The 57671-nt window shown below is 39.1% G+C and carries 56 protein-coding genes (1 of these 56 only partly in view); 15 read left to right on the top strand and 41 right to left on the bottom strand.

The features are described from left to right. Together PO903_RS11640 and PO903_RS11635 are read left to right on the top strand one after the other, a co-directional pair. Positions 1-121, top strand: the 3' portion of a protein-coding gene (locus PO903_RS11640; protein WP_069327200.1) for a Gfo/Idh/MocA family protein. It extends 866 nt beyond the left edge of the window; only the last 121 of its 987 coding nucleotides appear in the window; its start codon lies beyond the left edge, outside the window; the stop codon is at positions 119-121. A 56-nt stretch (positions 122-177) separates the two neighbouring features. After that, positions 178-2274 carry a YheC/YheD family protein gene (locus PO903_RS11635; protein ID WP_273593487.1) on the top strand — a complete coding sequence of 699 codons (2097 nt, stop codon included), beginning with the start codon at positions 178-180 and terminating at the stop codon, positions 2272-2274. 149 nt (positions 2275-2423) lie between these two features. Here the strand turns inward: PO903_RS11635 and PO903_RS11630 are convergent, their stop codons facing one another. From PO903_RS11630 to PO903_RS11615, 4 genes are all read right to left on the bottom strand, one after another. After that, on the bottom strand, positions 2424-4298 hold the full coding sequence (locus PO903_RS11630) for an S-layer homology domain-containing protein (protein ID WP_273593486.1): 1875 nt from the start codon (positions 4296-4298) through the stop codon (positions 2424-2426). Positions 4299-4493: 195 nt separating this feature from the next. Beyond that, a complete protein-coding gene (locus PO903_RS11625; protein ID WP_273593485.1) occupies positions 4494-5237 on the bottom strand; it encodes an HAD family hydrolase in 744 nt (247 codons plus the stop codon). Continuing rightward, on the bottom strand, positions 5234-5671 hold the full coding sequence (locus PO903_RS11620; protein WP_069327198.1) for an HD domain-containing protein: 438 nt from the start codon (positions 5669-5671) through the stop codon (positions 5234-5236). The genes PO903_RS11625 and PO903_RS11620 overlap by 4 nt, the downstream gene beginning before the upstream one ends. A 101-nt stretch (positions 5672-5772) precedes the next feature. Beyond that, positions 5773-6480, bottom strand: a complete 708-nt coding sequence (locus tag PO903_RS11615) for a DUF4241 domain-containing protein (protein ID WP_083243431.1) — start codon at positions 6478-6480, stop codon at positions 5773-5775. Between the two features lie 524 nt (positions 6481-7004). Between PO903_RS11615 and PO903_RS11610 the strand changes: the two genes are divergently transcribed. Both PO903_RS11610 and PO903_RS11605 read left to right on the top strand, forming a co-directional pair. Next, a complete protein-coding gene (locus PO903_RS11610; protein ID WP_137222498.1) occupies positions 7005-7730 on the top strand; it encodes a threonine/serine exporter family protein in 726 nt (241 codons plus the stop codon). 29 nt (positions 7731-7759) lie between these two features. Further along, positions 7760-8182: a threonine/serine exporter family protein gene (locus tag PO903_RS11605; protein ID WP_069327196.1), complete on the top strand. Its 423-nt coding sequence runs from the start codon at positions 7760-7762 to the stop codon at positions 8180-8182. 65 nt (positions 8183-8247) lie between these two features. On the opposite strand, the gene PO903_RS11600 is transcribed toward PO903_RS11605, so the two are convergent. Genes PO903_RS11600 through PO903_RS11590 form a run of 3 tightly spaced genes read right to left on the bottom strand, consistent with a single transcriptional unit; the run spans position 8248 to position 10122 of the window. Further along, the gene (locus PO903_RS11600; RefSeq protein ID WP_069327195.1) at positions 8248-8619 is read right to left on the bottom strand and encodes an immunity protein PIM1 family protein; all 372 of its coding nucleotides are present in this window, start codon (positions 8617-8619) and stop codon (positions 8248-8250) included. A 24-nt stretch (positions 8620-8643) separates the two neighbouring features. Then, positions 8644-9144 (bottom strand): hypothetical protein, encoded by a 501-nt coding sequence (locus tag PO903_RS11595; RefSeq protein ID WP_069327194.1) that lies wholly within the window; start codon positions 9142-9144, stop codon positions 8644-8646. 9 nt (positions 9145-9153) lie between these two features. Further along, positions 9154-10122, bottom strand: coding sequence for a DUF4261 domain-containing protein (locus PO903_RS11590; protein WP_273593484.1), 969 nt, complete (start codon positions 10120-10122; stop codon positions 9154-9156). 222 nt (positions 10123-10344) lie between these two features. Between PO903_RS11590 and PO903_RS11585 the strand changes: the two genes are divergently transcribed. Further along, a complete protein-coding gene (locus PO903_RS11585; RefSeq protein WP_273593483.1) occupies positions 10345-10851 on the top strand; it encodes a DinB family protein in 507 nt (168 codons plus the stop codon). Positions 10852-11075: 224 nt separating this feature from the next. Next, on the top strand, positions 11076-12164 hold the full coding sequence (locus PO903_RS11580; RefSeq protein WP_069327191.1) for a M24 family metallopeptidase: 1089 nt from the start codon (positions 11076-11078) through the stop codon (positions 12162-12164). Positions 12165-12319: 155 nt separating this feature from the next. On the opposite strand, the gene PO903_RS11575 is transcribed toward PO903_RS11580, so the two are convergent. Next, positions 12320-13075 carry a queuosine precursor transporter gene (locus PO903_RS11575; RefSeq protein ID WP_273593482.1) on the bottom strand — a complete coding sequence of 252 codons (756 nt, stop codon included), beginning with the start codon at positions 13073-13075 and terminating at the stop codon, positions 12320-12322. 302 nt (positions 13076-13377) lie between these two features. After that, entirely contained in the window at positions 13378-14775 is a 1398-nt protein-coding gene (locus PO903_RS11570) for an L-cystine transporter (protein WP_069327189.1), read from the bottom strand. Between the two features lie 511 nt (positions 14776-15286). Here PO903_RS11570 and PO903_RS11565 point away from each other — a divergent pair. The 3 genes from PO903_RS11565 to PO903_RS11555 all read left to right on the top strand — a co-directional run bounded on the left by PO903_RS11565 (position 15287) and on the right by PO903_RS11555 (position 19424). After that, complete coding sequence (locus PO903_RS11565) at positions 15287-16978, top strand: methyl-accepting chemotaxis protein (RefSeq protein ID WP_273593481.1); 1692 nt, start codon at positions 15287-15289, stop codon at positions 16976-16978. A gap of 616 nt (positions 16979-17594) precedes the next feature. After that, positions 17595-18596, top strand: coding sequence for a lipoate--protein ligase (gene lplA / locus PO903_RS11560; protein ID WP_273593480.1), 1002 nt, complete (start codon positions 17595-17597; stop codon positions 18594-18596). A gap of 30 nt (positions 18597-18626) precedes the next feature. Then, the gene (locus PO903_RS11555) at positions 18627-19424 is read left to right on the top strand and encodes a Cof-type HAD-IIB family hydrolase (RefSeq protein WP_069327186.1); all 798 of its coding nucleotides are present in this window, start codon (positions 18627-18629) and stop codon (positions 19422-19424) included. Positions 19425-19535: 111 nt separating this feature from the next. Here PO903_RS11555 and PO903_RS11550 read toward each other — a convergent pair whose 3' ends face one another. From PO903_RS11550 to cysT, 11 genes are all read right to left on the bottom strand, one after another. Then, positions 19536-20456 carry a response regulator gene (locus tag PO903_RS11550; RefSeq protein WP_273593479.1) on the bottom strand — a complete coding sequence of 307 codons (921 nt, stop codon included), beginning with the start codon at positions 20454-20456 and terminating at the stop codon, positions 19536-19538. Position 20457: 1 nt separating this feature from the next. Then, positions 20458-21864, bottom strand: a complete 1407-nt coding sequence (locus PO903_RS11545; RefSeq protein WP_273593478.1) for a sensor histidine kinase — start codon at positions 21862-21864, stop codon at positions 20458-20460. A 119-nt stretch (positions 21865-21983) separates the two neighbouring features. Continuing rightward, positions 21984-22634 (bottom strand): amino acid ABC transporter permease, encoded by a 651-nt coding sequence (locus PO903_RS11540; protein WP_069327184.1) that lies wholly within the window; start codon positions 22632-22634, stop codon positions 21984-21986. Between the two features lie 71 nt (positions 22635-22705). Further along, positions 22706-23359, bottom strand: a complete 654-nt coding sequence (locus PO903_RS11535; protein WP_069327183.1) for an amino acid ABC transporter permease — start codon at positions 23357-23359, stop codon at positions 22706-22708. Positions 23360-23474: 115 nt separating this feature from the next. Further along, a complete protein-coding gene (locus PO903_RS11530) occupies positions 23475-24317 on the bottom strand; it encodes a glutamate ABC transporter substrate-binding protein (RefSeq protein ID WP_273593477.1) in 843 nt (280 codons plus the stop codon). Positions 24318-24366: 49 nt separating this feature from the next. Then, the gene (locus PO903_RS11525; protein WP_069327181.1) at positions 24367-25095 is read right to left on the bottom strand and encodes an amino acid ABC transporter ATP-binding protein; all 729 of its coding nucleotides are present in this window, start codon (positions 25093-25095) and stop codon (positions 24367-24369) included. 233 nt (positions 25096-25328) lie between these two features. Next, complete coding sequence (locus tag PO903_RS11520) at positions 25329-26138, bottom strand: MBL fold metallo-hydrolase (RefSeq protein WP_069327180.1); 810 nt, start codon at positions 26136-26138, stop codon at positions 25329-25331. A 221-nt stretch (positions 26139-26359) separates the two neighbouring features. After that, positions 26360-27451 carry a sulfate ABC transporter substrate-binding protein gene (locus PO903_RS11515; protein WP_502921638.1) on the bottom strand — a complete coding sequence of 364 codons (1092 nt, stop codon included), beginning with the start codon at positions 27449-27451 and terminating at the stop codon, positions 26360-26362. 44 nt (positions 27452-27495) lie between these two features. Continuing rightward, a complete protein-coding gene (locus PO903_RS11510) occupies positions 27496-28560 on the bottom strand; it encodes a sulfate/molybdate ABC transporter ATP-binding protein (RefSeq protein WP_069327179.1) in 1065 nt (354 codons plus the stop codon). Positions 28561-28562: 2 nt separating this feature from the next. Continuing rightward, the gene (locus tag PO903_RS11505; RefSeq protein WP_069327178.1) at positions 28563-29360 is read right to left on the bottom strand and encodes a sulfate ABC transporter permease subunit; all 798 of its coding nucleotides are present in this window, start codon (positions 29358-29360) and stop codon (positions 28563-28565) included. Next, positions 29360-30175 (bottom strand): sulfate ABC transporter permease subunit CysT, encoded by an 816-nt coding sequence (gene cysT / locus PO903_RS11500; protein ID WP_069327177.1) that lies wholly within the window; start codon positions 30173-30175, stop codon positions 29360-29362. Before cysT ends, PO903_RS11505 begins: the two co-directional genes overlap by 1 nt. Positions 30176-30479: 304 nt before the next feature. Between cysT and PO903_RS11495 the strand changes: the two genes are divergently transcribed. After that, positions 30480-30881 carry a secondary thiamine-phosphate synthase enzyme YjbQ gene (locus PO903_RS11495; RefSeq protein WP_069327176.1) on the top strand — a complete coding sequence of 134 codons (402 nt, stop codon included), beginning with the start codon at positions 30480-30482 and terminating at the stop codon, positions 30879-30881. Between the two features lie 195 nt (positions 30882-31076). On the opposite strand, the gene PO903_RS11490 is transcribed toward PO903_RS11495, so the two are convergent. From PO903_RS11490 to PO903_RS11480, 3 genes are all read right to left on the bottom strand, one after another. Further along, positions 31077-31658 (bottom strand): TetR/AcrR family transcriptional regulator, encoded by a 582-nt coding sequence (locus PO903_RS11490; RefSeq protein ID WP_069327175.1) that lies wholly within the window; start codon positions 31656-31658, stop codon positions 31077-31079. A gap of 38 nt (positions 31659-31696) precedes the next feature. Next, positions 31697-32338, bottom strand: coding sequence for a YigZ family protein (locus PO903_RS11485; protein WP_069327174.1), 642 nt, complete (start codon positions 32336-32338; stop codon positions 31697-31699). Between the two features lie 193 nt (positions 32339-32531). Continuing rightward, positions 32532-33887, bottom strand: a complete 1356-nt coding sequence (locus PO903_RS11480) for a glucose-6-phosphate isomerase (RefSeq protein WP_069327173.1) — start codon at positions 33885-33887, stop codon at positions 32532-32534. Between the two features lie 125 nt (positions 33888-34012). Between PO903_RS11480 and PO903_RS11475 the strand changes: the two genes are divergently transcribed. Then, positions 34013-34909 (top strand): NAD(P)-dependent oxidoreductase, encoded by an 897-nt coding sequence (locus tag PO903_RS11475; protein WP_069327172.1) that lies wholly within the window; start codon positions 34013-34015, stop codon positions 34907-34909. 167 nt (positions 34910-35076) lie between these two features. Here the strand turns inward: PO903_RS11475 and ppnP are convergent, their stop codons facing one another. From ppnP to PO903_RS11460, 3 genes are all read right to left on the bottom strand, one after another. Next, positions 35077-35388 (bottom strand): pyrimidine/purine nucleoside phosphorylase, encoded by a 312-nt coding sequence (ppnP, locus tag PO903_RS11470; protein WP_069327171.1) that lies wholly within the window; start codon positions 35386-35388, stop codon positions 35077-35079. Between the two features lie 105 nt (positions 35389-35493). Further along, positions 35494-37554, bottom strand: coding sequence for a transketolase (gene tkt, locus PO903_RS11465; protein ID WP_069327170.1), 2061 nt, complete (start codon positions 37552-37554; stop codon positions 35494-35496). A gap of 294 nt (positions 37555-37848) precedes the next feature. Continuing rightward, a complete protein-coding gene (locus tag PO903_RS11460; RefSeq protein ID WP_273593475.1) occupies positions 37849-38181 on the bottom strand; it encodes a hypothetical protein in 333 nt (110 codons plus the stop codon). On the opposite strand from PO903_RS11460, the gene PO903_RS11455 reads away from it, so the two are divergent. Continuing rightward, positions 38169-38615, top strand: a complete 447-nt coding sequence (locus tag PO903_RS11455) for a hypothetical protein (protein WP_273593474.1) — start codon at positions 38169-38171, stop codon at positions 38613-38615. The genes PO903_RS11460 and PO903_RS11455 overlap by 13 nt on opposite strands. Before the next feature lie 203 nt (positions 38616-38818). Here PO903_RS11455 and purU read toward each other — a convergent pair whose 3' ends face one another. Beyond that, positions 38819-39718 (bottom strand): formyltetrahydrofolate deformylase, encoded by a 900-nt coding sequence (gene purU / locus PO903_RS11450; protein ID WP_273593473.1) that lies wholly within the window; start codon positions 39716-39718, stop codon positions 38819-38821. Between the two features lie 148 nt (positions 39719-39866). Beyond that, entirely contained in the window at positions 39867-40988 is a 1122-nt protein-coding gene (locus PO903_RS11445; RefSeq protein ID WP_273593472.1) for a deoxyribonuclease IV, read from the bottom strand. 369 nt (positions 40989-41357) lie between these two features. Between PO903_RS11445 and PO903_RS11440 the strand changes: the two genes are divergently transcribed. Continuing rightward, entirely contained in the window at positions 41358-42260 is a 903-nt protein-coding gene (locus PO903_RS11440) for a TIGR01777 family oxidoreductase (protein WP_137222104.1), read from the top strand. 220 nt (positions 42261-42480) lie between these two features. On the opposite strand, the gene PO903_RS11435 is transcribed toward PO903_RS11440, so the two are convergent. The 10 genes from PO903_RS11435 to PO903_RS11390 form a co-directional block, all read right to left on the bottom strand. Then, positions 42481-44361: a DUF6382 and FHA domain-containing protein gene (locus PO903_RS11435; protein WP_273593471.1), complete on the bottom strand. Its 1881-nt coding sequence runs from the start codon at positions 44359-44361 to the stop codon at positions 42481-42483. Between the two features lie 93 nt (positions 44362-44454). Then, on the bottom strand, positions 44455-44967 hold the full coding sequence (locus PO903_RS11430) for an A24 family peptidase (protein WP_069327164.1): 513 nt from the start codon (positions 44965-44967) through the stop codon (positions 44455-44457). Between the two features lie 48 nt (positions 44968-45015). Beyond that, entirely contained in the window at positions 45016-46170 is a 1155-nt protein-coding gene (locus PO903_RS11425) for a TadE/TadG family type IV pilus assembly protein (protein ID WP_083243429.1), read from the bottom strand. Beyond that, the gene (locus PO903_RS11420; RefSeq protein ID WP_273593470.1) at positions 46139-48427 is read right to left on the bottom strand and encodes a TadE/TadG family type IV pilus assembly protein; all 2289 of its coding nucleotides are present in this window, start codon (positions 48425-48427) and stop codon (positions 46139-46141) included. Before PO903_RS11420 ends, PO903_RS11425 begins: the two co-directional genes overlap by 32 nt. A gap of 13 nt (positions 48428-48440) precedes the next feature. Next, on the bottom strand, positions 48441-49112 hold the full coding sequence (locus PO903_RS11415) for a TadE/TadG family type IV pilus assembly protein (protein WP_273593469.1): 672 nt from the start codon (positions 49110-49112) through the stop codon (positions 48441-48443). A 4-nt stretch (positions 49113-49116) separates the two neighbouring features. Continuing rightward, positions 49117-49311: a Flp1 family type IVb pilin gene (locus PO903_RS11410; RefSeq protein WP_273593468.1), complete on the bottom strand. Its 195-nt coding sequence runs from the start codon at positions 49309-49311 to the stop codon at positions 49117-49119. Between the two features lie 12 nt (positions 49312-49323). Continuing rightward, positions 49324-50208, bottom strand: a complete 885-nt coding sequence (locus PO903_RS11405) for a type II secretion system F family protein (RefSeq protein ID WP_069327282.1) — start codon at positions 50206-50208, stop codon at positions 49324-49326. A 37-nt stretch (positions 50209-50245) separates the two neighbouring features. Beyond that, entirely contained in the window at positions 50246-51118 is an 873-nt protein-coding gene (locus tag PO903_RS11400; RefSeq protein WP_069327160.1) for a type II secretion system F family protein, read from the bottom strand. A gap of 49 nt (positions 51119-51167) precedes the next feature. Then, a complete protein-coding gene (locus PO903_RS11395) occupies positions 51168-52436 on the bottom strand; it encodes a TadA family conjugal transfer-associated ATPase (RefSeq protein WP_273593467.1) in 1269 nt (422 codons plus the stop codon). Next, positions 52433-53572: a P-loop NTPase family protein gene (locus tag PO903_RS11390; RefSeq protein WP_273593466.1), complete on the bottom strand. Its 1140-nt coding sequence runs from the start codon at positions 53570-53572 to the stop codon at positions 52433-52435. Before PO903_RS11390 ends, PO903_RS11395 begins: the two co-directional genes overlap by 4 nt. Positions 53573-53985: 413 nt before the next feature. Here PO903_RS11390 and PO903_RS11385 point away from each other — a divergent pair, with 413 nt between their 5' ends. Next, a complete protein-coding gene (locus tag PO903_RS11385) occupies positions 53986-55233 on the top strand; it encodes an outer membrane protein assembly factor BamB family protein (protein ID WP_273593465.1) in 1248 nt (415 codons plus the stop codon). Positions 55234-55315: 82 nt separating this feature from the next. Here PO903_RS11385 and PO903_RS11380 read toward each other — a convergent pair whose 3' ends face one another. The 3 genes from PO903_RS11380 to PO903_RS11370 all read right to left on the bottom strand — a co-directional run bounded on the left by PO903_RS11380 (position 55316) and on the right by PO903_RS11370 (position 56945). Continuing rightward, a complete protein-coding gene (locus PO903_RS11380; RefSeq protein WP_083243427.1) occupies positions 55316-55813 on the bottom strand; it encodes a thiol-disulfide oxidoreductase DCC family protein in 498 nt (165 codons plus the stop codon). Positions 55814-55910: 97 nt separating this feature from the next. Further along, a complete protein-coding gene (locus tag PO903_RS11375) occupies positions 55911-56186 on the bottom strand; it encodes a hypothetical protein (RefSeq protein ID WP_069327156.1) in 276 nt (91 codons plus the stop codon). Positions 56187-56531: 345 nt separating this feature from the next. Then, on the bottom strand, positions 56532-56945 hold the full coding sequence (locus PO903_RS11370) for an organic hydroperoxide resistance protein (RefSeq protein WP_069327155.1): 414 nt from the start codon (positions 56943-56945) through the stop codon (positions 56532-56534). 161 nt (positions 56946-57106) lie between these two features. Between PO903_RS11370 and PO903_RS11365 the strand changes: the two genes are divergently transcribed. Further along, positions 57107-57616: a glutathione peroxidase gene (locus PO903_RS11365; RefSeq protein ID WP_273593464.1), complete on the top strand. Its 510-nt coding sequence runs from the start codon at positions 57107-57109 to the stop codon at positions 57614-57616. Positions 57617-57671 lie beyond the last annotated feature (55 nt).

Raw genomic sequence — 57671 nt, 5'->3', positions numbered from 1 at the left:
GATTATAGAAGGTAGACAACAATCAAGTATTAATTCATGGGAACATTCGTTGATTACGTTTGAAATTATGGACGAAGCCCGTCGCCAACTTGGTCTGATCTTCCCTGCTGATTCCAAATAGTTCTTAACTAACAGAATACGCTTAAAGCCTTTCTGGATAAAAGGAGTGTATATCACTTGAGCATCGGTATATATCATGCTACTCATCCTTTGCAATTGCTTCCTTCTGCGCGTATAGATGCTCTAGTGAATGCAGCAGCAGATCTACAAGTAGAGATCCTCTTTTTTGATGAAAAAGGGCTTGATCTTAAAAACAAACAGGTGACTGCTTCTATCCCAAATCCTGAGCATCAAGGTCAATGGATCGTTCAGACATTGCCTTTGCCGAATATTGTTATCAATGAGATGGGTAAGCTACCGAAAGAGCGCTCTCCTATCGAACAAAAGCTTAATCGAATGGTTACATTCACTTCTCATCCGATTCACGGCAAACTACGTATTCAGCAATATTTGAGTCAATCTGAATCTTTATCACCTCTGGTAATTCCTACACAGCAATGCCGTAATATACACAGTCTACAGGAATATTTATCACATTATCGTCATGTGATTTTGAAGCCAGATCGTGGACGGCAAGGTCAAGGGATTGTCAGTATACGAGCGATTGGAGAACAAGAATTTCTATGGCAGATCGGAACAGATCAACAGATTCTAACTCCTATAGGATTGGAAAAAACACTAATGGCATTAGTTGGAGATGAAGATTATCTGGTGCAACCGTATATTCATTGCCAGACTACCGATCATCGTCCATTCGATTTTCGGATTCATGTACAACGTAATGATCAGGGTGTGTTCCAGATCACTCGTATTTATCCACGAATTGGACAAGCAGATACTGTGATTAGTAATTACAGTCAGGGTGGAACGACCACTGAATGGACAACGTTGTTAGAACAACAATTTCCGCAATCTGCTGTTCAATGGATCAAGACTTTGCCTGAGGTTGGATTGCAGTTAGCTGATTATATCGATTCGATGTATGATTATCCATTAGATGAATTAGGCATTGATATTGCTATTGATGAAGAAGAGAAGTTATGGTTCTATGAAGCCAATACAGCTCCGCAGACAAAAGATCATGAATATCAACGTGCACTGCATACGATAGGCTATGCACATTACTTATCTCAACGTCATCATCTACTAGAACAGCTACCTATACTACCAGATGATCAAGTAATGATTGGATTGTTAGCAGAACATAATGGTACAGATAGTGATGAGAACTTTATCGAAGCTTGTGCTGCGGTGGCTGCGGTGAATGGAGCGAGATTGGTACGTATCTATGCAAATGATATCTTTTATGACCAACAGCAATTGCTCGGTTATATCTGGGAACAGGGCGGTTGGAAGCCTTATGCTTGTCGTTATCCAGATGTATTATTTGATCGTTTGAAAAAAAGAGGTATCGCTGCGTATTCACGAATGTATGATGCTTTCGCTTCGATTCCAGCTACCCATGAATTGAAAAGTGGTTCTATGAGCAAAGTGCATATCTATCGACTATTGGCAGATGCTCCCGCTATCGTAGCAGACGCTGTGATTCCTTTTCATGATATGCAACAATCGGATGAAGTGGTTGAATTTATGGAACGTTATGAAAATACTGTTCTCAAGCCAGATACTGGATCACACGGACAAAATATATTCAATATCAAGCACCGTGAATCTGATTATGAAGTGTATGATCAATCGTATCTACATTATCTGGATTCTGCGAAGCTCGATCAATTTGTACGGATGTCACTAGGTAAGGGTTATATTTTCCAACAATTTGTAGATAGTTCAACTACTGAAGGACATCCTTTTCATTTACGGACGCATGTGATGAAAGTAGGTGCAGGCGAATGGAAGGTTGCTTTTGTACAACCTTTTGTAGCTGTATCCACTTATCGTAAAGTGACCAATCATGCTCAGACTTTACGCTTATCCACCAAATGGGATTGGTTTCTCAATATGGAATATGGTGAAGCACCTGGACAACAAATGGATCGACGTGTACGACAATTAGCGATCGAAACGGCTATACATTTGGAGCAACGTCTTGGACGTAATTTCCCTGAGATTGCGATAGACCTTGGTGTAGATAAACAACGTAATATCTGGATATTTGAAGCAAACTTTAATCGTATTGGTAATTCATTTCATGCTTTTGAAGCTGCTAAATATGCTGTTCCTTATGCAATATCGCTACATTCACCTTCGCTTTAATCGTATAAAAACAAAAATAAAACCGGAATCGACTGCTTATATGCTCTAGCAGTACCTATTCCGGTTTTATTTTGTATATCTTTATATCATCTTATCCTACTTATACAGACCATAAGCCTCTGCGTATCAATGATAAAAATAATAAATGATTAATTCAGTAGCCCTGAGTCTTGTAGCCATTTCACTAACATCGTAGCGCCTTCAGACTGAGTAGTGGTTGGAGCAGATGTTAACGCTGAACCTTTAGCCGATTCTACGCCTGTATTATTTCCTGACGAGATCGCTTGTTCTAGCTCAGTCTTAGCCCACTGACTGGATGAATTATTATTGGTACTGGTATTCGTGGTTACACTATTTTGATCCAATCCATAAGCGGAAGCTGCACGTGTTAAAATAACAGCTAATTGCTCTTTGCTGATTGTACGATTAGGCGCAAATTGGGTCGCTGATATTCCGCGTAACACTCCTGCATGATACAGAGCTTGAATTGCTTTGGCTTCCGATGATGCTGGATCAATATCCGTAAATGTGGAAGATGGTGCACTATTCACATTAATCCCCAATGCATTGACCAGATAAGAAGCTAATTGTCCACGAGTTAACAATCCATCATTGGCAATTGTCGCTTGATTGTTTGCTGGAATGATCTGCTTATCCACTAATTTTTTTAATTCTGGTGAAGCATTGGTTACCGTGTTCGATGGATTGACTTTAACGATAGTAAATGTACCATTTTCAAGACTATGAATACTGGCTTGACCTTGCTTATCAAATACGACTGGAACCACATGTGTACTACCATCTGCATCTGTCGACAAAGCGATATACTGATCATCACTTGATGCATCTACAGGAGCTTCTACACTCAACTGTACATACCGATTATTGTAATTATTCAGAGTATTCACTGTACCATTGTTATCGATTTGTAAGCTAACTTGATACGTGCCACCTGCGGTAGTTACCGAATCACCTGACCAGTTGCTAAAGGAAGCAGGAGATACTTTTTCAGCTTTGATTGTCCAGTTAGCCGTTGTGTTATTTGTCAGATTAAGATTACGATTCACATTGATAAAAGCAGAAGCCGGTACATAAATACGAACGTCCCCTGTTTGAATAGCGAGTCCATTTTGCTTGGTGACTAATGACTGAACCACGTTGCCTGTAAAGTTAAATTGATATTGTTGCTTCCCTGTAATTGCGTTAGCTGCAATCGTAATTGTTTCTTTGGGCGCTGCGATCTGTGTAGCTTCTTGAATGCGATCATAGATAAGATCAAGCACTGCACTTTGATCATTCGATTGCGCTAAAGTTGCTGCGCCTTTGGTGCGATCGCTAGTACTGCCTGTTGCCGTTCCATTGGTATCTTTAGTCGAATGAACAGCATCAATCGTCACTTGTTGCGGTGCTACAGGTGTAGGCGTAGCAGGTGTTGACGTTGTTGGTGTTGGAGCTGTGTTTCCATTAGAGGCTGGCTCTTTATCTTTGTCTTCTTTATCTTTTTTCACTTCAATCGTTACTGTTGCTACTTCAGATTCATTGTTTTGCGGATCAGTAACGTTATAACTAAAAGTATATGTTCCTACAACATTTCCCGAGTATTCAAATGTACCTGTCGCTGGATTAGTCAATACCACTTTACCTTGCTGTGGTTGAGTCAACAAATGATAGGTTAAATCCTCATTCGTTTCTTCATCTGTTGCTTGCAATTGACCGCTAAATACAGCTGATTTTTTAATCATAAAGCTTAGACTTTTCGCTATAGGTGCAGCTCCACTTTCCCCGTGGGTTAGAGATGAAGAATTTCCAAAGAAATGTTGTTCAAAGTACAGCATAGAATTCCCTGTGTATACAGTAGGTTGATCAGAAGGTGTCTGATATGAACTTGTTGTATTGGAAGGTGATGATAGACTTTGTGCCCCTGTCACTGCTGGTGCTGTGACAAGTCCAGTAGCGATAATTGAAGTACCTGCTAATTGCATTACTTTTTTGACGGTAGATTGTTCTTTATGTGCTTTTTTCATACGTTAATGTCCGCCTTCCCCCTGATGAATCTGATCCAACTTGTTAAATAACTTCATTTCATAATATTTTATTTTTATCGGAATTATAAAGTATTTTCTGAATAGATCTATAGGGGACAAATTGAAAAATAGACAAAAAAAAGCAAAGACATCATTCATGCCTTTGCTTTCCTTTCAAATTTACTTATTTCAAATTCAATCTATCGACGATGAATCCAACTGCTTGGCAATCATCGCTAACAATTGTGTACGAATTTCAGTATAATTTACGGCTTCTGTATCCGGTTGATGATTTGATTCACGAGCAGCATGACGGGCATTGAACCAGATCATATGCCAGTGAGCACTTACTGCACCCACAACATCATTACGCCACGAATCGCCAATAAAGAAACTATTTTCAGGCGTGGTATCCGTCAACCGATTAACATAATTAAATATAGCTGGATCTGGTTTTTCTAGACCCACCTCACCTGAAATAAATATTCGATCACGCGCAAAAACTTGATCCATATGTAATGCGCAAATCTTTTTCCATTGATGCTCCGCAGGGCCGTTGGTTAATAGACCAACTGTATAGCCTTGATCCATCAATTCATGAATCAACTCTACAACTCCGTCGTAAGGACGAATATTATACTGTGAGCCTATATATACAGCCTGCATTTGCTTCGCTTGTTCCTCCGTAATCTCAATTTCAAATTCCTTTAACGTCAATATAAAGCGCTGGTAACGCATTTCTTCTAAAGGAAGCGCCTGAGGATTCTGAGGCGATACTAATACTTCACTATAATAACGAAAACGTTGATATACATCACTATACGACAACGATTCCTGTTGCTGTGGAATCACCTGTTGCAACGCTTCGAACAGCGGTTGCAAATGATCGTATAATGTATCATCAACGTCAAAAAAGATACCTATTTGTTGTGGATTCAATGGGTCGGATTCTCCTCGGTCATTAATTCATCCAGTGCTTTGCCATACTTACTGATCCGTTCCATATCTTTGTCGGTTGAACTCAAAATACGAGATGGGTCCATATTATCTTCAATATCAGCAATTTTTACTGGACGAGCTAACGAATTTTTTTTGGCACGCTTTACAAATTCATGATAGTCCTCGTCTTCGCTACGACTTAACGCTTGTACAGCTTCTACAATTTCATCGGAAAAGCCTTCAGCAGATAGATCATGAGCGGTTACATCTGTATCTTCTAACACATCATGCAATACAGCAATAATTCGTTCTTCTTCTGTAGTCATTTTTAACATCACACGCAATGGATGTAAAATATAAGGTAGTCCTGATTTGTCTATTTGTCCGGAATGCGCTCGGGTTGCAAGAATAATAGCACGATCTAAATTACTCATTGACATTCACATCCTTTTTTATGGTTACTTTCGTATCACCCATGTTATTTATTACACACGTATAGCCGGATGAATCACTTCACCCGGCTTCACTTTATGATTTAATCAGGATATACATTAAAGTCTGTTAACAATTGTACACAATTGCCTTCACTATCATAACCGATATAACTATGATAAATTCCATTGCCAAACCCGCTAGAAAACAGTGCAATATTGTGTCCATTATCCAGTTCTTGAACAAGCCAGCTTCGTGTATGAAGATATGATTCTTCGGCTGCAAGTTCCCATGCTTCCATCAACTCTTGAGCCACTTCAGGATTTTCTTGTTCTTGTTGAAAAGCAAGCCATGCATACGCTTCAGCATCCAAAAAGCTACCTGTGCCTGAATCGACTGCATATCCCCAACGTGCATGTTCATCGAGCTGATACAAATTAGCATCGGCTTGAACTTCACGCTCTGCGCCTACCCATCTTGCTACAGGATTGGAATTAAAGGTAATACGTGCAAATGCAATGCGTTCATCTACATGATCTTTATGCCGATCTGTAGGATCGGTAATACGTGCAATCGATAATTCTATTGGAAAAGAACCTGTGGGGAAAGTCTGTACAAAAGGTGTCGATTCGATCAAGCTGTATGGATCATCGGCTACAATCTTGCCGGTTATCACACGCAGTTCCCCGATAGACTTGGTATAAAAAGCAAGATTACGTCTCTGGCCTCTCCATAATTTGACTTGTTCTAAGGCAAATCCGTCTTTGAAAACTTCTTCCAGCACCTTACTTTCTTTAAGAACCTCGCCCATCTTCTTTTCCTCCAATCAGATGTAGATTATTTTCCATTATACTCCTATTTAAAGAATACGGTACATGTTCTCTGCAAAAAATTTGAATTTTCGCTTAAAAATTTTGGATATTGTCCACGATATCTTCATTACTCGCATAAACCTCACATTTTCCATTGAATGATTGTGTAGAATCAAGCATAATATGATACGATGCTGTAACATGAAATAATAGAAGAATTGTGATTGTACTGCCAAGCGCTGGACGTAAGATATTTTGCTTTGCAAAAATCACTTTTGATTTGAATAGAAGAATCGCGCTTATATTGCCAAGCGCTGATGTAAGATATTTTGCTCTGCAAAAATCACTTTTGATTGAAATAGAAGAATCGCGCTTATATTGCCAAGCGCTGATGTAAGATATTTTGCTCTGCAAAAATCACTTTTGATTGAAATAGAAGAATCGCGCTTATATTGCCAAGCGCTGAGAACGGAGAATAGCTTTGGATCAACCATCAACGATCAGTCGGGCGATTTTTGAAATTATGGATACCTGTCTGCTTGCCGGTAAAATTATGTTACAAAGTGGTGCGGAAACGTATCGTGTAGAAGATACAATGATTCGGATTGCCGAGACGCTGGGGATTCCTGGATCTCATAGTTATGTTACGCCGACGGTGATTATGTTTTCTACAAATGGAACAGACCCTGCGAAGTTAATACGGATTGCAGAACGTACAACAGACCTGCACAAGATTGCACAGGTAAATCTGGTATCACGCCGCATTAGTAGTGGCGAACTGAATGTACATGAAGCTTATGAATTGTTAAAAGTGATCGAGGCGGCACCTGGTGAGTATAGTGTTCGTATGCGGATTATCGCTGCTGCAATTGCCAGTGGATGTTTTAGCATTATGTTTCAAGGAAGCTGGGCTGATTTCTTACCTGCGGTGGTTGCAGGTGGTGTAGGCTATGCGGCTTCGCTGTATTTACATCGCTGGGTACAAGTGAAATTTTTTGCCGAGTTATCTGCGGCTTTTCTGATCGGATTACTGGCGGCTATCTTTATCAACTGGGGCTGGGGTAATCAATTGGATAAGATTATTATCGGTTCGATTATGCCGCTTGTGCCCGGTCTTCTTATTACCAATGCGATTCGTGATCTGATGGCAGGTCATTTGGTATCTGGTATTTCCAAAGGAGCCGATGCGCTATTAACTGCTTTTGCCACTGGCTCAGGGGTAGCGATTGTGCTGACATTTATTTATTGAATTTAGAATGAGAGAAGGTTATATGAATTATGCTGGCGCAGTTAATCACCAGCTTTATTGCTTCGGCAGGATTTGGCATTATTTTCAATGCTCCCCGAGCTTCTTTACTACAATGTGGTATATCAGGAATGTTAGGCTGGATGGTCTATATGCTACTGTATGAATCGTTGACTCCAGTGTCTGCTTCATTGATTGCGACGGTAATTGTAGGTGGAATCAGTCAGGTTTTTGCTCGTATTTACAAAACACCTGTCATTATTTTTAGTGTAGCGGGTATTATTCCGCTCGTTCCGGGAGGGCTTGCTTACAATGCGATGCGTAAGTTCGTCGAAAATGATTATTCAGTCGCTATGGAATTAGCAGCTCAAGCGGCTATGATATCAGGTGCCATTGCTCTTGGTCTTGTGTTATCCGAAGTATTGAATCAAATGATACGCCGCGTGATCAAATAGATCCCGGCGTATTTTTTATACTCATCTATATATAACGTTCCATATACAGCCCAAGTCTACTGAAACTATACAGGTAAACGCTCATCTATATACGATTCTACTAATCTATCGATAAAATGATCTTCTACTTCTAATGTAAATGCGGTAAAAATCATATCCATATCGTCACTCACATAAGCCGCTAGATCAGCATCGCCGCCTTCTTGCATCACATGGACAAAAGCTAATCGACTCCATTCAGTGAGCTGTACTTGCTCGGCTTCTGTCAGACTGTCCCGTTGTAATTTCTGATATGCTCCTATCCATTCGGTATCAAAATCAGCACGATCTCGATATGCAAGATAAGACTCAGCATCTAAATCTTGCAGAAATGAAGCAGATAGTAATGATCCTTGATGCAGTTTGGTTTGCAACGTTTCTATCGATTGTTTGTCCATCAGTAGCCTCCTTTGGTTCGATCGCTATACAACCGTCCCTTGCTCTAACTTGATCCATAGATTCACATGATCAAATCCAGCAACGACTGCTTTTAACAGATGACCTGGATATAAGCTTTCTGCCGGGATTCCTTTGACACAATCGCCTACATTAATAATTCCCAGTGCATCATTAGGTAAGCTCAAAATAATGCCTTGCGGATAGATCACTTCGACAATCCCTTTAACATGATCGCCTACTTTAAACATCTGTTGTGTCTTTTCCCAATCTTTCATATAGGGTTTCATTGCTTCCTGCCATACTTCTTCAAATTCAGCAGCAGAGATATCTTTGCGCTCGCCTTGATCCAGATCTTGATCAAACTGCTGATCATACAGGCAGAAATGCAATTCTTCATCTCGTTGACTCGATACAATCCAACGTTCTTCATCTTCGATTACTTCACGCAGTACCGTCTGTTCTTCATTAATCTCAAAATAATAGTTCTCATCATTCTCTTCATAGCTCAAACGGTAATATTCCATAACCTTGATCTACTCCTGACTTTGGGAACGACTGGATTCCTGTACTCCCGCATAATAGAGATTACCCGGATTCAGATCAATCACCACTCTACGTGGCGCTATCAATGAAAATTGATGCTCACAGGTCCATCGCTGTTCTTCATCTTGTCCAATCGTTTCTCCATCCGTAATAATATCGCCTTGTTCATATAGATAATGCGAAATATCCATTAAGAAACCAGCAACTTCATTTGGATTCATATCATAAAAGTGGCACTGCACATCCGGTACACCTAATGCAGCTAATCCACAACTATCCATTACCATCTCTTGACGTTCTTGCTCAGATTGAATATTGTACAATCTAATATTCAATGCTCCATACAAATCTTGTCCTTCTTGTAGAGCCGCTAAAAAAGCTGTAGGTTCCATCAATTTATCACTACTACGCCAGTAAATTGCATCACATGGAGCAACTTCAAGTATAGCACGTAATACTTGATTAAATAGCTGTAGCCGTTGCTGATGTGGTAGCCCTCTTGCCATCATATCCGTTAATATGAGTTCATAATCACAGGCTTGAAGCACTTCTGAAGCTTCTTGCCAATGCCATGATTGTTGCAGTGCAGTGGTATATAATTCAGCTTGAGGCTCCATTTCAGAAGGCATCAACACCGTCTGCGCTGGCAAATCTCCATCTTCATAGTGAACCATATGATTGAGATGAAAAAAGTGATAGTGATCTCTCGGATCGGTTTCTGCGTTGGGATCATCTGTAGGATTTGCTTCCCATACAGCCAGTGCCTCCTGCTCTTCTCCTTGGTCATCTAAAACGGTATGCAGTGGGCCTGTATATTCTTGTACTTTGGCATACAAGGTGTCTCGATCAATCGTTGGCTTCGTACGATATAATAGTTGGGCAGAATATATATCAAAAAATCCAAAATCCTCATCGGCTTGTTCATTTTGTTCGTTATCATCGTATTCGCGTGTACTCATGGTTTATTCTTTCTCCTTTCGCTCAATCGCTCGCTTAACTAGTATTAACCTAATTTTATGTAGACGGCGCACTTATTTAACGATTTAGTTATCATCTATGTTCGCCTCTTATCATACAATTCCTATGGGTTAACGTAAACCTATGATTTGGCAAGATTGGATTGTAAAGTCTCAAGTATGTTTAAATATACTTATAGGTTAATAGCCAAGGAGGTCATGAATATGATTCATCCCAACACCATTAAAGTAAGACAAGACATCTGGGATTTTGCCCATTCCTTAAATGAAAATGTGATGAATGAACACAGTCAGCCTGATAAATGGACGATAGCACAGGTGTTAGAACATTTATATCTGATGGAAATGGCAATCACTGCTCGATTGCGAACAAAAGTAGATGAAGAAAATCCTGCTCCTTCTTCTATGCCGTCGATTCCGTTTCATCTTACGCTGGATCGTAATCGTCATACACCTGCACCATTAGCACTTGTTCCCGCAGATAAACATTGTACCTTAATCGAATTGCAGACAAGACTGGTGCGTTCACGCGAACTGTTTACTGAATTGATCGAAAGTATAGATCCAGTGATGCTGGAACATCGCACTATGGATCATCCTATATTCGGGCCACTGACTTTACAACAATGGACTGAATTTATTGGACTTCATGAACAACGACATTTAGAACAAATGCGAGAAATCGAAGCAGAGTTATCTCAATATCATTAATTTGCTTCTAGCTCATACTAAATATATACACAAAGCCTTCTCTATGATGGAGAAGGCTTTTTTACATTCACTATTTTCACATCCAATAATAACGGTCTAGGATTGATCTTATTTATTTGATTAAAAGGAAGTGAATGCTATGTCTATTTGTCCTAATGGATATTCCACGTTAAAATAGATATAGTCTGGTAATGCATTCTATAGACAATAAGGAGACTACACTCATGGACGACAGAATCGCCAAAATTCGTGGCCATATGCAAACGAACGGATTAGATAGCTTATTGATTACTGATCCCAAACACGTATACTATCTCACTGGATTCGCCAGTGATCCACATGAACGCTTTTTAGGGCTTTTTATTCCCGATGGAGACGAAGCCTTTTTATTATTGCCTGCACTGGATGAAGACAAAGCTCGTAGCGCTTCTAGCGTATCACGCATAGAGACTCATACTGATACAGATAATCCCTATGTACGTTTGAAAGAATGTGTCAAAGGCAGTATCGGCAATCTAGGTATCGAAAAAGAAAACTTATCGGTAGCGAGATATGAACAATTGTCTGAAGTATTAGAAGCGACTTCGTATCAGGATATTGGTAGTATGCTCAATGCAATGAGATCACGTAAATCACCGGATGAAGTCAAACGAATGAAACATTCGATTCAATTGATTGAAGAAGTATTACGTCGTGGTCTGTCTAGCGTACGTATTGGAGTGACCGAGATTGAATTGGTTGCAGAACTTGAATACCAGATGAAAAAAGTAGGTGCAGAAAAGCCTGCTTTTGATACGATGGTTCTTTCAGGTTCCAATACCGCTCTTCCTCACGGTGTACCCGGTACTCGTAAAATCGCAGCCAATGAACTGTTAATGTTCGATCTAGGATTATTTGCAGACGGATATGCATCTGATATCACGCGTACATTCGCTATTGGGGAACTGGATGCTGAACTGAACAAAGTCTATCATACCGTTCTAGCGGCGAATGAAGCAGCTATTCAAGCGATCAAGCCCGGTGTTACTTTTGCCTCGATTGATAAAGCGGCTCGTGATGTCATTACTGAAGCCGGATACGGTGATCGTTTTGTTCATCGCCTGGGTCATGGACTGGGTATGGATACACATGAATATCCTTCAGTACACGGGCAAAATGAAAATCTATTACAAGAATGTGTATTGTTCACTGTAGAACCAGGTATCTATATTCCGGGTCTTGGTGGCGTACGCATCGAAGATGATGTTATCGTAACTGCTGATGGCGTTGAAGTCCTTAGCTCGTTCCCTAAAGAATTAACCGTTCTCGGGTAAGCGACAGCTACTCTTAATCTATTCAATACGTATAATGAGCACTATTTATTTTCAATATTAAAATCGATAACTAACACGTTCTATTCAAAAAAGACACGCTACAGATCGTATGACTTGATCTGGTATGCGTGTCTTTTGCTATAAGCTTATTTTGTTCATTCTTGTTCTTGAGTTTGTTCTTCTTTATCTTTGGCAATTTGATAACTAATCATTAATGGCTTATCTTCTTCGGCTACTTTCATACTGCGCGCAAGGTATAAAAATGGTGTTCCTGCTGCTGTCAGTACAAATTTAAGAATATATGTCGTTAAGAAAATTTCAATCCACACTTGCCAGTCGTATACACCTAAGAAAGCAATACTACAAAATACAAGTGTATCTACAAACGAACTAATCATCGTACTTCCGTTATTACGTATCCATAATTGATGCGGTGCAGGAAATAATTGACGCAACCACGTATACAGACGTACATCTAGAAATTGACTGATTAGATAAGCAGATAGACTGGCTACTACCAATGTAGGTAATTGATCGAAAATAGTCGTTAAGGCGACTTGTGCATTATCTGCATCTTCAATTCCAGAAACTTTGAAAGTCAAAGCCATTTTCATAACAATCGTCGTCATAATTAAAGTGAAAAATCCAAACCAAACCGCTTTGCGCGCTACTTTCGGTCCAAATCGTTCGTTCAATAGATCACTTGCTAGATACATACTGACATACATCGTATTACCTAGTGTTGTTGCTATCCCGAATAATTCAATCGTTTTAATAACTTGAATATTCGCTAATACTGTAGCAACCCCGATCCAAGCATACATCCCTTTAATCCCAAATAATCGATAACATAATGTAAACAAACCATAATTAACGATAACAAATAAAATACCCCACCATATATTAAACATGACCTTTTCCCCCTAGTTTTGATAACGCGGGATGGTTACGAACCGCGGATCAATCACTGAAAACCTGTTTTACTTTATCATATGAGCAAGCAAGCTGCCAACTATTATCACTAATTTTTCCATAAATGATATGTCATTATCGATATGGATCTTCTTTTGAATTGAAAATAACAGTCGTCATATCAACGCAAACACTCCAATAAAGCCCAAAAAGTCTACTCCTTATTCATAATGATAAGGAATAGACTTTTGAATGTTTATCTGTTATTCAATGTACACTACAATAGATTAAAATTTATGAATTATGAAGCTTCCGCAGTATCGAGATCACGATCTGGTTGGTTGTAAACGTCTTTGTTTTGTTCTTTCAACCATTTACTACTGAGTACACCTGAAGTCATCGAACCACTAACATTCAGTGCTGTACGTCCCATATCGATTAAAGGCTCTACAGAAATCAACAATCCTGCTAAAGCGACTGGTAGATTCATGGTAGATAATACGATCAATGCTGCAAATGTTGCTCCACCACCAACCCCAGCTACACCCAAAGAACTAACCGTTACCACTGCAATTAATGTCAAAATAAACTGCCAGTCTAACGGATTCACACCTGCCATTGGTGCAATCATAATCGCAAGCATTGATGGATAAATACCTGCGCAACCATTTTGCCCGATAGTAGCTCCAAAGCTCGCAGATAAGTTAGCAATACCTTCCGATACACCCAACTTTTTCGTTTGCGTTTCTACATTCATCGGGATCGTCGCTGCACTAGAGCGAGAAGTAAATGCAAAAGTAAGTGTTGGAATAATTTTTTTCACATATTGAATTGGATTAAGACCTGAGATCGCTAGAATGATGAGATGAACAACAAACATTGCAATCAAAGCCACATAAGAAGCCAGTACAAAGTTAATCAATTTCAGTATTTCTTGACCACTTGTCGTGGCAACCATTTTGGCGATAAGCGCTAAAATACCATAAGGTGTTAGACGTAGAATAATGGTGACCATTCGCATCACTACCCCGTAGATCGCTCCCATCATGCTCTGGAACATTTCACCTTGTTTTGGATTTTTGCGTATAAGACCCAGTGCTGCAACTCCAACAAAAGCGGAGAAAATAACGACTGCTAATGTAGAAGAACGACGAGATCCTGTCATATCTGCAAAAGGATTAGTCGGAATAAATTCTAGTAACTGTGCAGGCAATGACATATCTTCGACATCACCTAGACGTTCTTGCAATATCACGCCACGTTGTTGTTCAGCTTCACCTGCTGGAATATCCAGAGCCGTTAGATTGAATCCAAGTGCTACTGTAATTCCTATCGCTGAAGCAATCGCTGTCGTAAATAACAATACACCTATAATAGAACCACTGATTTTACCAAGATTTTGCTTACCACTTAGCTTCAGGATCGCCATAATGATCGAGACCATAATCAGTGGAATAACAACCATTTGAAGTAACCCAACATAGCCACTACCTATCAGATCGAACCATTCCATCGAATCTGAAATGACTTCTGAATCTGGGCTATAAATCCATTGCAATACTACGCCGTATGCAATCCCCAGGATCAAGCCAGTAAATACTCTCTTTGTAAATGAAATATGCTTTTTCTGCATCCAACCTAATAAAACAATCAGTAAGACCAGAACAGCTATATTCACAATAACTAGCAAAACATTCATTTTGACACCCCTTTTGATATATATGTAGTGACCTGAATATTGAGTCGCATTTCATTTTAGCATAATGTCGAGTAAACAGGTAGGGTTATTTGTAAGATAGTTTTAACATGTATTTTCTACATTTTTTGCACTTTTTATAGAAAAAAATTAGTTTTATGACTAATTAAATGAAAAAATACCTATTCAAACAGTGGTCGATTGATATAATATAGATAATTATTTGAATCTTTTTACTCAGTACTTTAAGATCATATGCGCAATTATTCATGTCATATTTACAGGAAAACCTGTTGAAATAGGATGAATACCGGGAGGAGTCGAATAAATATAGTTCTTTTTGCTTAAAATATTCAAAATACTATACACGTTGCTTCATATTTCGATGGGAATCAGATAAGACTCTGTGTCACATTTTGTCACGTCGCTAAAAGTTTGATTGTATCTGTAGATAGCTACATGTTGGATGAGAGAAAAGTAACTGTTTTTCAAGTATGGGAAGGGGCAAGTTTGCATGTTTAGAATCAATCAATTTATCAGTCGTAAAATTATGGTGACGTTCGCTGCACTGATAGTAGCAGTATGTATTGTACTCAGTCTTTTCTTTTTCTTTATGACTCAAAGAATAATTAATCAAAATGTAGTTCCTCAATTCCGTCAGGTCTTGAATATTGCGATGGATGGTATTATCAAAGGCATGGACAGCACACAAGCTATGCAAGCCGCTCAGGGAAACAGTGGCGAAATTATGAAAATCGAAACATACTTAGAAACCCAACTTCAAGCTTACCAACTAGATAACCTATACTTACTTCGAATTGAAGATACCAAAGCTGTTGTAGAAGCAGTAGCCAATAGCTCCAAAAATTTCAAAGATAAACAAGAAGTTCAACTAAGCGACAATATCAATAAAGCGATGACTGATGGCAAACTGTTAACAGACCTTTATCAGACCGATGCTGGTTCTACAGTTACCTACTATTATCGTGTACCCGGTAGTTCGGTAATTGTAGCAGCGAGTATGGATGCTAGCTTTGTAAATAGTATTATTTCGAATCTGATCTGGACTACAGTGATTGTAGCTATTGTTGCTCTTGCCGTATGTCTATGGGTCGCTTACAAATTTAGCCGTAAAATCACCCTTCCACTTGCACGTCTTGTTCGTCATACTCGCCTCGTTGCAGAAGGTAATTTACAACAAGATATCAAAATGACAGGTAATGATGAGATTGCTCAATTAGCTCGTGGATTCCGCTTAATGACAGAAAACTTACGCACGATGGTGCATCAAGTCTTAGATAGCTCAGATAAAGTAGCTGTCGGTACAGAAGCGTTAACTACACGATTAAATAAAATGCAACGTATGGTCGATCAATCAGTTCAATCCGTGACCAGTATTGAATCCGGTAGTGAAATGATTGCTAATACGACTTCTGAAAATGCACGAGCAATGGAAGAAATCACAACCGGTATCCAGCATATCGCTTCATCTACAGCTGAAATTTCAGAACAAATCGGTGATGCTTCAGATAGTGCAATCACTGGTAACCAAATGGCTCAACAAGCAGTCACTCAAATGGGATCTGTTGAAAAAGCAGTTATGGACACCAAATTATCTGTACAAACATTAATCGAACGTTCGGAATCGATCAGTGAGATTCTGGTAGCAATGAGCGATATCACCAAACAAATCCGTATGCTTTCCCTGAATGCTTCGATTGAAGCAGCTCGTGCAGGCGAGCATGGTCGTGGCTTCGCAGTCGTCGCTCAAGAAGTAGGCAAGCTTGCCGAACAATCTCGTGCATCTACCTACGAGATCGAAGAAGCACTCGAATCGATTCGTCAAGAATCTCAAAAATCCACCGAATCGATGGATAGCGTGACTAATGAAGTGAAATCAGGAACAGAATTAGTACAACAAGCAGGTGATGCGTTCAATCGCTTTGTGGAAATGATGCAACTAGCAAACCAAACGGTTCAATCTGCTTCAGCGGCAACTCAAGAAATCTCAGCCGGTTCTGAAGAAGTCAGTGCTTCTGTAGATGAAACTGCCGAAATCACTCACAAATCCCTAACCAACGTCAAAGCAATCGCCAAAAACGCTGACCGCCAATCCGGCGAAATGCTAGCCTACGTCGAAATCATGCGCGAACTCAACAACGAAGCCCTATCCCTACAAAACATCGTCAGCAAATTCAAAATCTAACTCCATCCCATTCCCTACTCAAAAAATTCCCAAGCCAGTATAGCTCCCCGAGCTTATACTGGCTTTCTTCATACTAATACCGCTACCTACTTTTTTTCATAATTCTCCTGCTTTCACTACTCTCCTCAAAAAGTCACATCCTTCCTATTCCTTTACTAATTCCCACCACGATCTCTTGTATCTTTACCTCTTAAATTTATCTTTTTTACTATTCACCTTTCCCTTCGCCAATCCACCACTTCATCATCCTTAAACTTCCTAACCAATCTAATCTCTTCTCGCACTTCTTACTCCGTATCTCTAAGCACTCTTTTTTACTCCTCCCTCCCCTGGGACTAGGATTGCCTCTCTAACTACAGTTGCGGAGGGGATCGGTTCTTCTGAAAGAGCGAAGCGCTCGCCTTTGTAAAGGAATCCCTACCGCCCAGCGGTTATTCAAGGGATTCCTTTACAACAGCGACGACAAGAAGAACCGATCCCCGTAGCTCTCCCACTCCGCCCCTTCAATCCTTCCCCCTTATATTTTCATAATGTTTGGTTTACAATAAGAAAGCAGGCTATTTATCATCTTTTTGATAAAAATCTGTTAATGATGAGTACAAACGGAGGAAGAATCATGCTTTTTATTGATAATCAGGGAATTCACGATCCAACCATCAATCTGGCAATCGAAGAATTTGTACTGAAACATTTGCCAATGGATGATAGCTACCTGCTTTTTTATATTAACGAACCCTCGATCATTATCGGTAAACATCAGAACACGATCGAAGAGATTAACGCTGAATATGTCAAAGAAAACAATATTCATGTGGTACGTCGTCTGTCCGGTGGTGGAGCAGTGTATCACGATCTAGGCAACTTAAGTTTTAGCTTTTTGACCAAAGATGACGGTCAATCGTTCCATAATTTCCGTAAATTTACCCAGCCTGTTGTGGAAGCATTACACCAATTTGGCGTGAATGCCGAATTATCAGGACGTAACGATCTTCAAGTGGGCGAACGCAAAATTTCAGGCAATGCTCAATTTTCGACACGTGGACGGATGTTTAGCCATGGTACACTGATGTTTGATTCAGAACTGGATAATGTGCAATCTGCGCTTAAAGTGAATCCAGAAAAGTTCAAATCAAAAAGCACCAAGTCAGTACGCAGTCGTGTCGCTAATATTACTGAATTTTTGGAAAAACCTTTAACCATGAATCAATTCCGTGACGATATTTTGCGTCATATTTTTGGTGTAGAACCTTCAGAAGTTCCTCAATATGTACTGACAGAAGACGATTGGAAAAAAATCCATGAAATCTCGGCGGAACGTTATCGCAATTGGGATTGGAATTATGGACAATCACCAGAATCCAATATCAAGCACACTCGCAAATTCCCTGTAGGGATTATTGATCTACGTATGGATATCAAAGATGGTCATATTCATGAGATCAAAATTTATGGTGACTTTTTCGGTATAGGCGATGTGACTGATATTGAAAACAAATTACGTGGTCAGCGTTATGAAGAGAGTGCCGTTCAGACTGCTTTGGCAGGTACAGATATTAAGCACTATTTTGGAAATATTGAATTAGAAGAGTTTGTGGGATTGGTATTTTTGCAAGACTAGAATGAGATAGATAAAAGGAGAGTTACCTACATGTATAAATTAATCGCAATCGATATTGATGATACACTGATCAACGATAATAAAGAAGTTACACCGGCTACACAGACGGCTCTAGAACAAGCTGTCGCTAAAGATGTGGTTGTTACACTAGCAACAGGTCGTGCGTATGCGTCTGCTCAAGCTATCGCTCGTCAAACAGGTCTTAATGTACCGATCATTACGTATCAAGGGGCTTTAGTCAAAAACTTGATGGATGAAAAAGTATTGTATGAGCGTTATGTGCCGATCGAAGCTGCTCGTAAATTATTCGAATATTGCATCGAACATAATTTACATTTGCAAACCTATATTGATGATAAATTATATGCTCGTGAAGTCAATCAACATTTGATTGATTATGCAACTTTGAATGGTACTCAGTATCATATCGAACCGGATTTCAACAAATTGATCGAGCAACCTACGCCTAAGATGCTAATTATTGACGATCCTGCATTCTTGGACGAATTACAACCGATCTTACGTGAATTGCTTGGCGATAGTGTTCATATTACCAAGTCCAAACCTCAATTCCTTGAAATTATGCACAAAGAAGGAACCAAAGGCGCAGCGCTTACTTTCCTTGCTGATTATTTCAATTGTGATCTAAAAGATGCAATTGCTGTAGGCGATTCATGGAACGATCATGAAATGTTAGAAGTTGCAGGTCTAGGCGTAGCGATGGGTAATGCCATTCAACCGCTCAAAGATATCGCTGATTATATTTCAGCTAGCAATAACGAAGACGGTGTTAAAGAAGTGATTGAGAAATTTATTCTTAACGCTTAATCTGTAATAGCTACCAAAGAAGCACCTTGCCAAGGAGTATAGGATCATCTGCGTAATATATGCTAGATAATCCTATACTCTTCGGAAGGTGCTTTTTTACATACTCTTCATTTATCTATTTTTCATCTGATCCAATGCTTCTAGATACAAGACTTGCAAAAACTTTTTGATACTGACTTTGCTTTTACCATCATCCCGTTCTTCATCAATCTCTTTCATTTTGGCACGAATATCTTCAAAGTCAAAATAAAGCGGAGCATAATGTTCAAACTTAGGATTGCCGTAGTCTGTCAGCCCTATAGATGCTAAATGATTAAGTGCAGTTGTGACCGTTCTTCTGATACGTTGCTCAATCGCCTTAGCTTCTTTATCCACTTCACGCGGCGTATGCTTATAACGGCCAGCTGCGGCTTCATACAATTGTCGCAGCGGTGGGAATGAACCCGGTTTTCCCTGCTGTTCCAGTAATATTTCCATAATCGCTGTCAAATCACCACAACCGGATTCGCCAACAATGCCTAGATTCATATAAATCGGTCGCACCATATCATCTACAGTTCGTGGTTTTATTGATGTGGAAGACGCTGTATTGGGCGAGAACTGACTGAGTGTATCGAGTTTGGACAAAGAAGATTTTAACTCATTCAAATAGTGTTTAATCTCTGTATGCTCGGTCACTCGGGAAAGAACAGATTCAACTTCAATACGGTTAATAGGCTTTCGAATAAAAAATTCAATCCCAGATTGATAAGCTTCGCCAACCATTTCTTGATTTTCGATCTGTGAGATCATCACGTATTTGCCATGATAACCTTGACGCTTCAATTGCATAATCGTTTCTAATCCATCTTGATCGGGCATCAACCAATCGATTAAGACCACATCAGGATGCGTCTCCAAAATAATACGTGTACCTTCTTCTCCACCTCGCGCTGTACCGATCACTTCGCCAAGCTGACTTTCTTTGATGATATTCTCAAGCATAGCACGAGTTGCTGGATCATCATCTACAATACAAAAAGATAAAGCCATCTTATTCCCCCTTTTTCAACAATAACGTTGGTAATTTCACTTCAAAAATCGTCTGCCAAACGGTATCTTCTGCTTCTTGTAGTTGGATCGTTCCTCCTAGCGAACATACAATATCATGCACATGAGAAAGCCCTATTCCTGTAGCTGCGCTTCCACCTTGAGCGAACTTAGTCGTAAAACCAGGTTCAAAAATCAATTCACGTGCTTGCTGGTCGATCCCTTTACCCGAATCATAGACAGTGAGTATCGTATCTTGCCCTTGTTCCCACACGCTCACTTCGATCGAACCACTTTCGTCTAACGCTTCAACAGCATTGGATGTCAAATTATTCAGTATCGTCAGTAATGGAATATATTCAGAAGTAATATAATTCACTTCTAAGCGAGCTGTAAACGTCACTTTTTTTGCTAACATTGTCGCATATTTGCGATTACCTCTTATTGTATAATCCAGTATTTCAAATAGGGATAAAGCAGTCTGTGATTTTTGATCAAATAATTTGAGCAATCCAGCGGCGATACGTTGAGAGTCTTTTTTGACTTCATGTATTTCCTGGGTAATACTCAGTTGTCGTTGACTATACTCGGTGAGACCTTCACGCTTCATATCCATATATAAGCGGTAACTACTGCTGGTTAGATGCTCGATCGTATCCATCGATTTGCGTAAATAAAACACTTCACCATACAGACCCGCATTTACAGCTAACATCTGTTCCATCCGCTTCTTCTGTTCACTATGAAGAGCACGAATCTGGCTCACCGAGATACTGCTATATAATCCTGTTGTAAAAAAGCCACGAATCACAGCGACTAGAAAAATATAACCCCATGTTGCTGGAATCATAATCTCACTACCTGTAAGAATCCAGCGACAGATCATTTCAATCGTATTGGAGCCAAAATCAATACAAGCCGTCACTCCACTTAGCAGCAATAGGTTCATTCGGGTTAATCGACTTTGAATACAAAACATACCAATCGCAAACGTCATATAATACAAACCTGCTGATGTATGCACACGTGCACTCTCATCTATAGAGAATAGATGCGGAGCCGAAATAAAGTCCAACATCATACGAAAAACAACCACTGTTAAAGCTGTAAATATCCCTGTTCGCAAATACGGAAGCCGATTCATGAGTAGCATCAATAATAGAAAAGCACTACCACCTAGACCGATCCGAAATAGATCACCTTGTACTGGATTGATTTTGAATTCACCGGCTACTGCTGTACCGATCGCTACAGTAAGCATCTGGATTTTTTCATTTTTAAAAAAAGTCGCCATCCGTCCTTCCGCTCCTCTGGAACTGGTTTCTGCTGCGACTTGATGATAGGACAATGCATACTTAAGTTTGTTCCATATGCGATAAAAAGGTTTATGAAATTGTTTATATGGTATCATACATTTTCCCTTTCAGGCTGTATACTTTTACAAATCGATAACAAATCTTGATTTCACATACCAAAAACCGGCTCCCCTGCGGAAACCGGTGATTTACATCGTCGATATCTTTGCCGAATTTAAGCTGTTTTTGTTTCTAATCGTTTGGAAATTAGCGATAGTGCATAATTGATCACAAAGTAGATCACAGCGATCAATAATAAGATTGGAATCGGATAATTAGAATTTTGTCCCATAATAATCTGTGCATTGTGTACCAATTCAGCTAACGAAATAATAACCGCTAATGAGGTATCTTTAAGAAGCGAAATAAATTGACTCACTAATGGTGGAACCATTTTACGTAATCCTTGAGGCAATACAATATGCCATAACGTTTGCATTTGCGTAAGCCCTGAAGAACGTGCAGCTTCTACTTGTCCTTTGGGAACCGATGTTAGCCCTGCACGAACAATCTCTGAGATCATCGAAGCTTCGAAGGCAGTCAGCGCTACAATAGCACCGAATGTGATCGTCATTTTGATCCCAATCTCTGGCAAACCGAACTGTACAAACAAAATAATAAGCAATAATGGCAAATTACGCAAGACTTCAACAATAACCATTAATATCGGTGATAAAATGGGGACTTTGGCATAACGAATCGTTCCTACAATACAACCAATCACAAAGCTAAGTATAATCGCAATAAAGGCAACAAAAAGTGTTATTTTCAGCCCTTCCATAAGAAAGCGCAAGTTATCCGGTGAATATGCTCCTATGAAATCCATCAATTGCCCTCCTTTGGTTCATCTGACTCTGACTTCTGAGGTCTATCTTCATTCGATTAGGGTAGAAGAAATTATGAATTTTTCGCCCATTTACGTTCCAATACAGAAGCCCCATAACTCATTGGTAATGTCAGTACAAGATAGAACATCGCTGCAAAGATATAAGTACTGAAGATGACATACGTTTCGCTACTGATTTTATCTGAGAAGTACATCAGATCAAGACCCGCTACGATTGTAAGTACTGAAGAGTTTTTGATCAAATTGATAAACTGATTACTAAGCGGTGGAATGACTAGCTTAATCGCTTGTGGCAATATCACATGAATCATCGTCTGGATATACGTCATTCCCGCAGATCGTGCAGCTTCGGATTGCCCTTTAGGAACCGATTGAATCCCTGCACGGATCGCTTCAGCTATAAAGGCTGATGTGTATACCGTTAAGCCTAATGTTCCTGCGGCAAAACCATCTAATTTCACACCGATCGAAGGAAGTCCCCATGAGAAAAATAAAACGACGATCAAAATAGGAATATTTCGTATAAATTCAACATACGCTGTACCGAACCATTGCAATAGCTTTACACCGCTAATTCGGAAAATAGCAATTACTGTTCCTAATAAAAAGCTACCGATCAATGCCAATACGCTCGCTTTAATTGTATTTAGAAAACCTTCCAAATATAAAGGGAAATACTCGGTGAGAATCGAAAAGTCCAACATATTTTCTGTACCTCCTTAGCCTGTGTATACATGATCAAACAAAAAAGGTAGGCAACGATTGCCGGTTGCCCACCTTCTGTATGCATTACTAATGATCGCTTGAACAGATCACGATTTAGGTTGTTGGCTCTTTACCAATCCATTTTTTATAAATCTCATTATATGATTTGTCAGCTTTCATATCTGTCAGTGCTTTGTTGATCGCTTCAACAACTTTGGTTTCCCCTTTTTTCACAGCGATACCGTAAGGCTCATCTGTAAATGGTTTACCCACAACTTCATAACCAGGATCTTGTGCAGACATACCATATAGAATCGCATCATCGGTAGTTAAAGCATCACCTTTACCTGCTTTAAGTGCATTAAATGCATCTTGATAATTATCAAATTCCAATACTTTGACACCCGGTACTTTTTCTTCAATATTTTTGATTGATGTTGCACCTTTAGAAGCAAGTACTGTTGTATCTGCGGTTACATCTTCAATACCTTTGATCGGGCTACCTTTTTTCACTAACAATGATTGTCCCGCTTGGAAATAAACATCCGAGAAATCAACTTCTTTTTTACGCTCATCGGTAATCGTCATCGTTGCAATAACCATATCGATATCACCATTATTAAGCATCGGAATACGTGTTTTGGATGTTACTTCTTTGAACTCCACTTTGCTTGCATCACCTAAAATACTTTTTGCTAAAGCATGAGCTATATCAATATCGAATCCTTCTACATCACCTGTAGATGGGTTTTTGAGACCGAATAATTTAGTATCGTATTTTACGCCTACGATCAATTTATCACGTTCTTTAATTTGATCTAATAATGCGTTAGAACTTGCTGTAGAAGAGGACGTTGGCTTGGTTACGCTACATGCTCCCAGTACTGTAACAATAGCTACCATACATGCTAACAACATCGCTAATTTTTTAACATTGTATCTTTTGTGATTTTTCATAAGTAAATCCCCTTTTCTTTTTTTATATTGGTGGATACAAATAACAGAATTAGTGATTCAATAAACGACTCAAGAACAATTGAGCACGTTCTTCTTTGGGAGCGGAAAAGAATTCTTCCGGCGTGGCTTCTTCTACAATTTTACCTTGATCCATAAAGATGACGCGGTCTGCGACTTCGCGAGCAAATCCCATTTCATGAGTAACTACAACCATCGTCATTCCTTCCCGGGCGAGTGCTTTCATCACATCAAGCACTTCACCAACCATCTCAGGATCTAAGGCAGAGGTTGGTTCATCAAACAGCATAATTTCGGGTTTGACAGCAAGTCCTCTAGCGATAGCAACACGCTGTTGCTGTCCGCCTGATAATTGTGAAGGATACGCATTTGCCTTTTCAGCGATACCGACTTTTTCTAAATAATACATAGCGGTCTCTGCGGCTTCCGCTTTGGATACACCTAGTGCTTTGATCGGTGCGAGGGTAATATTATCAATTACTTTTTTATGAGGGTATAAATTAAAATGCTGAAAAACCATACCGATTTTGCGACGTAACTTATTGAGGTCTGTTTTGCGATCATCTACCCTTACATTGTTCACTGTTAATTCTCCACTACTTGTATCTTCAAGACGGTTGATACATCGTAGCATTGTACTTTTACCAGAACCGGAAGGTCCGAGTACAACAACTACCTCTCCTTGTTTGACATGAAGGTTAATTCCAGTCAACACTTGAAAATCTCCATAGAACTTGTTAACTTCATGGAAGGTAATCATTATATTCCTCCTTTTAAATTCCATAAATAGTATATATTATATTTCTCTTGTTAGTTATACTTACATTTTATATAATCTTAACCTACACCTATGTAAAACTACATAATCCTACAAGAAATTATTTTAAATTTCTGTTTTATTCTAAATAATGATCCTAAAAATGCAAATAAACCGATAGACAATCTATCGGTTCATGCTGGTTATGCTATATAAGTGTAATCGCAATATCGTTATTATTCGGATAGTAATGAAGAATAATTGCCCAGATCGACTGTCATTCCTGTGCGAGCCACACTGATACTTGGAGCCAGGTTCAAATCTTCACGCAAATCCACATAATGAGACATATGTGTATAGATCGTTTCCGAAGGAACCACTTCATCTACCAATTCAGCCGCTTCACGCATATCGTATACAGAACGAGTAGCATATTCTGTTTCTTCATGTACAAAGCTTGTTCCCAAAATCAACAAGTCTAACATATGCAGAGGCTTCTTCTGTGTGTCATTTAGTCCTATCGCATCCGGGCAATACACCCATGCAAAATCATTTTTTTCAAAACGATACGCATAAGAATAACCGTTATGTCCGTGATGTACTTTCCATGGAGTAATACTCCAGCCATTGAGTTCCATTCCTTGATCGTTTGCTATAAATTCAATATGACTGCTAATCCATGGAAATTGCTTGCTGATCATATCCAAAACTTCTTGTGGGGCAAATAATCTCCCTTTTAATTGTTGCCACTTACAAGCATCTGCCCATTCAGGTAAACCACCGATATGGTCAAAGTGTGCATGCGTCACAACAATATCGGTGATATCTGCACGGCGATTAATCATTTCCATCTGTGTGCGCCAATCAGGCCCACAGTCTATTAAGAAATCTCCCCCGATTCCTTCGACAAGCACAGAAGAACGCAGACGGCGATTCATTCCACCACTTCGTGCTTCTTCGCATACGGTACACTCGCAGTATACTCTAGGTACTCCCATTGCATCGCCTGTCCCCAAAAATGTTAATCGATCTACTCTTCCGTTCATTATTATATTCTCTCCTTGAGCGTTGCTATCTAATATCGTACAGTATATCATTTTCTTGTATCTTTCGACATATTAATCGTGACCTTTGACTTAGTTAAAAAGGTAAGGTATTTAGTCCTTGTTCTGCTTTTACCCACAAAAAAACTTCTTTAAGCGTGAAATAAGCTTCACGTAAAGAAGTTTTTTGTATTTACCACTGAATAAAATCTATTTCTGCTATTTTATATGCCAGCTAGAACCTGATACCATATTCCACGACTAGAATATAGATTTTTCCGTACTTCACTCCAACCACCTAGATAATCGATATTAAATAATCCTTTAGGTGTAGGATACTCACTTATGTGTTTTGCCATCACCTGTTCGTTAACCGGGCGAAATCCATGCTTTGCAAATACTTCTTGAGCTTCAGGTGTCCATAAGTAAGCAAGAAAAGCTTCAGCTACTTTACGTGTGCCATGCTCATCAACATATTGGTCTACAACAGCTGCCGGATTTTCGATAAGTATTGTATCGTCAGGTATAACGACTTCATACTTAGCCCCTTGTGCCATCCGTGCTAACAATTCATTTTCATACGTTACAATCACATCGCCCACACCATATTCAAATGCCGCCATAGATGCACGTCCACTTTTATCCAAGGACTCTACATTTTGATGTACAGCTTGTAAAAAAGCTTTGGCTGCTACAGGATCTTTTTTGCCTTCATCCCGTTCAGATTGCTTGAGTCCTGCACCGTAGATCGCATTAATATCCCATTGTGCCCCCCCTGATGTTTTGGGATTAGGATACAATACTTTGACATCGGGCTTGGTCAGATCGTTGAAATTATGAATACCGAGTGGATTCCCTTCACGTGTGCCTAATACAACAATAGAGCGTGTAATCATTCCTTTATGCGGCTCGTCTCTCCATGTATCTTTGACTAGCCCTGCTTTGACTAATTTATCAATATCGCCTTCAAGCGATAATAAGGTCACATCCGCTTCAAATCCACCTGCAATAGCACGGGCTTGTGTACCAGAAGCTTCGTACGATTCTTGGAATTTTACATTTTGCCCTGTTTTGGCTTTCCATTCAGCTTGAAATTTGGGTAAAATCTCTCCGACTGCATCTTTAGCCACACTGTACGCACCGATCACAAGTGTAATATCTTTGCCATCATTAGATACGGCACTGGCTGAAGCTGTAGATTCGGTATCGCTTTGATTACCACATGCAGATAAGATCACACTTACTATAAGCAATACAGACAGCAATATCTCATTACGCTTTATCCTTATATTCAAACGATTGTTTTTCAAGCCCAATCCCTTCCTTTCCCACGTTCACAGAACGGGCTGAGATCCTTTGGTTAAATAAACATTGATAAGGTATCTTGTTTGAGACGATTTTCAGCAATCCAGCTTTCTTGATCATTAAATAGATATGCCCGATGCACCATCACATGTACTGATTGTCCAATTTCTAATGTTTCTTTTTCCAGTGAACGATATGTGATCAATGAATGCTGACCGACCTGTACTTCGACCAACCACTGACTGCCGCGAAAATGTAGATGTTTTACGGTTCCTTTCTCTGTAGCAGATAAGAAAGGGAACTCGCTAGCATGTCCCACTTCAATATATTCAGGACGAATCAAGGCATGAATACCTGGATGAGATTGTTCATGGTCAAATCCTTTTAGTAAAGAAACTTCATCAACAATCGTAGATTCTCCAATAAATGAAGCTACAAAAGGTGTGGATGGTTGTTTGTAAATATCCCATGGTGTTCCTTTTTGCTCTAATCGACCACCATTAATAATCATAATCTCATCAGCCACTTCTATTGCTTCATCCTGATCATGAGTGACAAAGATCGATGTAATGCCAACCCGTTCAATCAATTCACGAAGCCATGTACGTAGTTCTTGCCGAATCTTGGCATCGATCGCTGCAAATGGTTCATCCAACAACAATAATTGAGGTTCAGGGGCAAGAGCTCTGGCAAAAGCCACCCGTTGTCGTTGTCCACCGGATAACTGATGCGGATAACGATGTTCAAATCCAGCTAAACCTGTCAGTTCTACTAATTCCTGCACACGTTCTTTGATCGCAGGCTTTTTCATTTTTTTTACCGTCAGACCAAAAGCGATATTATCGAAGACCGTCATATGTTTGAACAGCGCATAGTTTTGAAAAACAAAGCCAATCTCACGTTCTTGGGGAGGCAATTGATTGACTTTTTGTCCGTGAAAAATAATATCTCCACTATCCGGTGATTCCAATCCAGCTAACATACGTAAGATCGATGTTTTACCTCCACCACTTGGACCTAACAATCCGATCAAATGACCTTTTTGTACATTGAAGCTAACATCTTGTACAGCGTGAAATTGTCCGAAATGCTTATCCAAATTACGAACTTCCAGATGCATACTCAGTGCACTCCCTTTCTCTTTTTGGCGCGTTCCATTAACAATAATAACCCTACCGAGAATATAGCCAACACCAGTGCAACCCCATTTGCAGCTGTTACATTAAAGTTCTCCATATCTTGATACACCAACGTCGTGGCTGTTTGTGTTTTGTTAATGATATTGCCTGACACTACCAATACCGCTCCAAATTCACCTAGAGAGCGTGCAACTGTCAAAATCGTACCGTAAATCACAGCCCAGCGGATCGAAGGCCATGTGACTTTCCAAAACGTTGTCCAACTATACGCTCCAAGTGTAGAAGCCGCTTCTTCTTGATCATTTCCCAGTTCTTGTAGTACAGGCATCACTTCACGTACCATCAATGGAAAGGTCACAAATAGTGTTGCAATTACCATACCGGGAAAGGCATAGACTACTTTAAATCCAATCTGTTCAAAAAATGTACCGATAACGGTATCTGGCCCTAACAGCAATACAATCATTAATCCTCCAATAACAGGTGAAACAGCATACGGTAAATCGACAATACTATTGAATAATTGTCTGACTCTACGGCTTAGCCATGTCCCGCGTACCAGATAGATCCCCATCATGATTCCGAATAGACCATTTAAAATCGTTACAACTAATACAATCAATCCAGTCATCATCAATGCATGTCTGGCTTCAGGGCGACTCAGTGCAGCAATAAAACCGCTTGTCCCTTTATCAAAAGCTCCTGTCGCAAGTACAGCTAATGGAATCAAGATCAATATGCTAAATACAATCCATGTGAGTGGAATCCAATATTTTCTCATTAGCGTGTTCTCCTTGTCTGTACTGCATTAATCAGCCAAAGGATAAGAAACGATAATGTCAATAAAATAACAGAGATAGCAGCTGCTCCAGCTTCGTTATCACTTTCTACTTCACCAAAAATATACACAGAAGCTGTCAATGTACGTCCGGGAATATTACCTGCCACCAGTACAACAGCTCCAAATTCAGCCAATGCTCTAGAGAAAGCTAGCATCGCTCCACTAATAATGCCTGGAGACATGGATGGCAATATCACGCGAAAAAAAGTATCTCTTTTAGAAGCTCCTAACGTATACGATGCTTCTTCCGCAGAATGATCCATTTCTTCCAGTAGTGGCTGTATTGCTCGAATTACAAATGGAAAGGTTACAAACACCATCGCTATAATAATCGCCGGTTGGTGAAAAACGAACTGAAATCCTAAAGTATCTGCTAATTTGCCCATCCAACTGTTAGGCCCTAACAACACCAGAATCATCAGTCCACCTACAGCTGTTGGCAAAGCAAATGGCAAATCAACAATACTGTTCAACAAAGATTTCCCGGCAAAATCATAACGTACTAATACCCAGGCAGACATTGTACCGATCAACACATTAATCACTGTAGCAATTAAGGCTAACTTTAATGTCAATAGCACAGCTTTCCAAGCAATAGGATCACTGATATTCTGTACGAATGCTGCCCAACCTTCTGAAAATGAGTTCACATACACGCCTGCAATCGGTAGTACAATCAATAGTAGAAAATACAATAATACGGTCGAGCGAAATCCCCAAGTCCATCCTTTATGACGCAGCAATGTACGATTCACGATATGACTCCTTTGCTTTAACCTTTTTTTCCTATTAGTATACTCGGCTTTAAATCTTAGCAATACTTTAGCAAATTGTCATACCTACCGTCAATTGAAAGAGTACTTTTTGTCAAAATGATTAATAGTCCTCAATCTACTGATATGATAAGCATTCTGTTGAAAACGGGTAATAGAGAAGTAGACGGTTGTTTAAGTGGTACTCTAATTTCAAATATATTTTTGTGATATTTTGTCTATATATGTAAAATAACAATCGTTGAATACCCAATTTGAAAAAAAGCATAGAAAGAAGGAATAATGGATGCTATATACCTTACCGATCTCAACCAGTAAACGTGATGAAATGAGAGATATTACGCGTGACGTCTCTTCTTTAATTTCCCAAAGCGGAGTCAAAGAAGGCATTGTTGTCGTCTATTGCCCGCATACCACAGCAGGAATAGCTATCAATGAAAATGCCGATCCCGATGTAAAGCATGATGTAATTATGCGACTCGATGAAGTGTACCCGTGGGAACATCCCAAATACCGTCATATGGAAGGCAATACTGCTTCTCATCTCAAATCGATCACTACCGGCCCTTCCCAAACGATTATTATCCAAGAAGGTCGTATGTTACTTGGACGCTGGCAAGGGATTTACTTCTGTGAATTTGATGGCCCACGTAAACGTGAATATATGGTCAAAATTATAGCAGGTTAACTTAAAAAGGCGATGTATCCATCGTATGCGTTCGTGGATACATCGCCTTTTTAAATCATATACAACTTTTACGATTTTACTATAGGAGTTTACCGTTTTGACAAGGGAAAGCCTTAAAGTATGCAGATACTTTTGAGCTTGATCTGAATAGCTCACCTTATCTTGATCCATATACGCAATCATTTCATTGTCCCTTCACAGTACACGACATAGTGTCTTGACATGGGCAACTACAGCAGGCTTAATATCATCGTAGCCTACACGATCTTGAATATAATACGAGATAAAGCCATGAATCGATAAAAATAAACTCAGCGGAATAGTATTCATTTCTTCCCTCGTATGATCTGATGCGGTCATTGATTGACGAATGATTGACGCAAATAAATCAAAACATCGTGCTTGTTCTGCCCGGCAATAACTTAGTAATTCTTCATCACGAGTCATAAACATAATCTCATACTGATGCGCATTGTCTAAGCCAAAGCGAATAAACTCGATAAGCAACAACTCTACTTTGGACCATTCCCCGTGTTCAGGCTGATCTTTAACTTCTCGAAACAAAAAGCATAAATGATCAAAGTCCTCCATTACGATCGCATAAAACAGCTCTGCTTTTTCTTTAAAGTGATAATATAACGAACCATGGCTATACCCCAAATGTTGACCAATACTCCGCATTGAAATTGCCCGATATCCTTTGGTGACGAACAGATGTCTGGCAGCTTCGAGAATTCTTTCTCTGGATAATTCTTGTTCTACCGCTCTTCGTGCCATGATTACGATTCTCCTTCAAGCATTTTGCATAGTCTGATTCAAAATGCAGCTTCGATAAAGTAACGCTGTTCACCTTCAGTGATCACAGACTGTCCTTGCGTGACATCTGTAATCCATGCTTTGAATGCTTCGGCTTCGCTTGCTACAGGCAAACAATTCACAATCACCTTATCGGTAAAATCCGTTTCGGCTGTGCGAATACCGCGATTACGCAATTCGTTTTCGACTTTGCCGAGCCAGGTGTAATCCAATTCTACTGCAACTTCTTGATGAAGTATACGAGTAATTGCTTCACCTGCTTCAATAGCCGCTACAGCGCCATCGGTATAAGCCCGAATCAACCCTCCTGCGCCTAACATAATTCCCCCAAAATAACGGGTAACCACAATCGCTACATCTTGAAGTTGCTGATTCTTGATCACCTCCAAAATAGGTTTTCCTGCTGTACCGCTAGGTTCTCCATCATCCGATTGCCGCTGTATCTCTCCTCGTGAACCGATCAGATATGCCGAACAATTATGAGTAGCATTCCAGTGTTGCTTTTTAATGCGTTCTATAAAAGCGATGGCTTCTTCTTCTGTCTGTACAGGCATAACATGCCCTAAAAAACGAGATTTTTTAATAACAATCTCTTTGACACCTTCTTGCTTGACTGTGCGATAACGTTCAGGTTTGTCCATTTTAATCCCCACTTTATTGATAAGACACTGCCCTATTCTGCTTTGATTTAATAGGTATGTACCAGACAGAATAGTTCATGTGTTTCCAAAGATATAATACACTATATTTAAGTATCAAGAAAGCAGCCCCCTGACATTACTGTCAAAGAACTGCTTTCTCGTATTGATTTATTCTATTTTAACTTAAAGTGACTTATTCGGAAAGTCTTGCTTCAAGTTCTGCTTTTTGTTTTTCAAATCCTGGTTTACCTAGCAATGCAAACATATTCTTTTTGTAAGCTTCTACGCCTTCTTGGTCAAATGGATTCACACCTGACAAGTAACCGCTGATACCGCAAGCTTTTTCAAAGAAGTAGACAAGGTATCCGAAAGAATATGGTGTTTGATCTTCGATATTCACGATCAAGTTAGGTACTTGACCATCTGTGTGTGCAAGTAGTGTACCTTGGAATGCTTTTTTGTTGACGAAATCAAGTGTTTTACCTGTTAAGAAGTTCAAGCCATCCAAGTCATCTGGATCAGATTCGATTGTAATGTGGCTAGCTACATTTTCAACTTGTACAACCGTTTCGAAAATGTTACGGCTACCATCTTGGATAAATTGACCCATAGAGTGCAAGTCTGTTGAGAAATCTACAGCTGCTGGGAAGATACCCTTAAAGTCTTTACCTTCACTTTCGCCGAATAGTTGTTTCCACCATTCAGATACAAAGTGCAATGAAGGCTCATAGTTTACCAAAATTTCGATAGCTTTACCTTTACGGTACAATGCGTTACGCACGGCTGCATACTGGTAGCTTTCGTTTTCAGCAACATTAGGATTACTGTATTCTTTCGCTGCATCTGCTGCACCTTGCATCATTTCTTCAATATTGATACCTGCTGTAGCGATTGGTAACAATCCTACTGGAGTCAATACAGAATAACGTCCACCTACATCATCAGGAATCACGAATGTTTCGTAACCTTCTGCATCAGCCAATGTTTTCAAAGCGCCTTTTGCACGGTCAGTTGTTGCATAAATGCGTTTTTTCGCTTCTTCTTTACCATATTTTTTCTCTAGTTCTGCACGGAAAATACGGAAAGCGATCGCTGGCTCTGTAGTTGTACCTGATTTGGAGATTACATTGACAGAGAAATCTTTACCTTCAATATTTTCTAGCAATTGGTTTACATACGTAGAACTGATATTGTTCCCTGCAAAATAAATTTCAGGCGTTTTACGTTTGTCTTTAGGTAGTGTGTTATAGAACGAATGAGTTAACATTTCGATCGCTGCACGAGCACCTAGATAAGAACCACCGATACCGATAACGATTAGTACTTCAGAATCGCTTTGAATTTTTGCTGCTGCTTTTTGGATGCGAGCAAATTCTTCTTTATCGTAAGCTGTAGGCAAGTCAATCCATCCTAAGAAATCAGAACCTGCGCCTGTGCCGTTATGCAATTGTTCGTGAGCCAAACGAATCGGCTCTGCAAAATAATCCACTTCGTGTTGAGCGACAAAAGAAAGAGCGTTACTGTAATCAAATTTAACTGTTTTAGCCATAATATTGTTACCCTCCCAAAATAAATTATGATACGGTCCCATACCCAATTCGCTATTGAACATGCTACACTAAATGGATAAGTATAGATGTTCTAACCCACTCAGGATATGGAGGAAATCAAGCTATGAAAAAAATCGGATTTATTGGCCTTGGCACGATGGGTCTACCTATGGCAGCTAACTTGCTCAAAGCAGGTTACACATTAACTGTATACAATCGTACAGCATCCAAAGCAGAATCTCTAGTTCAGCAAGGAGCCCATCAAGTACATACGCCGCGTGAAGCAGCTACAGGTCAAGATATGGTCATTACGATCATTAGCGATGATGCTTCGATTGTTGATGTATACGAAGGCGAAGATGGCATTTTACAAGCTGTTCAACACGGATTAACGGTTATGGATTGCAGTACCATTTCTCCATCACTTGTCAAACAATTAGCCACTTCGATTACAGATAAAGGCGGTCAATTTCTAGATGCCCCTGTCACAGGTAGTGAGCCTGCGGCTATTGATGGTACCCTTGTGTTTATGGTTGGCGGTGACACGCACGTTATTGATGCACATCAAGATGTATTTGAGACATTGGGTCGCAAAGTGATCCCGATGGGTGCTAACGGTAGCGGTGCTACTGCCAAATTAGCTCATAATACCATCGTAGGTATTCATACTGTTGCCCTTGCTGAAGCTTTTGCTGTAGCCGCAAAAGGTGGCATTGATCCATCTGCTTTTTATGAGCTGGTACGTATGGGCGCAGCAGGTAGTCGTACCGCTGAACTCAAAGGTCAAAAAATTATCGATGGTGATTATACCAATCAATTTTCATTGGCATTGATGCTCAAAGACCTTAAGCTTGCCTCTGTGCTTAACGATAATAATGGTGTACCTTCGCCTATGCTAAATCTGGCAAAAAGTATGTTCCAGATCGGTCAGACCAAAGGATATGGTGATGACGATCTTTCGGTTATCGCTAAATGCTATGAAGAATGGATCGGTCAAACGATCAATGGCAAAGAGCTGTAATCCTATATTCTTAGTACAGTATAACTTTAATTCTTGATCTTCCGCATGATGTATCGCACAGGTGATAGATGAGTCTATAGTACACATGAAAAGGGTAAGTTCTCAGTATGATTGATACTGATGAGCTTGCCTTTTTTGATAGCTACTTTCGATGCTATTGATGTTAATTAAGCATAAGAACAGCAGTAATCTGTAACTACAGCAATCTCAAGTTTGAAGCGAGTATTGGCAGGAACTTCAAATGTTGCCTGTCCCTTAATATCTAACCATTCTTCTGTATCTGGTAACAGGACACGAAGTTCTCCCGATAGAATTTCCATCGTCTCATGTTGATCTGTTCCAAATTCATAAGAACCTGGCAACATAATGCCTAATGTAATTTTGCTACCATCTGGCAAAATGACTGCACGGCTAGTTACTTTACCCTCGTAATAAATATTAGCTTCTTTTACTACAGTTACCTGTTCTAATTGCGTCATGAATCAGACCGCTCCCCTGCTCATCATTTGAAATACCGAAATTAGTTATAAAAAGGTGCAGAAATGGCGCTTTGCCAACTTCTGCACCTTTAACAGTACTTTTAATTATTTAGACAATAGACCTTTAACATGTTGAACAACGTTCTCAACTGTAAAGCCGTACTCAGCCATTACGCGATCTCCTGGAGCAGAAGCACCGAAAGTTGTAATTCCGATAATTCCACCTTTGTCGCCAGTGTAACGTTCCCAACCGAATGTTTGAGCCATTTCGATTGCAAGACGTGGTTTAACATCTGGTAACAACACAGAATCTTTGTAAGCTTGGTCTTGTTGTTCGAACAATTCCCAGCTTGGCATACTGATAACACGCACTTCGATACCTTCAGATGCTAATGCTTCTTGAGCACGAACAGCTAATTGTACTTCAGAACCTGTTGCAATCAATTGTGCTACTGGTTGTCCCGCTTTAGCATCAGATACCACATAAGCACCTTTTTTGATGTTTTGACGAGAATGTTCTACAGTACCTGGCAAGATCGGCAAGTTTTGACGAGTCAATACAAGCGCGATAGGACCTTTTTGGTTTTCCATAGCATGAGCCCAAGCAGCAGACGTTTCGTTACCATCAGCTGGACGAATCACTGTCAAACCTGGAATGATGCGTAGAGAAGCCAATTGTTCGATCGGTTCGTGTGTAGGACCATCTTCACCAACAGCAATACTATCATGAGTCAACACATACGTTACAGGCAAGCCCATAAGAGCAGCCAAACGTACAGCTGGACGCAAGTAATCTGTAAATACGAAGAATGTACCACCGAAGATTTTAACGCCTGTATGAAGAGCAATACCGTTCATTGCCGCAGCCATACCGAATTCACGTACTCCGTAATAAATGTTACGACCCGCATAACTTTCAGGAGTAAAACTATCCAAACCGTTCAAGTGAGTCATTGTTGAACTCTCAAGGTCAGCAGAACCGCCTGCTAATTGAGGAACACCATTGATTAGACCATTCAACGCATTACCAGAAGCTACACGAGTTGAAACTGCTTTGTCTTCTGTAGTGTAATGAGGAAGTTCTTTGTCCCATCCTTCGCTTAATTCGCCAGCAATTACTGTTTCGAATTGAGCAGCTAGTTCAGGGTTAGCTTTTTTGTATTCAGCAAATTTCTCGTTCCATGCATTGTTCGCTTCTACACCACGCTCTTTTACTTTAGCGAAATGTTCACGAACTTCGTCTGGTACATAGAAATCTTCTTCATAAGTCCACTCATAAGCAGCCTTAGTTAATTTAGCTTCAGCAGAACCTAGTGGAGAACCGTGAGTACCGCCGTGGCCGCCGATACCTTGTTTGTTCGGGCTACCGTAACCGATCACTGTTTTCACTTCGATCAATGTTGGACGAGAAAGATCCGCTTTTGCTTCTTCCAAAGCAGCTGCAAGTGCAGGAAGATCGTTACCGTCTTCTACACGAATCACTTGCCATCCATAAGCTTTAAAACGGTCTTCTACATTCTCAGAGAAAGAAAGACCTGCTTTACCATCCAATGTAATATCATTGGAATCGTACATCATGATCAATTTACCTAGTTTCATATGACCCGCCATAGAAGCAGCTTCACTAGAAACGCCTTCCATCATATCGCCATCACCACAGATTGCATATGTGAAATGATCGACAACATTGAAGTTACCTTGGTTATACGTTGCTGCCAAGTGAGCTTCAGCAATAGCCATACCTACAGCCATACCTACACCTTGACCTAGAGGTCCAGTTGTAGCATCAACACCAACAGTATGACCAAACTCAGGGTGACCTGGAGTTTTACTGCCCCATTGACGGAACTGTTTGATTTCATCCATTTCCAAGCCATAGCCGGAAAGGTGTAGCAAGCTGTACAATAGCATAGAGCCATGTCCAGCAGAAAGTACAAAACGGTCACGGTTGATCCAAGTTGGATTAGCCGGGTTATGTGTCATTGTTTTTGCAAATAATTGGTAACCCATTGGTGCAGAACCCATTGGCATACCAGGATGTCCGGAATTCGCTTTTTCGATTGCATCGATAGAAAGCGTACGGATTGTTGAAATTGCCAGATTATCCACGTTGGAGTTCTCTGCTTTACTTATACTTTGTTCTTGCTCTTGTTTCTTGTCAGTCATGTTAATCCTCCTCATTCTTCTTGGTAAAGCGAGGTGCTTGAGATTCTATTTCATCTGAATATCAGATCTTAGCAAAGTTGCAAATGAAATAAATCCTCTTGAGTCTTTCAATTTGACTTATTAGCCTTCAACCATTGTAACACTTGTTTGAGAAGTTTGCCAGAACGTTATTTAACTTCATCCTTATTTATACCCAAACTGGCTATAACGAAAAGGAAGTTCGTCATTTTGTTTTGGGAAAATCACTTTTTGTTACAGCTTTTTGTATGTGGTGATGGAGGTTTTTTATTGGGATCATGTACTGCTGAGTGCTAAATGTAAGATATTTTGCTTTGCAAAAATCACTTTTTTATTAAAATAGGTCGCGCTTATATTGCCAAGCGCTGGATGTAAGATATTTTGCTTTGCAAAAATCACTTTTTTATTAAAATAGGTCGCGCTTATATTGCCAAGCGCTGGATGTAAGATATTTTGCTTTGCAAAAATCACTTTTTTATTAAAATAGGTCGCGCTTATATTGCCAAGCGCTGGATGTAAGATATTTTGCTTTGCAAAAATCACTTTTTTATTAAAATAGGTCGCGCTTATATTGCCAAGCGCTGGGAGATGAAGGTTTGAGAATAACACGTAATCGTACACAAAGACTGAAATGGCTACCTATTTTGTTGGTTGGTTTACTCAGTGGAATTATTTTAGGTTTGTTTTTGAAATGGATTCAGTATGCAACAGGTTCATTAGTCTATACACTTTTATTGAATATTGATTTTGTTCCTTTTTTACCAGATCGCTTACCTGAACTGATTGAATTTGCTTTACATCTTGTGGTTTCGGTGATTATTGCATGGATCTATAGTATATGGATTCGTTTTTCTCCACATCCATGGAGGTATGGCATATTGATCGGTATTGCGTCTTCTCTTTTATTTATTCCGTTAACATTGATGTCAGATCGAGTTCCAGCGATCACTGATATGACAGCTTATGGTTACTGGTTAATCGGACATTTGTTGTATGGATTATCTTTAAGTCTATTAGCAAAAGTATTATTGATGCGAAAATAAATGCTCAAAAATAATATTCGGTATCTGCGTTCTCTTTAGCATACGTTATCTGTATTAACAGAACATTAACGTACCAACAAAAAAAGCACGAATGATCTTCTGCCAGCTGACCGCAAAAGATCATTCGTGCTTTTTGTATATTTATAGTATAGCTTGCCCTGTACGATTAACATTGAACAAAAGCTACTGACTTGAAAGAAAAATTAATTAAAAACGACTGTTTTGTTCTGATGTACCAGTACGCGATCTTCTGTGTGCCACTCTACTGCTCGTGCTAGAACCACACGTTCAATCGTTCGACCAATACGCTTCAGTTCATTCACATTATCGCTATGACTTACACGTTGAACGTCTTGTTCAATAATCGGTCCACCATCTAATTCTTCTGTTACATAATGAGCGGTTGCGCCGATAATTTTGACACCACGATCATACGCTTGTGCATACGGCTTACCCCCTACAAATGCAGGCAAGAAAGAGTGATGAATATTGATAATACGATTACGGAAGTGTTCAATAAACAACGGTGAAATGATCTGCATATAACGAGCCAGTACAATCAGATCAATATCGGAGCCGATCACTTCTAGTTGCTTTTGTTCAGCTTCTTTTTTAGTATCAGCTGTCACAGGAATATGATGGAACGGAATACCGAATGATTCCACATAGCTACGCATATCATTGTGATTACTGATCACCATAGCAATATCTGCATCTAAATCTCCTGCTTGCCAGTGCCACAACAATTCCACCAGACAATGATCTTCTTTAGATACAAAAATCGCTAGTCTTTTTTTGCGACTCACCTGATTAATAGTCCATTCCATTTTGAACTGATCTCCTACTGCTTGAAAATCACGTTCAAGTGCAGGTAAGTTTTTACTTAGTTCAGGTAGATCAAATTCGACACGCATAAAGAACATACCACCGGCTGGATCCATCGTATATTGATCAGATTGAACAATATTCGCTCCATGTTCAAATAAAAAGCGTGATACTGTTGCAACAATTCCGGGGCCATCTGGACAAGAAATCAGCATCCGTGCGCGATTTTCCTGTTGTTCTTCTCTTGCTGTTTGATTTTGTTTTACATGTACTTCCATTGAATCTTCGTTCCCCCTTCAAATATCTTATATTACAATCTATGTCATGATGCTAAGAAAGTAAATATATTTATTCAAATTTATTAATATTCATTCAATATCATAAAGATTTATATCATTTTTGATAGCATCATGTAGACATTCGATTTTATGAAAGGATACTTTTTCCTGCGAAATAAGCAGTCAACCGATGATTTAATGCTTCTTCACTTAATTCTGTAAATAGACCTTCTGCAATTACCATATCGTACAATCGTTCCATCGGTTCACGAGGATCCGCTTTACGAGCTTTGGCATCACCTTTTAGCATCTCCCATGTTTCCAAAATATATGGACGTGCTTGAATATTCTGCCCTTCAAAGAAATGATGCAATTTTTCTACATCTTCTAAGAATCCTGTACCAAATCGACCTGTCACATCACCACGTAGCAAAGCAATCTCTGCTTCATACATCGGACGCTGTGTTTTAGCATCTTTACCGATCCAAGGCGTTTCCAGTATAAAAGGACGACCTTTCAACTGATCATGATGAACAATCCGGCTAAGCGCTTCATAACCGATCCAACCAGATCCAAGTGTTGTATGGCGATCTTTACCTGCGCCTGTTGGGTTTTTACTATCATTGATATGCATAACTGTTAAACGATCCAATCCAATCAGACGGTCAAATTTCTCCAGCACTCCATCAAAGTCATTGATCAGATCGTAACCAGCATCATGTGTATGACACGTATCAAAACAAATCGTTAATCGTTCATTATGAGGTACCATATCTATAATCTGTGCAATTTCTTCAAAGCTACGCCCTACTTCAGTGCCTTTACCAGCCATCGTTTCTAGCGCAATATTCACATCTGTTTCAGATACGCCAGCTAATACTTTTTCAAGACCTTCTGCAATACGTTTGATACCAAATTCAGCATCCATATCTGTAAAAGCACCTGGATGAAGCACGATATTACGTACACCAATTTGATGCGTACGGCGAATTTCTTCTTGTAGAAAATCAACAGCCAATTCATAAATATTTTCTTTGTACGAACCTAGATTAATAATGTAAGGGGCATGCACAACGATTTCTTCAACACCCATCGTTTGCATTTTTTCTTTGCCTTCTTCAATAAATAACGTATCTATAGGTTTACGGCGCGTATTTTGTGGCGCTCCGGTATATATCATAAATGAGCTTGAGCCATATGTATCTGCCTCATTCGCTGCACTAAGTAACCCTTTACTGGAAAGTGATACATGAGAACCGATCTTTAACATAGTGTATTTCCTCCTTAGTGTTCCGCTATTCGCGAATCTCACCTATTTTAACGTGAATAGCAAAATAAATCTAGAAATAGCTGTGCCTTTCATCGTAAATTCATCGTTTGCTAGCTTATATTCAAATGGTTATCTCAGATCATCTGACTTCATAATGGGTAATTAAAATATAGAAGAATGATAACTGCTTAACATCGGCGCAAATAGATTAATGTACTCTTATACATTTCTAAATTTTTTTAATATATTCAGTAAGATCGATATAGGTTTTGAAGCACATAGATTCTTTGTGGATATAGACTGACTTTAAGATATACATCGTTTATCAGACATAGTGAACTCACTTTAGCTTAAATTAGGAGGATTTATATGAATATCGTTGTTTGTGGAGGTACAGGTCTAGTAGGTAGTCATCTCGTTCCATTTTGGTTACAAGAAAATCACGATATTACAGTAGTGACTCGTAAACTTCCAGATGCGTCCAAATCAAATCCAGCTGTAGAATATATTACGTGGAATGATATGGAACAAAACCCTACGCAATTAGAAGGTGTAGATGTTATCGTTAATCTTTCCGGAGAAACATTGAATCAACGATGGACTACCAAAACCAAACTTGAATTGGTAGAATCGCGCATGAGAACCGTTAATATCGTTTCCAAAGCGATAGAAGCATTGAAGAAAAAGCCTGAAGTGGTTGTTCAAGCCAGTGCAATGGCGATTTATGGTACTTCAGATACGGAAACATTTGATGAACGCAGCCCAAAAAGAACGATGAACTTCCCTTCTAGCCTTGCTGAACAATGGGAAGCCGTAGCTGACAGTATTAAAGGTGTACGCCTGATTAAACTTAGAGTGAGTATTGTACTCGACAAACATAAAGGTGCTTATCCATTGATGCGATTACCTTATATATTAATGGCTGGCGGTAAACTAGGTTCAGGTAAACAGTGGAATTCTTGGATTCATATTGATGATATGGTGAGATTAATCGACTTTTGTGTTAAAAACAAAGCTATTGAAGGCCCAGTCAATGCTTCTTCACCTAATCCTGTACGCTATGCGGATCTTGGAAAAACGATTGCTAAAGTGACTCATCGTCCGCACTGGTTCCATGTTCCAAGTATCGCCCTCAAACCTACATTAGGCGAAATGTCAGATATTTTATTGGATGGACAACGTGTCATTCCGAAAAAAGCTTTGGATCATGGATTTACTTTTCTATTTCCTGAAATTCTAGGCGCTTTAGACCATATCGAAAAAACACAATAATCAGCGTTATCATGTAGACCTTATTATCTAATGATGAACGTTATCATTATAAGTCGATAACAATAACTGTTGATAATGGTTACTTGTATATACTTAAAAAAGAATAAAAGGCGATTTCTTTTAATACGTACTAAAGAAATCGCCTTTTTGCTATATTGTATTACTGTTTGTCTATCATCATTTTTATTCATAATGTGGGTGTATACAGTTAACAATAATCTTAACTTAATCGCAATGTATATACGGCCTGCGCAATAGTAAAAGAATCTCCTTCATGTAAAGGGTATTCTTTATAAGGTACAATAGGTTCTCCTTTTAACATCGTTCCATTACGCGAACTCAAATCTTTGATCGTAATCTGCTGATCATTAATTTCTAATTCAACATGGTTGCGAGAAGTTCCAGTCGACTTTTCCAAATAGTGAACACCTTCTGCTGCTCGACCGATAATAAAGCTTCCCCGAGTCAAACGTACAGGTTCCATCTGCATTGTTCCATTTTCTCTGCGTTCTAGATATCCTGTAAATGCTTGCACTTTAGAATGACCGTATTCTTGATCCGAAGAAGCATCCTGCCCTAACAGAACAGTAGCCATATGTGGTGAAAGCATTTCTGTACTATGATGAGACGAATGTTGTGAATAAGTGTCTTCATGATCATTAGGCATCGAGGAAGCTTGTGATGAACGACCAAATTCTACAGGTGAACCAGTATTAGAATAAACAGCTGATTGTTGTTCATATCCATTCACCATCGAATGTTGATGACGAATAGGTGATGGCTCTGGCGAATCAGAACCAAAAATAGCAGCAATATTTTCATCCCGCCAACGCATCGGATCAGGTGTAGGTGTGGAAGAGACGGTTGCTGAAGCTAGTGCTCGACCCCCTCCTGCTAAAATAGGATCTGCTTGCCATCGCCAATTTTCACTTCCTTCTTCCTCTTCCGACTTTTTATTACGAATAAAAGAAGGCATTTGAAGCCCATTTTTAAGCGGTGATTTACCTTTTAAGATCATATAGATCACTAAAGCAATCGCTATAGTCAAAGCTGTACAGCCATACAACATAAAGTCATTACTGTGCGAAAGGTATCCAAATTTCCAGATCATCGCTGTTACTAAAGCTCCTCCTGCTAGCAAATAGGTTCGATGCGCTGAAGGCATTGGTTGCGCTTCTTGATCAGGTACCGATTGTGTTGGCATCGATGGACTTGGTGTAGCAGAACTTTTATCTTTAGATAGTTTTGTTGATTTTTGATGCTGATTGCTTGGCAAAGGAGGTGTAGCTAAATCGGATGAATTTGTTCTTTTTTTCTTATTTTGCATATGTTGTAAAATAGGATTCGTTGCAGATTGAGCTGGAATATTCACTTCTTGTTGATATCTCACGTTAGAAGATAACGATTCTTGCGATGATGTAGCATTTGAAAATGGTGGAACGTGATTATTCCGCAACTCTGCAGGATCGATCCATTTTGAAGCAGGTGGCTGAGTAGGATGTGTTGTAAGATCTAACATTTGTTGTGGATTACCAAGTAACTCAAGCAACAACATCTTGATGCCTTTGATTGTAAAATCTTCTGCATGACAATAACGCAAAATCCGCTGAATCTGATTACCGCTCAGTTCAGCTACAGAAGTCATCCAACGTGATGCTAATTTGCTTAAAGTCATTTGTACAGGATCTTCATTTAATGTCTCCATCACCGGAATATATGTAAAATGCAATGTTCCTGCCTGTAGTGAACCTTCTACAAAAATATATTCTTCATCCAGTACATAATTAGTCATCGACAACATATGCTGGCTGCTTTCTTCCAGTGTAGAAACTACTTGTAGTAGCAAACCTAGATACTCAGCAATTCCCATCATTTCACCTTGCATACAATGCTTAAGCATTCGCTTACCTGTGATATCATACCGGAGCACTGCTTGTAGATCGACTTCTTGCAAATGAAGTTGTAGAACTCCACGAATACGAGAAGCTAACATCATACCTGTTTGCGCTTTACTCAGATCACTATTTTGAAAACCTTGTTCACGACCTACAATCATATATGTTTTGCCATCTTGTACAAAATCCTGTATCAATTGTTGCATGATAATATATGCCTCCTTACTTTCTGTAGCTGATATTTATGCCCAAATCTTTTATAAGTACGAACTTCAACTGAACCGTAATCCCATATCATCCTAAGTTATAAAAAGATAACAAAACACGACTCCTGGTAATACTGCGGTCATAAAAGGGAATGTTAAAAATTGTTGATGTTCCGTTTCGGTCGATCGAATAGATTGCTTCCATAAAACAGAACCAATAAGCTTCCAAAATACTCTACGCATACGCATTATCGTTTCGCGTCTCCATAACATAATCAACAGACCAATAACCCCTGCGAAAATAATAGAGTACATCATAACCTGAGCAGTCATTCCCATACCGAACCATATCCCAATCCCACCAAACAATTTCACATCACCTGCTCCTACTGCCTTCATCCAATGAAGGATCAGCATAATACCGAATCCCAATAGAAACCCTTTACCAGCAAAAGCAAGACCATCCCAACCAGATATCACCGCATGATATAGTAATCCACTGATCATAAATAAAATATTCAGTATATTAGGAATTTTGCGTGCCTTAATATCTGTCCAAAATGCCCATAATATAAAAACTCCACCGCCGATAAATATCGTTTCCATTGCTATTCTGTATCCCCTTTTATGATCCAAATAAATGTTATCTATTGCTTATGAAGCTGCGCTACCAATAACAGGTCGGCCATCGTACTCTGCGACTTGAAATACACCTCTCACTTCTTTGCCATCTGCTGTAGTGATCGTATAATTTGCCCAACCCGGTGTAGCATTGGAAGGAATTTTCCATGTCCAATTTACATGACCTTCTGCATCTACTGTCGCTTGGCCGAGTCCTTGCGCAGTACTATTCCCACTTTTGTATTGAATATTGAGACTAACAGTTGTACCTGGAGGAGCTTGAGCGACAATCGAAATATTCGATTCTGGATAAGCAGGTGAAGGCACAGAGACAACCGATACGCCTGTTGTTTCTTTCGCTGCTTCTGCCGCATCTTCACCAAACTCTCCAGTGTCTCCTATCCATAATCGTTCTGTTGCTCTTGCTTGCAACACTATCGGTTTGAAAATTAAAGGAATTTTAAACGGTAGCTCATACCGAATTTCGATTCCAAAATACGGATGCGTTTTGGCAGTCAGATCAGGTACAGTCACTTGAGTCACATGAATGCGCTCATAATCTAATTTATTTTCTGCTGATAGCTTCTGCATTAATGGTTTGATCATAGAATCAAGCGCAGGTGCAGATAATTGATTTTTCATATCTTGTAATTTGATATCTCCACTACTTGCCGCTTCCATCATCCACGTATTGAGGGGAGCGGGTACAGAATCTTGGTATTTGGATGCCAGCTCTGTAAATGTTAATTTGGGTAGTCGCATCGATTCAGCAGGCAATAACTCTTTGGCTACAAGGTTATCTGCTGCTAATTGAACAGGATACATATGTGTAGCTACATACCTTGCTGTATCCGAAGTTACATTTTGCATAGCTGTATACACTAATGTCATCTGCACTAAATACACCAAAAAAATAGAAATAAACAAAAAGATCGGTAACACCATAGCGGCTTCTAAAACTATACTTCCACGCTCACCATCTTTAAAAAATCTACATTTTGTACGTCGACGTGGAGTATAGTTTTTAAATTCATAGATATTAGAAGCATTTGATGAAGAATGATGAGCTGGATCGTGTAGATTCGCTGAAGAATAAGTAGCTACAAAGCGAGATGTGGTATTGAATACACCAATAGGCTGGATCGTGTTGCTTGGTTTAATAGGAGTAATCTGCTTGTTTATCCGCATAATACACACCCTGTTCTATAGAACTATTCACACTGGTTGAATTTACCATTTTGATAACACCTGGTAAAAACCAAATAGGCATTGCTGTTCGTATATGAGCTGAAGCATACGTATTTCGTTCTGCTGGATTGATATCTGTCAAAAAGCGGATCAATGCCAACATACGAGACATCTTTTTCTCATTGTTAGGTTGTAACAAAAATAAGCGCATATAATCTCGATACTCGAATTCGATAGGGAAATAAGCAGATAATTTGGTTTTGCCAGTATTAAGTAGTTCGATCATATCTTTGATTGCCATCTCTACACCGTAAGCTACCCCTGCTGCAAGAACAGCTAGTGGATGTCCTAGATTTGCATTTTTGACAAGTCCTTCAGCAGTACGAATGGCAAGTCTCATCCCAAAAATTTCGCTATAGGCTGCGGCAATATTGGCAGAAGGATCATTGATACCGTAGATAATATATTCAATCTGCTGATTACGTACTCCAGCTTGTTCGATTGCATCTTTTATAGAACCTTCTGCTAAAGAATCACCTAATCCTTGAAGCTGAATGATATCGAACGTATTGAAATATTGGATCGCATATTCATTTTGAAAAAATTCATTTCTACCTGTAATCAGTGCATCAGAAAGTCCACCAAATACAACGTCCATCGCACCCATCGCTTTTTTGCTTTCTTTGTAAGGGTCTTTATCCATTTTGGAATCCGAAATCGCTCCACCATCTGCACCGTTAAAAGCTATACTTTCTTTATAATATCCATCTACTTCATCGAACTCTTTAGCTAATAACCTTGCGGCTGCGGCTGCACCTACGATTTGAGCTAACATTTTTTTAGCTTTTTTTAGTTCTTCTTTGGCTTTTGCTTCTGAAGCTGCTTTAGTTTCTGTTCCTGATCTGGCTGCTTTGAGATCATGTTCGATTACACCCATAATTCCGTTAGGAGCTTTACCTGTATAGTTATCTATATATTTTTGTAAAAGCTTAGCGGTACGAATGGTACTGCTTTTTAAAGAATTGGCATCGCCCGTTGTTTTAGTAAGTTGAGCTGTAGCTTCTGTAATTAAGTTACCAATAGCATACTGTGCTGTCGTGTAATCATCTTTTTGTGTTTTGATTGAACTTTCCATTTTGCCTAAAAGGTCATCCGATAATACAAGTTGTTCTAGATTTTTGCGAAGTTCTGCTAATTTCGCTTCTGATTCTGCATCTCCAGCATTCGATCCGCCAGGGATATTTGTATTTCTTACTCGTTCATATGCTTCATTTTGTGTACGAGTTTTGGCTTCTTCGATAATACGAGCAATTTCTTGATTATATTTTTTAATTTCAACCATAATTTCGTTAGCTTCTTTATACATATTGTCATGAGTAATAATTAGATCTTTGTAATCTCTCGATAAATTAGACAAAAACGTTTTAGACTTACTTTTATACGCAGAAATTTTGGCTGTGTTGATCGGACTTTTATCTTTTTTCTTACGTTTCTTATCTTCTGCAATCAACGCTGTGTAATTATTAAACTGAGCTGCAATATCAGCTACAGACGAAATCGAACCTACATTTTTGTTAGCAATTGAACTTTTCACAGGATGCATAATTTTAGCAGTTAATTCTTCAACTTCTGCGGCTGTTTTTTTCTGTAACGCTATTAATTTATCTATTTCTTGTTCACGCTTATCATACGGTTCACGTACATCTTCCAAAACATTTACTGTTTGGCTGGCTTCTTTAAGTACACCAGACATTCCTTTAAATTTATCTACAATTTCTATCGTAAAATCTATAGGTGCTTTATATTTCATTTCTTCTTGAATCTGATGGTTAAACACATCGTAACTTCCTAAAGGACGGCTTAGTTGAACAGATGTTGTATCTGCTCTCATTGGAATTAATTTAAAGCTATCGCTACTCTCGGTATAATTAAAATTCTCATTTAACGCTGTATCTAATAGTTGCGTAGGATCAGATTCGCCTGTAGCAAATAATCCATATTGTTGTTGTAAATCAGTATCAAAAGCAGACATAGCTGAACGAACAGCCGCATGAGCAAGACGCTCGGATTGTACTTCCATCGCTGCAATGCGTGAGTAATCGATAAAAACAGCTGTAAATAAAAAAACACCTGCCAGTACAACGATCATAAAAATAGAAACCACACCTTGTGTATCTGCTACTTTACGTAGTAATGCTTTTTTCCAATAAGTTACTTGGTATCTTAATTGTAGTTTACGTGCTTTTCTCAAAATCATTCACACTCCTGCTTTAACTACCTGCTGCTGTAGAAAACCATTGCAGTACGGTTCCAGCACGTCCCATATTCATAGCCGCACCATATTTCCCTGTAAATTTCGCTCCATAATAACGCATCAATTCGATCGTACGGATAAATTCTACAGGTTCAACAACAACTGAACTTGCACTCACTTCACTTCTCAATGGATGACCTAATTCACGTTCTAATGCGCCCAAAGAAATAGGTTCACTCAACGTTGTATTCACATTTCTCATCATCAAATGGTTGTTATAGGTTGTATTACCACTCATTTTTCCAGGTATCCATGAAGCAGCAGCGGCTAATTTGTTGGCGGGTAATGACCCACCACTTCCACCTGGAATAGCAACATTCGCTGTATTTGCCGCACCTGCCCATCCAAATAATCCACTAATCATATTATCATCAGCGATTCTCCAGTACAGACCATCATCTTGTCCCTGTGGAAAAGCACCTGTATTGATATCTTTGTGACTGTTATCCCAAGTGTACGCTGCACGTTCTGATGTTTTGGATGCAGCCTGTTTAAGCATCGTATTTTGATATTGGTACATACACATAAACAGAATCAGCAACGTGGTGAACAGAATGATAGGAAAAACGATGGAAGCTTCAAGTGTGAAGCTCCCTTTAGTATTTTTCCAAAAACGTTTGATATTCACTTTCTTACTTAAATCCTTCACTTTTAGTTTGCACACTATCAAGTAATCCATTAACAATTTCTGTGATTTTCCCTTTAAATGCTAAAGCAATAATCAAAATAACAGCTACAATGAGTACCATTTCCAATGTTCCAATACCTTCCTCATTACTCCAGAAGTTTTGAACTGCGCCCCATGAACCTTTAATTAAATTTGTCATTATATTTTCCTCCTACATATTCATCATCATAAATGCTGGCGTGCCGACAAGAACCATAACTACTACAAAAATTAACACCATCGGAAATACCATTTTAGAAGAAGCTTGTTCTCCTCTTACACGACTGACTGCTTTGCGTTTATCCCACAATGTCCGTGAAAGATCACGTAAAGCCAGTCCAAATTCTCCACCGCCACGACGGAAGTTAAGCATTACCGTTGTTGTAAATACCGAAACTTCTTGTACTCCACAACGTTTACTAAACGACTCTAATCCTTGCTGAAACGAATACCCATTTTCCATTTCACGTACCATTCGAAAGAGTTCTTTGTACAATGGATGATTTTCTGCTTCACCTTGCTTACGCTGTACACAACGTACAATCGCTTTTTGAACAGTTTCGCCGGCACCTACAAGCAGTACGATTTTATTCAGAAATTCAGGTAGTTCTAGCAAAATATCTTGTTCACGCTCATGTACTTTCTTTTGTAGATCGCGGAACAGTCCAACAGGAAGCAATATTGCCAAAGCGATCCCCATGACTAACCATGTCATACTACCACCAGAGATCGCCGCCATTACCAATCCACCTGTCAGCAGTAACCAGATATACCCTGCCATTTCTGCAATATACAGCAGTGTCATCTCACCACTACGATGTACACCAAATCCTTTTTGGATCGAGCTTTGAATCCGGTAAAACACCCCTGAAAATCGTGATACAAAACGAATTTTTTCGAGCAATACTAACATAGCTGGTAAAAGAGGTCTTAGCTTAATCACTTCAAATGGTAGCTTGGCAAGTTCTTTATGTAACGTACTGGCACTTTGATTCAGTACGACCCATCCAATCACTAATGCTGCTGCCAATAACCCTTCTAACCATATCAAAAGCAGTTTATTCACCTCCCTTCCAGCTTATCGTGATCCTTATTTAGACTTTGATATTCATAAATTTGCGAATTAGCCAATAGCAAAATCCTAAAGCTGCCAAGCAAATGGTAGAAATCACAATCCCAATCGGATTACCATACAATGGTTTCATAAAGTCTGCTGCGGTCACATTCAAAAAGATCAAAAAGAAAAATGGAGTCGCTACCAGCGCATTAGATTCGAATTTTTTCTGCGAAATCATCACTGATATTTCTTGCTGAATATCTAACTTTTCACCGATTGTTGCAGACGTTTTGCGTACCACTTCTACCAGATCACCACCGGTACGTTTACAAGTGACAAATACATCTGCAAAATTCGTAATATCTTCATTCATAGCTCGATCGCTAAAATCTTGTAATGCTTCTTCGATCGGCTGTCCATACTCTAATCGCGTGGTAATAATATTGAGCTCTCGAATCATGTCGTTATCCCCATCTGGATATAACATACGCAAATCTTGTGCTGCTTCGCGAAATCCATTTTCAACTGAACGTCCGACGGCTAGAGAAGATGACAATGAATATAGCGCTTGTTTGAAATGTGAGCTTAACGCCGCTCGCTTACGTTCTAGTAAATGTTTACGTAGTAATTTCGGCATAAACCATGCGCCTATCGCCAGTACACTAGCAATAATCCATTGATGGTAAAACAGATAACCGATCATGATAAACAAAATAGCGCAGAGCACAATACAACTTATTCGTTGTAAGGCAGATAAGTGATACACAGTATAATCAGCTAACTCTGCACGTGGCTGTTCAGAACGTGCAAGTGGTGGAAGCGATGATGAAGATGGATGAGGTGCAGCAGGATTAACTTGTGCTACAGGTGTAACTGTTTGGCTTTTTCCTGCATGATTAGCTTTGAACATATGGTTCTCCTTTCTTTAGGTATCTTGAACAATTTCTACATATAGCTGGTTATACTCTGCTATGTTCAGCAGTAGGCGTATACATCGAAGCTAACTTACGCCATTCTTCGATTCCAGCTGCTCGTAATTTATCCGTGTGAATTAGTAGATTGCCTGTAGGCACAAGATCACCTATAATGCGCCCTTCTTTTTCACCCGACTCTTCAAATATAAACAAAGGATTCAACACCACTTCGCCATCAACCATACCTCGTACTTCTGAGATTTCTACAATACGACGTGAACGATCACGCAAACGAGCTAGATGGACAAAGATATCAATCGCCGAACTAATCTGCTTACGTACAACCTGCATAGGTAAGTCTGCTCCGCTAAGTACCATCGTTTCTAGACGACTGATCATATCTACAGCGCTGTTAGCATGACCTGTAGATAAAGAGCCATCATGACCTGTGTTCATCGCTTGTAGCATATCTAGCGCTTCTGAGCCCCGCACCTCACCGACTACAATCCGATTGGGACGCATCCGTAGAGAAGAACGGATCAGATCACGGATCGAAATTTCACCTTTGCCTTCTGTATTGGAATTACGAGTTTCCATAGACACTAAATTTGGAATCGTTTTGATCTGTAATTCTGCTGAATCTTCGATAGTGATTACACGCTCGTCTTCAGGAATGTACTGAGATAATGCATTAAGAAAAGTCGTTTTTCCTGATCCGGTACCTCCACTAATAAAGATATTAAATTTACTTTGAACAAGCGTCTGTAGCAAGTTAGACGCAACTGGAGCAATTGCACCCATACGAACCAGATCATTCATGGTCATCGGTTGCTCTGGAAATTTACGAATAGTCATTGTAGGACCTTTAAGCGCTACAGGTGGTAATACAATATTGACACGTGATCCATCTTTGAGCCTTGCATCGACTATTGGTGACGATTCATTGACGACCCGATTGACACCCGACACGATCGTCTGAATAATATCCTCTAATCGATCTCTGGATTCAAAGACTGTAGCATTGCGCATCACTTGCCCATTACGTTCAATAAAAATGTCTGTATGACTATTGATCATAATCTCGGTCACACTTTTATCATCTACAAGAGGTTGCAAAATATCTAATCCCCGAAAAGAATCAAATACTTGGCGTACTAAGCGACGTTTCTCGCCAGCAGTTAAATTAGGATAACGTTGTTGATCTAATACTTTTTGTTCTATACGCTGCATCAGCTCATCATCGTCGATTGTGAATGTTACATCTAGACCGGAGCGCACTTCATCCCGTAATGTTAAAAATAAGTCTTCGTTCACATTTTCACCCCGTCCGTACTATAAATATCATATGTACCAGACTGACATAGCTTCAAGATATCTCGCTGAAAAATAGGAGAACACCATAGCAATTCGCTGTTTGTCACTTGTTTCCATGAAGGAACATAAGCCAGTGTACCTTCTAACTGCATATCTTCCAGTGGTAAAACATTCACAATACTACCGTTGAATTTGTTCATAACAAACGATGTTTTGGCTCGCAATTCTTGATATAAGCTTGCATAATGATTTTCCCAATAAGACATCCAGATAGCTGTTTTGTTCATACAAGGTAGATCGTCGGTCATTAGCCATAACACACGATCACTTTCTTGCAATGCTACCTGTATCCGTTCATGCCAGCTTGATTCTCCATCGATTACGATATGATCGTATTCACCACTATTCACAAGATAACGAATTAACATTTGCGTTTCTTCAGCTGTCATGCGCAATAATTCATTTAAATTTTCAGGTGGTTCAAAGGTGTCAGCTTTCATTTCTTCAGCATGTATTGCATAGGAAGAAGGAAGATGAGTCGGTATTTCTTTTTTCTCTGCAAATGCTTGTAGATCGTATAGCAAGCGAGACAACCCATTACTTTGCTCACGTTGCTGATCCCAATGTAGTAACCATGTGCTACTCGCTGATTCTAGATTCAGATAAAATACATGATGTCCGCTCATACTTAATTGTTTTACCATATTAATAGCCGTAATCGACTTACCACTTCCCGAAACAGCAGAGTGCACCATTGTGACGATTGTACGGTTATCACGGCGTACTACATCTGTAATTGTAGGTTTGGTCATAGCGCATAATTGTTCGAGTAAACTCTGTAAAGGTTGATATTTTGCTATCGAAGGACCTTCCAGAGTAGTTTCCCCGTATTCATTTAGACATACCCAGCGATATTGCTGAATATTTTCACTATTTAACCAGCTTTTGAGAAAAGATTCTTCTGCCGCTACCAATCCTGAATGTTCCCCACTATTCATATAGGTGCGAAATGTAGCTATATTCGAAAAAGCTCTGATCCTTACTTTAGATCCGTATTCACTGTCTCTTACATAGCGCAGTAATAGTTCAATATACTGGCTATCTTCAACGCCCAGAACAATGTGTACTGGAGCCATAGACTTTCCCCCTCAAAAAATGCAACAAAAAAAGCACCGTTTAAATACCACACAAAGTAAATTGTGCGATGCTTAAACGGTGCTTCCGTTGCATGTGTTATCCAATTAACGATAGAATAGCATACATTTTATAGGTCTGCAATACTATTTTACTAAAGAAAGCAAAAAAATATCAGATAATATGAATATATAGTCTCACTTTTAGTTATCAATTGTATATTTCCTCACTGTATATATACCTATAAACGAGTCTAAATAACTACAAACTGCATATATAGGTCATTTGTTGAATACAAGTGTTTAACATAGAGATATTACATTATAGTTACATATGTTGCATTTAATTAAGATAAGGTTAAATGGATACAGAGTAATCAACTCAGTCTATGCCAATCAGGAGAGGTGGAAAATTTATGTTTAAACGCCCTATGAATACTAAGCCATGGGCAGTTTTGCTTCTGACAGGAGCAATCTGTATGGCTTCACCTTCATTTATGTATGCAGCGGATACCGTTACGCCATTAACTAACCCTTCTTGGACGTCAACTTCCCTATTCACCGATAAAATGGAGAACGCTATTGCGACTCGTGCAACCGATGTACACGCGCTTCCATCCAAAAATCTGGTGTATGTACATACGCAACAAGATATCCCTAATACAACCGGTCAGACTAAAAACAACTGGTATCTGGATACCGTCAAAGCTTTTGATATCAAAACCGGTAAAATGAAATGGCAATACACTCTACATGACGCTGCTGGCCCTTACACATTGAACACAGATATGATTTATTCTAGTTATGGAACAGTCTATGTCTATGCTGCTTATTCGGATGGTACTTATAAGCTTCATTCGATCAATTCAGCAGGTAAACTCAACTGGGTCAAAACATTAACAGGTGCAAGCAGTATAACGATGCTGAAAGATAGCTCTCTACTTGTCGCTTCTCAAGGTACAGTGAATAGTAAAGGTGTAGTGAAATCAACCATCAGTCGTTACGATACAATGGGGAAATTGCTAAATACCAAAGATATTCAAGGTTCTGTACTGAAAGCAGAAGGCGATCGTATTATTGTAACGGCAAGTAATTTACTTAAAAATGAAAATGGCTGGGAAGCTGTTCCAAATCCTAAAGTGGATGTATATGGTCTAGCGTTAACCAAATTATATTCTTACCAGTTCCCGGCAAACATCAATATTTATGGAGATGGCAGTGACTCGATGTTTGTACTTAAAGACAGCACTGTTCTGATTCGTACCAATATTGATCGTACTAAAAACAAAATATTTGCTTTCAATGCAAAAGGCAAATTAATGTGGGGACGCAATATCCCGGCGGGTTCGATTACACAATCAACAGGTACAGGTTATGTCGTCTATGATAATCAAATGATGAAATTATATAATACGACTTCTAGCAAAGTACTGGCTTCCCGTGAATTAGAAGGTGAACCTTCTGTCGATTATACATGGGTACAAAAAACAAGCGATGGTAACTTAGCTGTTAATCTAGATGATCGTACTTACATCTTGTATCCAACCAATCTTTCTACTATTCATGTATTCAAAAATAAAGCATTAAGCGCGCCAAATGATTATGTGAATCATACGATCTATTCTGTCGATCAAGATATGCTTGCCAAAATGGTATTAAAATAACTCGTTTTTGCTTTCATATCCAAAAGATCACAAAAAAGCACCTTCATCCTTTATGGAGAGGTGCTTTTTGCAATATCTATAATTAATCTATAAAGCGTCCACGAATCTCTGGACTAGGTAACATACACTGATCAGCTTTACCAAACCAACGATAACGATTTTGAGCGACATAATTATATACTGCATCACGTAATGGCTTCGGTACAAGAATCAGAGCAAACATAATAGGCCATGGAAAGCGCAATTGGCGAGCAATACGTAAAGCCCCTGTAGAACGAGTATAATATCTACCATTTTCTATCAGTACAAAGGTATCCATTGTATCTGTTGAAATACCTCCACGTTTGAGCAGTTCTTGTCCAACCTCCGATTGAATCGAAGCAAAATGGAATTTGCCTTTGGGATCACGAGCAATAATAATTTTAGTTAAACCCTGACAAAAGTGGCAGACTCCATCGACAAGAACAATAGAATGGTCACCATGAATCAATTGATCGACTTCTGCTTGTGTTTTATCTGTAGGATCACCTGGTTTGGATACTGGTGCTTGACTTGTTGTAGCTACATTTGTATTTTCCATTGTATTGTTCCTCCTTTAGATTAATCACAAAATATAGAAAAAAGACGCAAGGGTGCAATACCCCCGCGTCTTTCATTTAATTATAACCATTTAAATATTAAGAAAGTGCTTTATCAATCAATTGACGATCTTGAATCTGTTGATTGATGTCGCCTGCAAATGCATCCATACATTTACAAATAAAGTCTTTACGGCATACTGGGCAAGGCGTCGTTAACAAACGATTGATGTTTGTCATTTTCCACTCTGGAAAACGATTGTAAAACACACGGCATTGTGTTCCGTCAGCAAGTGTCAAAACAAATTCGTACAAACCATCTTTTTCATTGATACCAGCTTTTTGTAATTCCGTAATATTCGGTCTATATGCCATTAATGATCACCCATTATCCTTTAAATTTCGGTATAAAACAATAGAAATTCACCTATGTCATCTTAAAGAATTTTGCTTTGCCTGTCAACTCATTTTGATTGCGGGGGAGCAACTGATGAGTCGAAAAAGCAATGATAGCCATTGATTTGGTCATTTTATATTAATAAATAGATTTTAAAATACTCTGTTATCTACACTTACCCTTCTCTATCATTTTTAATCTCTTCCTTTAAAGATAATCATGACTTTCATGAGGATTTGGAAGTATAGAATAAAAAAAGAACCTGAAATTGTTCAGGTTCTTTGACACTCTTGCTCTATTTAAAATAAATAATACATTAGCAATTAGACAATATTCAATTGTACATCAATATTACCGCGAATCGCTTTGGAATACGGACAGAATTCATGTGCTTTTTTAGCAATATCTGTCGCTTCTTCTTTAGACAATCCTGGAATATTAATATCCATACGTACTGACAATTTGAATCCACCATCTGTATCTTTATCAAGCATTACGTTATTCACAATCGTTGTATCTTTTACATCTACTTTAGCTTGACGTGCTACATTGGCTAATGCGCTTTGATAACAAGCGCCATATCCTGCTGCAAATAATTCTTCAGGATTTGTACCTGTACCTCCGCCGCCACCTAATTCTTTAGGCATAACCAAATCTACATCGAGTCCACCTGTAGTTGATTCCACTTTACCTTGACGTCCACCATGGACTGTTACTTTTGCTGTATATACTGCCATTTCGTTTCAGCTCCTTGTGATAGGCTATTTTAGATCAACACTATATTTGTAAAGCATTTCTAGACAAATGAAACTTTTGACCATAATAAACTCCATTTTTTGAAATTAAATTGTATCATGTTATAATAGGTTACCAAACAAAAAGGTGGTGGAATATCATTATGAGTATATACGATTATGCTGTTGATAATATTCGTGGAGAGAAAGTGTCGTTAGAGAATTATAAAGGCAAACCGATGTTGATTGTGAATACGGCAAGTAAATGTGGATTTACGCCTCAATTTGCTGGACTTCAAAATCTATATGATGAGTTTAAAGATCATGATTTCGAAATTTTAGGCTTTCCAAGTAATCAATTTGGTCAGCAAGATCCCGGTTCCAACGAAGAAATTTCTGAATTTTGTCAATTGAATTATGGTGTAACTTTTCCTATGTTTGAGAAATTAGAAGTCAAAGGTGCTTCTGCTCATCCACTTTTTCAATATTTAAGCAAAGAAGCTCCGGGTATTTTAGGTTCCAAAGCGATCAAATGGAACTTCACTAAGTTTCTAATCGATAGTAATGGCAAACCTGTAAAACGATATTCACCTCAGACGACTCCAGATAAAATAGAAGCTGATATTCGTGAATTACTAAAAAATGATGCTTCAACACCAACTACAAATTCATAAATAAATCCATAAAAAAGCCTTCTAAACGTTAGAGATACATGCGCTCTCTGATCAT

The sequence above is a fragment of the Paenibacillus sp. PK4536 genome, assembly GCF_028594455.2.
GTDB lineage: Bacteria > Bacillota > Bacilli > Paenibacillales > Paenibacillaceae > Saccharibacillus > Saccharibacillus nuruki.
Note: the sequence above shows the minus strand (reverse complement) of the source record. Positions and strands in the feature narration are given on the sequence as shown.

What these genes read in the sequence shown, in the direction of transcription:
- PO903_RS11630 (WP_273593486.1), bottom strand. Translation starts at nt 4,298, where the DNA reads ATGAAAAAAGCACATAAAGAACAATCTACCGTCAAAAAAGTAATGCAA.
- PO903_RS11620 (WP_069327198.1), bottom strand. Translation starts at nt 5,671, where the DNA reads ATGAGTAATTTAGATCGTGCTATTATTCTTGCAACCCGAGCGCATTCC.
- PO903_RS11615 (WP_083243431.1), bottom strand. Translation starts at nt 6,480, where the DNA reads ATGGGCGAGGTTCTTAAAGAAAGTAAGGTGCTGGAAGAAGTTTTCAAA.
- PO903_RS11610 (WP_137222498.1), top strand. Translation starts at nt 7,005, where the DNA reads ATGGATACCTGTCTGCTTGCCGGTAAAATTATGTTACAAAGTGGTGCG.
- PO903_RS11605 (WP_069327196.1), top strand. Translation starts at nt 7,760, where the DNA reads ATGCTGGCGCAGTTAATCACCAGCTTTATTGCTTCGGCAGGATTTGGC.
- PO903_RS11600 (WP_069327195.1), bottom strand. Translation starts at nt 8,619, where the DNA reads ATGGACAAACAATCGATAGAAACGTTGCAAACCAAACTGCATCAAGGA.
- PO903_RS11595 (WP_069327194.1), bottom strand. Translation starts at nt 9,144, where the DNA reads ATGGAATATTACCGTTTGAGCTATGAAGAGAATGATGAGAACTATTAT.
- PO903_RS11590 (WP_273593484.1), bottom strand. Translation starts at nt 10,122, where the DNA reads ATGAGTACACGCGAATACGATGATAACGAACAAAATGAACAAGCCGAT.
- PO903_RS11585 (WP_273593483.1), top strand. Translation starts at nt 10,345, where the DNA reads ATGATTCATCCCAACACCATTAAAGTAAGACAAGACATCTGGGATTTT.
- PO903_RS11580 (WP_069327191.1), top strand. Translation starts at nt 11,076, where the DNA reads ATGGACGACAGAATCGCCAAAATTCGTGGCCATATGCAAACGAACGGA.
- PO903_RS11575 (WP_273593482.1), bottom strand. Translation starts at nt 13,075, where the DNA reads ATGTTTAATATATGGTGGGGTATTTTATTTGTTATCGTTAATTATGGT.
- PO903_RS11570 (WP_069327189.1), bottom strand. Translation starts at nt 14,775, where the DNA reads ATGAATGTTTTGCTAGTTATTGTGAATATAGCTGTTCTGGTCTTACTG.
- PO903_RS11565 (WP_273593481.1), top strand. Translation starts at nt 15,287, where the DNA reads ATGTTTAGAATCAATCAATTTATCAGTCGTAAAATTATGGTGACGTTC.
- lplA (WP_273593480.1), top strand. Translation starts at nt 17,595, where the DNA reads ATGCTTTTTATTGATAATCAGGGAATTCACGATCCAACCATCAATCTG.
- PO903_RS11555 (WP_069327186.1), top strand. Translation starts at nt 18,627, where the DNA reads ATGTATAAATTAATCGCAATCGATATTGATGATACACTGATCAACGAT.
- PO903_RS11550 (WP_273593479.1), bottom strand. Translation starts at nt 20,456, where the DNA reads ATGGCTTTATCTTTTTGTATTGTAGATGATGATCCAGCAACTCGTGCT.
- PO903_RS11545 (WP_273593478.1), bottom strand. Translation starts at nt 21,864, where the DNA reads ATGATACCATATAAACAATTTCATAAACCTTTTTATCGCATATGGAAC.
- PO903_RS11540 (WP_069327184.1), bottom strand. Translation starts at nt 22,634, where the DNA reads ATGGATTTCATAGGAGCATATTCACCGGATAACTTGCGCTTTCTTATG.
- PO903_RS11535 (WP_069327183.1), bottom strand. Translation starts at nt 23,359, where the DNA reads ATGTTGGACTTTTCGATTCTCACCGAGTATTTCCCTTTATATTTGGAA.
- PO903_RS11530 (WP_273593477.1), bottom strand. Translation starts at nt 24,317, where the DNA reads ATGAAAAATCACAAAAGATACAATGTTAAAAAATTAGCGATGTTGTTA.
- PO903_RS11525 (WP_069327181.1), bottom strand. Translation starts at nt 25,095, where the DNA reads ATGATTACCTTCCATGAAGTTAACAAGTTCTATGGAGATTTTCAAGTG.
- PO903_RS11520 (WP_069327180.1), bottom strand. Translation starts at nt 26,138, where the DNA reads ATGAACGGAAGAGTAGATCGATTAACATTTTTGGGGACAGGCGATGCA.
- PO903_RS11510 (WP_069327179.1), bottom strand. Translation starts at nt 28,560, where the DNA reads ATGCATCTGGAAGTTCGTAATTTGGATAAGCATTTCGGACAATTTCAC.
- PO903_RS11505 (WP_069327178.1), bottom strand. Translation starts at nt 29,360, where the DNA reads ATGAGAAAATATTGGATTCCACTCACATGGATTGTATTTAGCATATTG.
- PO903_RS11495 (WP_069327176.1), top strand. Translation starts at nt 30,480, where the DNA reads ATGCTATATACCTTACCGATCTCAACCAGTAAACGTGATGAAATGAGA.
- PO903_RS11490 (WP_069327175.1), bottom strand. Translation starts at nt 31,658, where the DNA reads ATGGCACGAAGAGCGGTAGAACAAGAATTATCCAGAGAAAGAATTCTC.
- PO903_RS11485 (WP_069327174.1), bottom strand. Translation starts at nt 32,338, where the DNA reads ATGGACAAACCTGAACGTTATCGCACAGTCAAGCAAGAAGGTGTCAAA.
- PO903_RS11480 (WP_069327173.1), bottom strand. Translation starts at nt 33,887, where the DNA reads ATGGCTAAAACAGTTAAATTTGATTACAGTAACGCTCTTTCTTTTGTC.
- PO903_RS11475 (WP_069327172.1), top strand. Translation starts at nt 34,013, where the DNA reads ATGAAAAAAATCGGATTTATTGGCCTTGGCACGATGGGTCTACCTATG.
- ppnP (WP_069327171.1), bottom strand. Translation starts at nt 35,388, where the DNA reads ATGACGCAATTAGAACAGGTAACTGTAGTAAAAGAAGCTAATATTTAT.
- tkt (WP_069327170.1), bottom strand. Translation starts at nt 37,554, where the DNA reads ATGACTGACAAGAAACAAGAGCAAGAACAAAGTATAAGTAAAGCAGAG.
- purU (WP_273593473.1), bottom strand. Translation starts at nt 39,718, where the DNA reads ATGGAAGTACATGTAAAACAAAATCAAACAGCAAGAGAAGAACAACAG.
- PO903_RS11445 (WP_273593472.1), bottom strand. Translation starts at nt 40,988, where the DNA reads ATGTTAAAGATCGGTTCTCATGTATCACTTTCCAGTAAAGGGTTACTT.
- PO903_RS11440 (WP_137222104.1), top strand. Translation starts at nt 41,358, where the DNA reads ATGAATATCGTTGTTTGTGGAGGTACAGGTCTAGTAGGTAGTCATCTC.
- PO903_RS11435 (WP_273593471.1), bottom strand. Translation starts at nt 44,361, where the DNA reads ATGCAACAATTGATACAGGATTTTGTACAAGATGGCAAAACATATATG.
- PO903_RS11430 (WP_069327164.1), bottom strand. Translation starts at nt 44,967, where the DNA reads ATGGAAACGATATTTATCGGCGGTGGAGTTTTTATATTATGGGCATTT.
- PO903_RS11425 (WP_083243429.1), bottom strand. Translation starts at nt 46,170, where the DNA reads ATGCGGATAAACAAGCAGATTACTCCTATTAAACCAAGCAACACGATC.
- PO903_RS11420 (WP_273593470.1), bottom strand. Translation starts at nt 48,427, where the DNA reads ATGATTTTGAGAAAAGCACGTAAACTACAATTAAGATACCAAGTAACT.
- PO903_RS11410 (WP_273593468.1), bottom strand. Translation starts at nt 49,311, where the DNA reads ATGACAAATTTAATTAAAGGTTCATGGGGCGCAGTTCAAAACTTCTGG.
- PO903_RS11400 (WP_069327160.1), bottom strand. Translation starts at nt 51,118, where the DNA reads ATGTTCAAAGCTAATCATGCAGGAAAAAGCCAAACAGTTACACCTGTA.
- PO903_RS11390 (WP_273593466.1), bottom strand. Translation starts at nt 53,572, where the DNA reads ATGGCTCCAGTACACATTGTTCTGGGCGTTGAAGATAGCCAGTATATT.
- PO903_RS11385 (WP_273593465.1), top strand. Translation starts at nt 53,986, where the DNA reads ATGTTTAAACGCCCTATGAATACTAAGCCATGGGCAGTTTTGCTTCTG.
- PO903_RS11380 (WP_083243427.1), bottom strand. Translation starts at nt 55,813, where the DNA reads ATGGAAAATACAAATGTAGCTACAACAAGTCAAGCACCAGTATCCAAA.
- PO903_RS11375 (WP_069327156.1), bottom strand. Translation starts at nt 56,186, where the DNA reads ATGGCATATAGACCGAATATTACGGAATTACAAAAAGCTGGTATCAAT.
- PO903_RS11370 (WP_069327155.1), bottom strand. Translation starts at nt 56,945, where the DNA reads ATGGCAGTATATACAGCAAAAGTAACAGTCCATGGTGGACGTCAAGGT.
- PO903_RS11365 (WP_273593464.1), top strand. Translation starts at nt 57,107, where the DNA reads ATGAGTATATACGATTATGCTGTTGATAATATTCGTGGAGAGAAAGTG.